The 56,649-nt window shown below is 72.8% G+C and carries 49 protein-coding genes and 2 tRNA genes (1 of these 51 only partly in view); 36 read left to right on the forward strand and 15 right to left on the reverse strand.

Annotated elements, in window-relative coordinates; genetic code table 11:
• Window positions 1–206: 206 nt before the first annotated feature.
• The 7 genes from ACIGA3_RS26925 (at window position 207) to ACIGA3_RS26955 (ending at window position 7,434) form a co-directional block, all read left to right on the forward strand.
• Window positions 207–1,886 (forward strand): DUF3492 domain-containing protein, encoded by a 1,680-nt coding sequence (locus ACIGA3_RS26925; protein ID WP_399720520.1) that lies wholly within the window; start codon window positions 207–209, stop codon window positions 1,884–1,886.
• A 134-nt stretch (window positions 1,887–2,020) separates the two neighbouring features.
• Window positions 2,021–3,091 carry a hypothetical protein gene (locus tag ACIGA3_RS26930; protein ID WP_399720940.1) on the forward strand — a complete coding sequence of 357 codons (1,071 nt, stop codon included), beginning with the start codon at window positions 2,021–2,023 and terminating at the stop codon, window positions 3,089–3,091.
• 207 nt (window positions 3,092–3,298) lie between these two features.
• On the forward strand, window positions 3,299–4,258 hold the full coding sequence (locus ACIGA3_RS26935) for an NAD-dependent epimerase/dehydratase family protein (RefSeq protein ID WP_399720523.1): 960 nt from the start codon (window positions 3,299–3,301) through the stop codon (window positions 4,256–4,258).
• Window positions 4,246–4,995, forward strand: coding sequence for a spherulation-specific family 4 protein (locus tag ACIGA3_RS26940; RefSeq protein ID WP_399720525.1), 750 nt, complete (start codon window positions 4,246–4,248; stop codon window positions 4,993–4,995). Before ACIGA3_RS26935 ends, ACIGA3_RS26940 begins: the two co-directional genes overlap by 13 nt.
• Before the next feature lie 64 nt (window positions 4,996–5,059).
• The gene (gene moeZ / locus ACIGA3_RS26945; RefSeq protein ID WP_399720527.1) at window positions 5,060–6,238 is read left to right on the forward strand and encodes an adenylyltransferase/sulfurtransferase MoeZ; all 1,179 of its coding nucleotides are present in this window, start codon (window positions 5,060–5,062) and stop codon (window positions 6,236–6,238) included.
• 157 nt (window positions 6,239–6,395) lie between these two features.
• Window positions 6,396–6,839 carry an SUKH-3 domain-containing protein gene (locus ACIGA3_RS26950; RefSeq protein ID WP_399720530.1) on the forward strand — a complete coding sequence of 148 codons (444 nt, stop codon included), beginning with the start codon at window positions 6,396–6,398 and terminating at the stop codon, window positions 6,837–6,839.
• A gap of 85 nt (window positions 6,840–6,924) precedes the next feature.
• Complete coding sequence (locus ACIGA3_RS26955; RefSeq protein ID WP_399720532.1) at window positions 6,925–7,434, forward strand: hypothetical protein; 510 nt, start codon at window positions 6,925–6,927, stop codon at window positions 7,432–7,434.
• An 8-nt stretch (window positions 7,435–7,442) separates the two neighbouring features.
• On the opposite strand, the gene ACIGA3_RS26960 is transcribed toward ACIGA3_RS26955, so the two are convergent.
• Together ACIGA3_RS26960 and ACIGA3_RS26965 are read right to left on the reverse strand one after the other, a co-directional pair.
• Window positions 7,443–8,987, reverse strand: a complete 1,545-nt coding sequence (locus tag ACIGA3_RS26960) for an alpha/beta hydrolase (RefSeq protein WP_399720535.1) — start codon at window positions 8,985–8,987, stop codon at window positions 7,443–7,445.
• Window positions 8,988–9,119: 132 nt separating this feature from the next.
• On the reverse strand, window positions 9,120–11,930 hold the full coding sequence (locus ACIGA3_RS26965) for a YbhN family protein (RefSeq protein ID WP_399720537.1): 2,811 nt from the start codon (window positions 11,928–11,930) through the stop codon (window positions 9,120–9,122).
• 184 nt (window positions 11,931–12,114) lie between these two features.
• Here ACIGA3_RS26965 and ACIGA3_RS26970 point away from each other — a divergent pair, with 184 nt between their 5' ends.
• The 5 genes from ACIGA3_RS26970 to nudC all read left to right on the forward strand — a co-directional run bounded on the left by ACIGA3_RS26970 (window position 12,115) and on the right by nudC (window position 22,066).
• Complete coding sequence (locus tag ACIGA3_RS26970; protein WP_399720539.1) at window positions 12,115–12,486, forward strand: MGMT family protein; 372 nt, start codon at window positions 12,115–12,117, stop codon at window positions 12,484–12,486.
• Window positions 12,487–12,646: 160 nt separating this feature from the next.
• The gene (locus ACIGA3_RS26975; RefSeq protein WP_399720542.1) at window positions 12,647–16,009 is read left to right on the forward strand and encodes an ATP-dependent helicase; all 3,363 of its coding nucleotides are present in this window, start codon (window positions 12,647–12,649) and stop codon (window positions 16,007–16,009) included.
• An 85-nt stretch (window positions 16,010–16,094) separates the two neighbouring features.
• Window positions 16,095–19,553 (forward strand): UvrD-helicase domain-containing protein, encoded by a 3,459-nt coding sequence (locus ACIGA3_RS26980; RefSeq protein WP_399720545.1) that lies wholly within the window; start codon window positions 16,095–16,097, stop codon window positions 19,551–19,553.
• A gap of 10 nt (window positions 19,554–19,563) precedes the next feature.
• Entirely contained in the window at window positions 19,564–20,967 is a 1,404-nt protein-coding gene (locus ACIGA3_RS26985) for a dipeptidase (protein ID WP_399720548.1), read from the forward strand.
• A gap of 154 nt (window positions 20,968–21,121) precedes the next feature.
• Window positions 21,122–22,066 carry an NAD(+) diphosphatase gene (nudC, locus tag ACIGA3_RS26990; protein WP_399720550.1) on the forward strand — a complete coding sequence of 315 codons (945 nt, stop codon included), beginning with the start codon at window positions 21,122–21,124 and terminating at the stop codon, window positions 22,064–22,066.
• Between the two features lie 73 nt (window positions 22,067–22,139).
• Here nudC and ACIGA3_RS26995 read toward each other — a convergent pair whose 3' ends face one another.
• Entirely contained in the window at window positions 22,140–22,397 is a 258-nt protein-coding gene (locus tag ACIGA3_RS26995; protein ID WP_399720552.1) for a mycoredoxin, read from the reverse strand.
• Window positions 22,398–22,468: 71 nt separating this feature from the next.
• Here ACIGA3_RS26995 and ACIGA3_RS27000 point away from each other — a divergent pair, with 71 nt between their 5' ends.
• The 4 genes from ACIGA3_RS27000 (at window position 22,469) to ACIGA3_RS27015 (ending at window position 26,177) form a co-directional block, all read left to right on the forward strand.
• Window positions 22,469–24,832 carry an ATP-dependent DNA helicase UvrD2 gene (locus ACIGA3_RS27000; protein WP_399720555.1) on the forward strand — a complete coding sequence of 788 codons (2,364 nt, stop codon included), beginning with the start codon at window positions 22,469–22,471 and terminating at the stop codon, window positions 24,830–24,832.
• Between the two features lie 140 nt (window positions 24,833–24,972).
• Window positions 24,973–25,296 (forward strand): hypothetical protein, encoded by a 324-nt coding sequence (locus tag ACIGA3_RS27005; protein WP_399720558.1) that lies wholly within the window; start codon window positions 24,973–24,975, stop codon window positions 25,294–25,296.
• Between the two features lie 174 nt (window positions 25,297–25,470).
• Window positions 25,471–25,839 carry a WhiB family transcriptional regulator gene (locus ACIGA3_RS27010; protein WP_399720560.1) on the forward strand — a complete coding sequence of 123 codons (369 nt, stop codon included), beginning with the start codon at window positions 25,471–25,473 and terminating at the stop codon, window positions 25,837–25,839.
• Between the two features lie 11 nt (window positions 25,840–25,850).
• On the forward strand, window positions 25,851–26,177 hold the full coding sequence (locus tag ACIGA3_RS27015; RefSeq protein ID WP_399720942.1) for a hypothetical protein: 327 nt from the start codon (window positions 25,851–25,853) through the stop codon (window positions 26,175–26,177).
• Between the two features lie 151 nt (window positions 26,178–26,328).
• Here the strand turns inward: ACIGA3_RS27015 and ACIGA3_RS27020 are convergent, their stop codons facing one another.
• On the reverse strand, window positions 26,329–27,741 hold the full coding sequence (locus ACIGA3_RS27020; RefSeq protein WP_399720563.1) for an ABC1 kinase family protein: 1,413 nt from the start codon (window positions 27,739–27,741) through the stop codon (window positions 26,329–26,331).
• Complete coding sequence (locus ACIGA3_RS27025) at window positions 27,734–28,999, reverse strand: TOMM precursor leader peptide-binding protein (protein ID WP_399720566.1); 1,266 nt, start codon at window positions 28,997–28,999, stop codon at window positions 27,734–27,736. The genes ACIGA3_RS27020 and ACIGA3_RS27025 overlap by 8 nt, the downstream gene beginning before the upstream one ends.
• Window positions 29,000–29,239: 240 nt before the next feature.
• On the opposite strand from ACIGA3_RS27025, the gene ACIGA3_RS27030 reads away from it, so the two are divergent.
• The 4 genes from ACIGA3_RS27030 to ACIGA3_RS27045 all read left to right on the forward strand — a co-directional run bounded on the left by ACIGA3_RS27030 (window position 29,240) and on the right by ACIGA3_RS27045 (window position 33,062).
• Window positions 29,240–29,818, forward strand: a complete 579-nt coding sequence (locus ACIGA3_RS27030) for a M48 family metallopeptidase (protein WP_399720569.1) — start codon at window positions 29,240–29,242, stop codon at window positions 29,816–29,818.
• Window positions 29,819–29,929: 111 nt separating this feature from the next.
• Window positions 29,930–31,600, forward strand: a complete 1,671-nt coding sequence (locus ACIGA3_RS27035; RefSeq protein WP_399720570.1) for a TerD family protein — start codon at window positions 29,930–29,932, stop codon at window positions 31,598–31,600.
• Window positions 31,601–31,611: 11 nt separating this feature from the next.
• Window positions 31,612–32,292 carry an AIM24 family protein gene (locus tag ACIGA3_RS27040; RefSeq protein WP_393596235.1) on the forward strand — a complete coding sequence of 227 codons (681 nt, stop codon included), beginning with the start codon at window positions 31,612–31,614 and terminating at the stop codon, window positions 32,290–32,292.
• A gap of 14 nt (window positions 32,293–32,306) precedes the next feature.
• Window positions 32,307–33,062 carry an AIM24 family protein gene (locus ACIGA3_RS27045; protein ID WP_399720573.1) on the forward strand — a complete coding sequence of 252 codons (756 nt, stop codon included), beginning with the start codon at window positions 32,307–32,309 and terminating at the stop codon, window positions 33,060–33,062.
• A 182-nt stretch (window positions 33,063–33,244) separates the two neighbouring features.
• On the opposite strand, the gene ACIGA3_RS27050 is transcribed toward ACIGA3_RS27045, so the two are convergent.
• Both ACIGA3_RS27050 and ACIGA3_RS27055 read right to left on the reverse strand, forming a co-directional pair.
• Complete coding sequence (locus tag ACIGA3_RS27050; RefSeq protein WP_399720576.1) at window positions 33,245–33,766, reverse strand: NUDIX hydrolase; 522 nt, start codon at window positions 33,764–33,766, stop codon at window positions 33,245–33,247.
• Entirely contained in the window at window positions 33,763–35,229 is a 1,467-nt protein-coding gene (locus ACIGA3_RS27055) for a zinc-dependent metalloprotease (protein WP_399720578.1), read from the reverse strand. The genes ACIGA3_RS27050 and ACIGA3_RS27055 overlap by 4 nt, the downstream gene beginning before the upstream one ends.
• Before the next feature lie 191 nt (window positions 35,230–35,420).
• Here ACIGA3_RS27055 and ACIGA3_RS27060 point away from each other — a divergent pair, with 191 nt between their 5' ends.
• From ACIGA3_RS27060 to ACIGA3_RS27075, 4 genes are all read left to right on the forward strand, one after another.
• Entirely contained in the window at window positions 35,421–36,548 is a 1,128-nt protein-coding gene (locus tag ACIGA3_RS27060; protein WP_399720581.1) for an SDR family oxidoreductase, read from the forward strand.
• 74 nt (window positions 36,549–36,622) lie between these two features.
• On the forward strand, window positions 36,623–37,084 hold the full coding sequence (locus tag ACIGA3_RS27065) for a molybdenum cofactor biosynthesis protein MoaE (RefSeq protein WP_399720583.1): 462 nt from the start codon (window positions 36,623–36,625) through the stop codon (window positions 37,082–37,084).
• A 138-nt stretch (window positions 37,085–37,222) separates the two neighbouring features.
• A complete protein-coding gene (locus tag ACIGA3_RS27070) occupies window positions 37,223–37,396 on the forward strand; it encodes a hypothetical protein (RefSeq protein WP_399720586.1) in 174 nt (57 codons plus the stop codon).
• 50 nt (window positions 37,397–37,446) lie between these two features.
• A complete protein-coding gene (locus tag ACIGA3_RS27075; protein WP_399720589.1) occupies window positions 37,447–38,544 on the forward strand; it encodes a PDZ domain-containing protein in 1,098 nt (365 codons plus the stop codon).
• Window positions 38,545–38,628: 84 nt separating this feature from the next.
• Here ACIGA3_RS27075 and ACIGA3_RS27080 read toward each other — a convergent pair whose 3' ends face one another.
• Window positions 38,629–39,177 (reverse strand): PPA1309 family protein, encoded by a 549-nt coding sequence (locus tag ACIGA3_RS27080; protein WP_399720592.1) that lies wholly within the window; start codon window positions 39,175–39,177, stop codon window positions 38,629–38,631.
• A 157-nt stretch (window positions 39,178–39,334) separates the two neighbouring features.
• Here ACIGA3_RS27080 and ACIGA3_RS27085 point away from each other — a divergent pair, with 157 nt between their 5' ends.
• The 4 genes from ACIGA3_RS27085 (at window position 39,335) to ACIGA3_RS27100 (ending at window position 44,510) form a co-directional block, all read left to right on the forward strand.
• Window positions 39,335–42,211, forward strand: a complete 2,877-nt coding sequence (locus ACIGA3_RS27085; protein ID WP_399720944.1) for a UPF0182 family protein — start codon at window positions 39,335–39,337, stop codon at window positions 42,209–42,211.
• 42 nt (window positions 42,212–42,253) lie between these two features.
• A tRNA-Met gene (locus tag ACIGA3_RS27090) sits at window positions 42,254–42,327 on the forward strand.
• Between the two features lie 205 nt (window positions 42,328–42,532).
• Window positions 42,533–44,365 carry a tetratricopeptide repeat protein gene (locus ACIGA3_RS27095; protein ID WP_399720595.1) on the forward strand — a complete coding sequence of 611 codons (1,833 nt, stop codon included), beginning with the start codon at window positions 42,533–42,535 and terminating at the stop codon, window positions 44,363–44,365.
• A 71-nt stretch (window positions 44,366–44,436) separates the two neighbouring features.
• Window positions 44,437–44,510 (forward strand) — tRNA-Met (locus ACIGA3_RS27100).
• A 112-nt stretch (window positions 44,511–44,622) separates the two neighbouring features.
• Here the strand turns inward: ACIGA3_RS27100 and ACIGA3_RS27105 are convergent.
• The 3 genes from ACIGA3_RS27105 to hisN form a co-directional block, all read right to left on the reverse strand.
• Complete coding sequence (locus ACIGA3_RS27105; RefSeq protein ID WP_399720598.1) at window positions 44,623–45,039, reverse strand: Fur family transcriptional regulator; 417 nt, start codon at window positions 45,037–45,039, stop codon at window positions 44,623–44,625.
• A gap of 108 nt (window positions 45,040–45,147) precedes the next feature.
• Entirely contained in the window at window positions 45,148–45,525 is a 378-nt protein-coding gene (locus ACIGA3_RS27110) for a cyclic nucleotide-binding/CBS domain-containing protein (RefSeq protein WP_399720601.1), read from the reverse strand.
• 209 nt (window positions 45,526–45,734) lie between these two features.
• Window positions 45,735–46,529: a histidinol-phosphatase gene (gene hisN, locus ACIGA3_RS27115; RefSeq protein WP_399720604.1), complete on the reverse strand. Its 795-nt coding sequence runs from the start codon at window positions 46,527–46,529 to the stop codon at window positions 45,735–45,737.
• 163 nt (window positions 46,530–46,692) lie between these two features.
• Between hisN and ACIGA3_RS27120 the strand changes: the two genes are divergently transcribed.
• The gene (locus ACIGA3_RS27120) at window positions 46,693–47,298 is read left to right on the forward strand and encodes a TetR/AcrR family transcriptional regulator (protein WP_399720607.1); all 606 of its coding nucleotides are present in this window, start codon (window positions 46,693–46,695) and stop codon (window positions 47,296–47,298) included.
• Between the two features lie 8 nt (window positions 47,299–47,306).
• Here ACIGA3_RS27120 and ACIGA3_RS27125 read toward each other — a convergent pair whose 3' ends face one another.
• The 4 genes from ACIGA3_RS27125 to ACIGA3_RS27140 all read right to left on the reverse strand — a co-directional run bounded on the left by ACIGA3_RS27125 (window position 47,307) and on the right by ACIGA3_RS27140 (window position 50,852).
• Window positions 47,307–47,630, reverse strand: a complete 324-nt coding sequence (locus ACIGA3_RS27125) for a DMT family transporter (protein ID WP_399720610.1) — start codon at window positions 47,628–47,630, stop codon at window positions 47,307–47,309.
• 84 nt (window positions 47,631–47,714) lie between these two features.
• Entirely contained in the window at window positions 47,715–48,725 is a 1,011-nt protein-coding gene (gene rsgA, locus ACIGA3_RS27130; RefSeq protein ID WP_399720613.1) for a ribosome small subunit-dependent GTPase A, read from the reverse strand.
• A 17-nt stretch (window positions 48,726–48,742) separates the two neighbouring features.
• Window positions 48,743–50,059 (reverse strand): 3-phosphoshikimate 1-carboxyvinyltransferase, encoded by a 1,317-nt coding sequence (aroA, locus tag ACIGA3_RS27135; protein WP_399720616.1) that lies wholly within the window; start codon window positions 50,057–50,059, stop codon window positions 48,743–48,745.
• Between the two features lie 70 nt (window positions 50,060–50,129).
• Window positions 50,130–50,852, reverse strand: coding sequence for a M50 family metallopeptidase (locus ACIGA3_RS27140; RefSeq protein WP_399720619.1), 723 nt, complete (start codon window positions 50,850–50,852; stop codon window positions 50,130–50,132).
• A 50-nt stretch (window positions 50,853–50,902) separates the two neighbouring features.
• Between ACIGA3_RS27140 and ACIGA3_RS27145 the strand changes: the two genes are divergently transcribed.
• The 7 genes from ACIGA3_RS27145 to ACIGA3_RS27175 all read left to right on the forward strand — a co-directional run.
• On the forward strand, window positions 50,903–51,757 hold the full coding sequence (locus tag ACIGA3_RS27145; RefSeq protein ID WP_399720621.1) for an SOS response-associated peptidase: 855 nt from the start codon (window positions 50,903–50,905) through the stop codon (window positions 51,755–51,757).
• Window positions 51,758–51,793: 36 nt separating this feature from the next.
• Entirely contained in the window at window positions 51,794–52,420 is a 627-nt protein-coding gene (locus ACIGA3_RS27150; protein ID WP_399720624.1) for an alpha/beta family hydrolase, read from the forward strand.
• 258 nt (window positions 52,421–52,678) lie between these two features.
• On the forward strand, window positions 52,679–53,374 hold the full coding sequence (locus ACIGA3_RS27155; protein ID WP_399720627.1) for a sigma-70 family RNA polymerase sigma factor: 696 nt from the start codon (window positions 52,679–52,681) through the stop codon (window positions 53,372–53,374).
• A complete protein-coding gene (gene rsrA / locus ACIGA3_RS27160; protein WP_030807430.1) occupies window positions 53,371–53,673 on the forward strand; it encodes a mycothiol system anti-sigma-R factor in 303 nt (100 codons plus the stop codon). The genes ACIGA3_RS27155 and rsrA overlap by 4 nt, the downstream gene beginning before the upstream one ends.
• Window positions 53,674–53,780: 107 nt before the next feature.
• Window positions 53,781–55,091, forward strand: coding sequence for an HD-GYP domain-containing protein (locus ACIGA3_RS27165; protein WP_399720630.1), 1,311 nt, complete (start codon window positions 53,781–53,783; stop codon window positions 55,089–55,091).
• Window positions 55,088–56,329 carry an HD-GYP domain-containing protein gene (locus ACIGA3_RS27170; RefSeq protein WP_399720633.1) on the forward strand — a complete coding sequence of 414 codons (1,242 nt, stop codon included), beginning with the start codon at window positions 55,088–55,090 and terminating at the stop codon, window positions 56,327–56,329. Before ACIGA3_RS27165 ends, ACIGA3_RS27170 begins: the two co-directional genes overlap by 4 nt.
• A gap of 110 nt (window positions 56,330–56,439) precedes the next feature.
• Window positions 56,440–56,649 carry the 5' portion of a tetratricopeptide repeat protein gene (locus ACIGA3_RS27175; RefSeq protein ID WP_399720636.1) on the forward strand. The gene runs 771 nt beyond the window's last position, so only the first 210 of its 981 coding nucleotides appear in the window; it begins with the start codon at window positions 56,440–56,442; its stop codon lies beyond the right edge, outside the window.

Genomic DNA, 56,649 nt, shown 5'->3' on the forward strand with positions numbered 1-56,649 from the left:
TCCGCTTCCGCCCGCTCCCCCCCCCACGCCTACATTCTCCGGGCCCGCCCCGCCCCCCCCCCAATAATATAACACCCGGCCCGCCCCTAGGGACGCCCCCCCCCCCCCCCCCCCCCCCCCCCACCGCCCTCTCCGCGTACGTTCGTCCCGCTGCGAGCCGCCGGGACGACGGCGGCTCCCACACACGGGAGATCGGGGGTGCACGCGTGCGCATCGGACTGCTTACCGAGAGTGGCTATCCGTATGTCGGCGGTGACACCGGGCTCTGGTGCGACCGGCTCGTGCGCGGGCTCGGGCAGCACGAGTTCGACGTCTACGCGCTCAAGAGCGGCAGGCACCAGGAGGACGACGGCTGGGTGCCGCTCCCGCCGCAGGTCAGGCGGGTGCGCACCGCCCCGCTCTGGACGGCCGGGGACGAGGGTGCCACGCCGGGCCGCCGCGCCCGCAAGCGGTTCGCCGAGCACTACGGCGAGCTGCTCGGCGCGGTGTGCGCCCCGCCCGATGCCTCGCCGGAGGGCTCCTCCGCCGAAGTGGCGGACCGTTTCGGCAACGCGCTGTACAGCCTCGCCGAACTCGCCCGCGACACCGGCGCCCTGACCGGAGCGCTCCGCTCCGACCACGCCGTCAGCGCCCTGGAGCGCGCCTGCCGCGCCCCCGGCACGCCGCGCACGGCGCACGAGGCGCGCGTCCCCGACCTGCTGGCCGTCACCGACCACCTCGCCCGCGCCCTGCGCCCTCTCTCCCTCGACTGGTACGGAGACGCCGCCCTCGGCGCCGTCGACCTCTGCCACGCCACCTCCGGCGGCGCCGCCGCCCTGCCCGGCCTGCTCGCCCGGCACTTCTCCGGCGTCCCGCTGCTGGTCACCGAGTACGGCGTCCAACTCCGCGCCCACTACCTCGCGCTCGGCCCCGACACCGCCGCCCCCGCGGTACGCGCGCTCCTCGCCGCCTTCCACGGGCGGCTCGCCACCGAGGTCTACCGGCGTGCCGAGATCCTCACGCCCGGCAGCACCCACGCCCGCCGCTGGCAGGAGCGATGCGGCGCCGACCGCGCCCGCATCCGCACCGTCCATCCCGGCATGGACGCCGACCGCTTCGCCGAGGTCGGCGAGGCACCCGACCGCGCCGACGCCGACACGCTGGTCTGGGTCGGCCGGATCGAGCCCGCCCGCGACCTGGTCTCCCTGCTGCACGCCTTCGCCGAGGTCCGCAAGGAGGAGCCGCACGCGCGGCTGCGCATCGTGGGCGTACCCGTAGGGGCCGAGGGGGAGGCGTACCTCGCGCAGTGCCGGGCGCTGGCCGCCCAGCTCTTCCCGGACGAGGCGGAAGGGCTGCACGCCGTAGGGGACAACCCCGTGTCGTTCACCGAGGTGGGGGCGCCCGACGCGCCGACGCTGCCCGACGCGTACGCCGCCGGTGCCGTCGTCGTGCTGTCCAGCGTGGTCGAGGGGTTCCCGGTCAGCCTGGCCGAGGCCATGTTCTGCGGCCGGGCCACGGTGTCCACGGACGTGGGCGCGGTGGTCGAGGTCATCGGGGGCACCGGGCTCGTCGTACCGCCGCGCAATCCCCGGGCGCTCGGCGAGGCGTGCGTGGCGCTGCTGCGTGACCCCGAGCGCCGTGCGCGCCTGGGGGCGGCGGCGCGGGCCCGCGCGCTGGAGCTGTTCGGCGTCGAACAGAACATCACGGCATTTCACGGCATTTACCTGGAGATCATGTCGCACTGTCCGGTGCGGAGGGTCGTCGTCGACGACGCCGGTGAGCCCCTGCCGTTCGCCGTCCCCGCCGAGGCCCACGTACCCGGCCGCTGGACCGTCCCCACGGCCCGCACCCTCCTGCGCGGCCGGGGCTCACCGGCGCCGGTCCGCGCGACCGAGGGGGCGCGATGAGGGGCGTGGAGAGAACCGGGCCGGGGTCGGGGAACGGCACGGTGACGCCGGGGGCAGCCTCCGGTGCCGGCGGGACCCCGGAAGCCGAGGGCGACGCCCGGAGCAGTGCCCCCCGCAGGGGTGCCGTCGACCCCGTGAAGGCGCTGCTGCACCAGCACCGGGAGCTGTGCGAGCGGGCCGTGGACCCGCTGGAGATCGCGGCCGGACTGGAGTCGCACGGCTTCACCGACCGGTCCGCCGCCCGGTACCGGCACCGGGACGTGTTCTCGCTCGCCGAGGAGCTGTACGCGCGCGTGCCCCGCGACGCGGACCCGTCCCCCGAGCCCACGCCCGGCCCCGGCCCCCGTATCCGTACCGGGTGGGTACTGCTCACCCTGCTGCCCGGGGCGGTTGCCTCGGGCACCGTGGTGGGGCTGCGGCTCAGCCACGGCACCGCCCGCCCCCTGGTGGCGCTCGGCGGACTGCTCGCCGTGACCCTCGCCGTACGCGCCGCCCTCGGCCGGGGCCCCCTCGCGGCCCGCCCCGGCGCGGCCCCGCGGCCCTCCGCCCCCGTGTGGACCGTCTGCCTCCTCGGCTACGCCCTCCTCGGCGACGGCCTCCTGGACGCCGTGGTGAGCGGCGGCCCCGACGCCCTGCCCACCGGGGCCCCGGACGGCCCCTGGCCCGCCGCCGCCGCGCCCGTACTGGCCCTCGCGCTGGCCTGCGCCCCCGCCGCCTGGTGCGCCCACCTCCTCGACCTCGGCGCCCGCCGACGGCTCGCGGGCAGCCGGGGCCTGGAGGACTTCACCTCCGGCGCGCGACCCCTGCTGCTCGGCGTCCTCGCCCTCTACCTGGCAGCCCTGACCTGCCTCCTCGCACTGACCGGCGCCGTACTGGACGAGAACCCCGCCTACCCGCAGGCCCTCACCCTGGGCGCCCTGCTGTTCCTCGCCCGCCTTCTCACCGCCCACCGGCACCGCCACGCCCCGGCCGTGGTCCTGGGCGCGGCGGCGGCCGCCGAACTGGCCGCCCCGGCGCTGATCCTGAGCGGGCGCCTCCCCGGCTGCGGCTTCCTCGCCGTCCCGGTGACGACCCTGGTGGACCCCCTGGGGGCGCCCGCTGTCCCGGCCCTGAGCTGTGGCTGCGCGGCCCTGATTCTCCTGACCCACGCCCTGCGCACCCTCACCCGAGCCTCGGCCCACGCGCCTGTGGGAGGCCCGGAGTGAGGCTTCCCGCAGGCGTTCCCGGTGGTCCGCGCCATGCGCGCCACGCCCCCCACCCTCCCCCCACGGCACCGGCGCCCCACCGCCCCTATGTCCTCTCCCCCTTCATCCCTGAGAAGGAGAACACCAGATGACCACCTCCCGACACGGAGTCACCGCAGTGGCCGGGTCCGTGGGAGCAGCCGCGGCGCACCCCTCGGGAGCCGCTCTATGAGGGTTCTGCTGATCGGAGCCAACGGGTACATCGGCCGCTTCGTCGCCGACCGTCTCCTCGCCGACCCGGCCGTGCAGCTCACCGTGCTCGGCCGGGGCGACGACGCCGACGTCCGCTTCGACCTCGCCACCGGCAGCCCCGGCGCGCTCACGAGGTTCCTGGACGCCGTGCACCCCGGCGTCGTCGTCAACTGCGCCGGTGCGACCCGGGGCGGCGCCCGCGATCTCACCCGGCACAACACCGTCGCTGTGGCCACCGTCTGCGAGGCACTGCGCCGCAGCGGCTGCGGGGCCCGGCTGGTGCAGGTCGGCTGCGGCTCCGAGTACGGGCCCAGCCAGCCCGGCTCCTCCACGGCCGAGGACGCCGTACCCCGTCCGGGCGGCCCCTACGGGGTCAGCAAGCTCGCCGCGACCGAACTGGTCCTCGGCTCCGGCCTGGACGCCGTCGTGCTGCGCGTCTTCTCGCCCGCCGGACCCGGCACCCCGGCAGGGTCCCCCCTGGGGAGACTCGCGGAGGCCATGCGCCGCGCCATGCAGGCGGGCGACGGCGAACTCAAGCTCGCCGGGCTCGGCGTACAGCGCGACTTCGTCGACGTACGCGATGTCGCCCGCGCCGTGCACGCCGCCTCGCTCTCCGCCGCGCAGGGCGTCATCAACATCGGCTCCGGCCGTGCCGTGCGCCTGCGCGACGCCGCCACCGTCCTCGCCCGCGTCGCCGGGTACGGCGGTGCGCTCAACGAACTCGACGCCCCGCCGGGACCGTTGCGCGGCCCGATCGGGCATCCGCGCGGCGACCTGGACCACGCGGTGCCGGTCGCGTACCCCTACCCGGACGGCTGCGGCAGCTGGCAGCAGGCCGACGTGCGCACCGCCCGCGACCGGCTCGGCTGGCGCCCCCGGATCAACCTGGAGGAGTCCCTCGCGGACATCTGGATGGAGGCGGCGTGCCGCATCTGACCAGCGCCCCCGAGCAGCCCGCCGCCATCGCCGTACGCACCGCGATCGGCGTACCCGACTACGCGCACCCGCTGACCGCGCCCGCCCAGTGGTCCGAACTGGCCCGCCCCGGAACGCCGTTGGACTGGGTGGTGCTCAACGTCGCGGCCGGGCCCGGCGCCCGCCCCGACCCGCACTGCCTGGAGGCGGCGGGCCGGCTGCGCAACGGCGGCGTCCGCGTCCTGGGCCATCTGGACCTCGCCCACGGCATCCGCCCCTTCGCCGACCTGGTCTCCGACGCGCACCGCCACCTCGACTGGTACCGCGTCGACGGCTTCCTGCTGGAGCGGTGCCCCGGCGACCGGACGGCGCTCCCCGAGGTCCGCCGCGTGATCGGCATGCTCCGCGCGCTCGCCGGGGACACCCACATCGTCCTGGGCCACGGCGGCCACCCCTGTCCGGGGTACGCGGAGAACGCCGACCAGCTGGTGACCTTCCGGGGCTCCTGGTCCGACTACCGCTGGTCGCAGGTGGCCGAGTGGACCGCCGACTATCCGTCCGACCGTTTCTGCCACTTCGTGCACGGGGTGCCGCGCGGCCATCTGGAGGAGGCGCTGCGCATCGCCCGCTGGCAGGGCGCCGGGACGATCTACTTCACCGACCGCACGGACCGCGGCGGCCGGGCCAACCCGTGGGAGACCATGCCCGGCCACTGGGACGAATTCGTCTCGCTGGTCGGAACGGGTGTCTCGGAATGAAGAAGGCCGTGGCAGTGTTACGGGGAGAACAACCCGTAGTGATCGACCGACCAACGGAGTCCCCGTGTCGCTGCCACCCCTGGTCGAGCCCGCTTCCGAGCTCACCGTAGACGAGGTCCGCCGGTACTCCCGCCACCTGATCATCCCGGACGTGGGGATGGAAGGGCAGAAGCGGCTGAAGAACGCCAAGGTGCTCTGCGTGGGCGCCGGCGGCCTGGGTTCGCCCGCGCTGATGTACCTCGCGGCGGCCGGTGTCGGCACGCTCGGCATCGTGGAGTTCGACGAGGTCGACGAGTCCAACCTCCAGCGGCAGATCATCCACAGCCAGGCGGACATCGGCCGCTCGAAGGCGGAGTCCGCGCGGGACACGGTCAAGGGCATCAACCCGTACGTGGACGTGGTCCTTCACGCGGAACGGCTCGAGGCCGAGAACGTGATGGACATCTTCAGCCAGTACGACCTGATCGTCGACGGCACGGACAACTTCGCCACGCGCTACCTGGTCAACGACGCGTGCGTGCTGCTGAACAAGCCGTATGTCTGGGGCTCGATCTACCGCTTCGACGGCCAGGCGTCCGTCTTCTGGTCCGAGCACGGCCCCTGCTACCGCTGCCTCTACCCGGAGCCCCCGCCGCCCGGCATGGTCCCCTCCTGCGCCGAGGGCGGCGTGCTCGGCGTGCTGTGCGCGTCCATCGGCTCGATCCAGGTCAACGAGGCGATCAAGCTGCTCGTCGGCATCGGCGACCCGCTGGTCGGCCGCCTGATGATCTACGACGCCCTGGAGATGCAGTACCGCCAGGTCAAGGTCCGCAAGGACCCCGACTGCGCGGTGTGCGGCGAGAACCCGACGGTCACGGAACTCATCGACTACGAGGCGTTCTGCGGTGTCGTCTCCGAGGAGGCCCAGGAGGCCGCGGCCGGCTCCACGATCACTCCCAAGCAGCTCAAGGAGTGGATCGACGACGGCGAGAACATCGAGATCATCGACGTCCGCGAGCCGAACGAGTACGAGATCGTCTCCATCCCCGGCGCCAAGCTGATCCCCAAGAACGAGTTCCTCATGGGCACCGCTCTGGAGTCCCTCCCGCACGACAGGCGCATCGTCCTGCACTGCAAGACGGGCGTCCGCAGTGCGGAGGTCCTGGCCGTCCTGAAGTCGGCGGGCTTCGCGGACGCGGTCCACGTGGGCGGCGGCGTGATCGGCTGGGTCAACCAGATCGAGCCGAGCAAGCCGGTGTACTGACACTTTCCTGCGGCGAAGGCCCGCGTCCCCTGATCACACGGGGGCGTGGGCCTTCGCCGTCCCTGCCATCCGCTGCGCGAGGGGCCGGTGTCGACCTTCGAGTTGGTCGAGGCCCGATGATGGCGCGGTGCCGGAACCGCACACGGAGGGCCGCAGGATGAACGACTGGACTCCAGAGGTCGTCAGGGTGCTGGAGGCGTCGGGGTGGGCACCTGGGCGAAGGGTGGACACAGGTTGCTGGCGATCCATGTTCGAACCCGTCGGCCTTGTCATGCATGGCGCCGCGGAAGCCTTCCTGCGAGAGTTCGGCGGGCTGACCATGAACGTCAGCGGGCCGGGAATCACCTGTGCCCGCACACCGTTCGAGCTGGACCCGGAGCTGGCCGGGGGCGAGGAGGACCGGTTCCTTGAGTGGAGCGAGTCCATCGGGCGCCGCCTCTTCCCAGTCGGCGAGCTCGATCACGGACGGTTCTTCCTGGCCATCGACGAGGTCGATGAGATCTACCTCGTCGAGACCTGGATAGCCTCCTTCGGCCCCGCCCCCCAAGCCCTGGAAAACCTCGTCCTCGGCGTGGCCCCGCGCCGGATCGAGGTGCGGTAGGGACTGCCGGGCAGGCGCCTGTTTGCGCCTCGCCGGGGATGGGCAGCCCTGGACCGGGCTGTCGGGGGAGTGGGGGGAGCCGCGGGTGGACGGTGAGGGTGCGTCGGTCGTCATTTCGGTGGCCGCTGTGGTCATCAGTGTGCTGTCGCTCTATGTGGCCCGGCGGAAGGACCGCAGAGACGCCCTGCTCAAGCTGCACGAGTGGCTGATCAGTCCTGAGCTGCAGCAGGGCAGGCGGACTGTGTTCCTGATGCAGGAGCGGGGGGTGCGGGTGGAGGAGTTGAGCGGGGAGGAGTACGCCGTCGTCAATCGGGCGCTCGCCGCCTTCGACGTCGTTGGCCTCTACTGCCACAAGGGGTACGTGGGCGAGAAGGACGTCCTCGAACTGTGGGCGGTGCCGCTGGTCAGGCTGAAGCACGCCGGCGGGACGTTCCTGGAGTACCGGGATTCGCAGGTGGCGGGAATGCCGACCTGGCCGCGCTTCCGGCGGCTGGCCGACCACGCCGAGGCGTATCTGCGGGCGCGGGGTGTCGATGTCGCCCGGCTCACCGGGCCCACGCCGGCCGTGCCGGAGAGTCGTACCGAACCGTCGTAGGCCACCCGTCAGGTGCACACCGTGTTCGGCTCAGGGGTCCTGCCCGTCAACAGGTAGTCGTTGACCGCCTTCTGGACGCACCTGTTCTTGCTGTCGTACGCGCCGTGCCCCTGGCCCTTGTAGGTGAGTTCTACGGCGACTCCCTTGCCGAGGGCGTCGGCCATCGCGCGGGCGCCTTCGTACGGGGTCGCCGGGTCGCCGGTGTTGCCGACGACCAGGATCGGGGCGGAGCCGGGGGCGTGGACGTCGGGATGGTCGGCGGCGCCGGGGACGGCCCAGTCGGTGCAGCCGGCCATGCCCCAGGCGAGGTAGTCCCCGAACACGGGGGAGGCGTCGCGGAAGTCGGGGAGCTTGGACTGGATGTAGGCCGGGTCGTAACGAGGCTTCTCGTCCGAGCAGTTGATGGCGATGTTGGCCGCGGTGATGTTGCTGTACCCGCCGTCCTCCCCGCGCCCGTTCATCGAGTCGGACAGCACCATCAGCACCCTGCCGTCACCGTCGTACGCCTGCTCCAGCCCCTCGGTGAGGTACTCCCAGAAGTCCTTGGAGTACAGCGACTGCGCGATGCCGTTGGTCGCCGCCGTCTGGGTCAGCCGGCGCGGGGAGATGCCGGGGATGGGTTTCTTCTCCAGATCCTTCAGAAGCCCCGCGATACGTTTCTTCACGTCCTCGGGGGTGTCCCCGATGGGGCAGTCCTCGGCCTTGGACGTGCAGTCCTCGGCGAAGTTGTCCAGCGCGAGCTGGAACCCGCGCGCCTGGCTCAGCGCCCCCTGCTCCGGGGTCTGGGTGGGGTCAACGACCGCGTCGAAGACGGCCCTCCCCACATGTCCGGGGAACAAGTGCGCGTAGACACCGCCGAGTTCGGTGCCGTAGGAGATGCCGAAGTAGTGCAGCTTGGCGTCACCGAGCACCTGGCGCATCAGGTCCATGTCGCGGGCCGCGTCCGTGGTGCGCACATGGGGCAGGATCTTCTTGGACCGTTGCTCGCACGCGTCGTTGAACTTCTCGGTGCGGGAGATGAGTTGCTTCTGCTCGGCGGTGTCCTCGGGCGTCGCGTCCTGCTGGAAGTACGTGTCGAGCTGGGAGTCGCTCTCACAGAGCACCGGCGCGCTGCGGCCCACCCCGCGCGGGTCGAAGCTGACCAGGTCGTACCGGGTGCGCAGAGCCGCGTAGTCCTCGCCGAACGCGGGCAGCGTCGTGACACCGCTGCCGCCGGGGCCGCCGAAGTTGAATACCAGCGAGCCGATCCGGTCCTTCGCCGGGCCGTCCGCCTTGGCGCGGATCAGGGCGATGCCGATGGTGTCGCCCTTGGGCTCGCCCCAGTTCAGCGGCGCCTTCATGGTCGCGCACTGCCACTTCGTGCCACCGGGCAGCGGCGACGGGGCCGGGCCGCCGCCCTCCGCCTCGGACGGGGCCGGACAGTCCTCCCACTCCAGCTTCTGCTTCGTCAGATCCCCGTGCCCCGACCCGCCGCCGCAGCCGGCCAGCAGGGCGGCCACGAGCACGGCACCGGTCGTCAGGGCGGCGGCACGCGGCCGGGAAGGGTTCGGCATACAGCCATCCTCACGGCGCATCCGCCACTCCGCGCGGGGCACGGTCCGTAAGGAGTACGGGAGCGCCGACCCGTAGGGGATGCCCTGGCAGCCGGCCGACCCGCACAGCGCCCCCTAGGGGTCACCCCACCCCTACAGGGCTCCCTTACGGGTCAGATGGTTGAACGCCAGCCACCCCGGCAGCACCGGCAGCCACAGCGTCAGCAGCCGGAACAGCAGCACCGCCGGAGCCGCCACCTCCTTGGGCAGCCCGACCGCGATCAGACCCACGGTGAGCGTCGCCTCGACGGCGCCGACCCCGCCCGGGGTCGGCGCGGCGGAGCCGAGCGCGTTGCCCGCGAGGAAGACGACCGCGACGCTGGCGATGCTGATGTGCGCCGACTCGTCGCCGAACGCCCGGATCGAGGCGTCCAGGCACATCACGAAGCACCCGGTGAGCAGCAGCATGCCGCCGATGCCGGTGACCAGCTTCTGCGGCCGCTGGAGCACGTCCAGCATGCGCGGCACCACCCCGGCGAACAGCGACCGCACGCGCGTGACGACGAACTTCCGCAGCAGCGGCACCGACGTCACCACGAGCACCAGCACCGCGACCGTCAGCAGACCGGCGATGACCGTCCGGGACGGCGACAGCGATGGCGTCTTCTCGGTGCCGGTGAGGTAGCCGAAGGACAGCAGCATCAGGATGTGGCAGCCAAGACCGAACAGCTGGGACGCGCCCACACTCGCCACCGCGAGCCCCGGCCGCACCCCCTGTCGCTGGAGGAACCGCGTGTTCAGCGCGACACCGCCGACCGCCGCCGGAGCGACGATCTTCACGAAGGAACCGGCGACCTGAGCCGCCACCGTCCGCACGAACGGCACCCGCTCCGGCACGAACCCGAGGAGCGCCATCGCGGCGGCCACATAGCTGAGCGCGGAGAACGCCACCGCAGCCGCCACCCAGCCCCACTGGGCCTGCGCGAACAGCTTGCCGAACTCGATGTGGGTGAGCTGGGTGAGCAGGAAGTACGCGCCGATCGCGCCCGCGATGAAGCTGATCAGGGTGCGGGGCCGGATGCGCTCCAGCCGGGCCGGCTCCACCGGGGCCTGCGGCCTGATCCGCAGCACCTGGTGCCGGATCTGGGTGAGCAGGTCCTCCTCGCGGGCCTCGTCGATCGCCTCGTCGATGGCCCGCTTCTCGGCTCGCTGCTCGGCGCGGACGGTCTTCTTGTCGGGCTTCTCCGGAAGGGCCGCGCCCTCCTCGGAGGCGGCCTCCAGCCGGGCCTGCTTGGCCAGCCGGGACGACTCCAGCACCGCCTCCCGCTCCCGCTCGGCGCGCTCGCGGCCCAGCTTGCGCAGGGTGGCGCGGGTGGAGCGGGTCAGCGCGATGGGCTGGAGCATCGGCAGGCAGTTGGCCACCGCGTCCGGGCCGAGCACCGCGACCGCCGACGCCACGGCCCGCTCGGCGCCCACCCGCAGGCCGAGCGTGGTGAGCATCTGGGCCACGTCCATGCGTAGCAGCAGATCGCCCGCCGCGATCTCACCGCCGCGCAGCTCGGCGAGGATCACCTTGCCGGAACGATCCACCAGTACGGCGTCACCCGCGAGCCTGCGGTGCGCGATGCGCCGGGACTGCAGGGCCCGCACCTGGTGCCAGACCTTGTGCAGCAGCTCGTCGGTGATCTCGTCGTCGGCCAGCGAGTCCAGGGTGCGGCCGCCGGTGTGCTCGTAGACCAGCATGACCGCGTCCGGGCCCAGCTCGGAGGTGGCGATCAGCTTGGGCGCGTTGGCGCCGGCCGCGATGGCGGCGTACGCGAGCAGCGCCTCCTGCTCCAGGGCCTGCCGCAGCGACTGGAGGCTGGAGCGGGTGGCGAAGCCGCGCAGGGTGAGGTTGCGCCAGGCGCGGTAGAAGAAGCCCTGGGCCTGCTGTTCCCGGTCGACGACGGTCACGTCGAGCGGTGGGCCGTCCTCCAGGGTGACGAAGTAGCGCCGCCCCCGGTCGCCGTTCTCCGCGTCGGGGCCCTCTTCGCGGACCGCGCTGACCGGGTGGAAGCCGACGTGGCGCAGGCCCGCCATCAGGGTGCGGCCGGTGGGGCGGACGTTGGGGGAGCCGACGGCGTACAGGGTGCCGTAGGCGATGGTCCAGCCGATCAGCACCGTCAGGATGATGGCGAACGGGGTGGTGTAGCCGGTGACCAGCATGGAGAACGCGTCGAGCAGCAGCACGATCCACAGCACCGCGCGCCAGCGGGGTCTGCGGGACATGCCGACGGCCGTCATATAGGCGATGACGGGCGCGAGGTAGCCGTGTACCGGGTCGGTCAGGGCATGGACGTCGCCGGGGGCGGGCTGGGTCAGCGCCTCCTGGATGGAGCCGGGGGCGGCGCGGGCGACCCAGAGGTCCGTGGCGAGGGTGACCCCGTGCGCGAGGACCGCCGCGAGCACACCGTCCGCGATCCGCAGCCCGTCGCGTTTGATCAGCCGCTCGATGGCGAACGCGACCGGGACCAGCAGGATGGCGATGCTGGACGCCAGCCCCGCGATCTTGATCAGCAGGTCGGGCGCCTGGCCGGTGCCCTTGTTGATGTCCTGTTCGAGCCCCGAGGTGGTGCCGTGCGCGAACGCGGCGATGGCGAGCAGCAGGGCGATCGCCAGCACGCCCACCAGCAGCCGCATGAGGTCGGAGGGGCGGTGCACGCGCGCGGGGAGGAGCGGTTCGTCGCCCTCGACCTCCTCGGGGTGGAGGACGTCGTCGCCGGGGCGCCCGGAGGCGTGCGCCCGCGCGGGCAGGCCGCTCCCCTTGGTGGCGTCCGGTTCGTTCCGGTCGCCCTCACGCGCGCGCGTGACGTCGTCCCCGGAAGGTCCGCCGGGGCCGTCGGTGGCTTCGCGGGAGGCGCCGGGGCGCGCGGACGCGCCAGGGGTGCCCTCCGCGTCGTCGGGGTGCACACCCTGCTGTTTCATGATCTCTTCTTGGTCTCGTATCACCGGTCACCGCCCGCACGATGGTGGCACGACTGAGGGGCGCGAGGGGGCATCAGGGTGCGGATGGGGGTGCGAAAAGTGCGTTTGGGCGGACTGCCGGCCCGTCCGGACGCCCCTGGCCGGCCTCGTCCCATTGTCGTAGGCGTACGGCAGGATGGGGTGGATGAGCGAGCAGAGCCCTGCCGAGGAGGGGCGCGCGGACGCGCTTCCGGAGTACGCCGAGCGCGTGCTCGACGTGGCCGAGCGGATTCCGCCGGGCCGGGTCATGACCTACGGGGACGTCGCGGAATGGCTGGAGGAGGGCGGGCCGCGCCAGGTGGGCCGGGTGATGGCGCTGTACGGGGGCGCGGTGCCGTGGTGGCGCGTGGTGCGGGCCGACGGTGCGCTGCTGCCCGGCCATGAGCTGCGTGCCCTGGACCACTACCGCGCCGAGGGCACCCCGCTGAAGCAGGCGTCCCGCAGCGCCGAGGGGCATCTGCCGCGCCTCGACATGAGACGGGCCCGCTGGGACGGCGCCACGCAGAACCACAGCTGAGGGCCTCCGGCAAGGTTTGCGGCTCAGGTCCGCTCGTACGGGGGACATCGGGCACGTCCGCGACATGACGTACGTTCGTTGGGACGGGTCGCCCCCGAGGCGCCCGCCTTTGTACGCCCTTACGACCACCCCGCACCACCACCAGGACCGGCGAACCCACGTGAGCACCACCTCCTCCACCGGACGCCTGTCGCACCCCCAGGGTCGGCAGGCGCCTCGTGGTGCCTACCGGCTGCTCCGCACCCCGCCCGCACAGACACCTCAGCCCCGGCCGGACGCCGCCCAGCGCGCGGTGATCGAGCACGAGAGCGGCCCGCTGCTCGTCCTCGCCGGGCCCGGCACCGGCAAGACGACCACCCTGGTGGAGTCCGTCGCCGCGCGCGTCGCCCGAGGCGCCGACCCCGAGCGCATCCTGGTGCTGACCTTCAGCCGCAAGGCCGCCGTCGAGCTGCGCGACCGGATGGCCCGGCGCATGGGCGCCGCCCGCGCGCCCCGCGCCACCACCTTCCACTCCTACTGCTACGCCCTGGTCCGCGCCCACCAGGACAGCGACCGCTTCGCCCAGCCACTGCGCCTGCTCTCCGGCCCCGAGCAGGACGTCACCGTGCGCGAGCTGCTCGCCGGGCAGCCCGAGCTGGAGCGGCTCGGGCTCACGCATGTGCGCTGGCCCGACGACCTGCGCGCCTGCCTGACCACGCGCGGCTTCGCCGACGAGGTCCGCGCGGTCCTCGCGCGCAGCCGCGAGCTGGGGCTCGCGCCCGGCGCGCTGGACGCCTTCGCGCGCCGCATCGGCCGCCCCGACTGGCGCGCGGCGGCCGCGTTCCTCGCCGAGTACCTGGACGTGATCGACCTCCAGGGCGTCATCGACTACGCCGAACTCGTCCACCGCGCGGTGCTCCTCGCCCACCGCCCCGAGGTCGCCGAGCGCCTCGCCGCGTCCTACGACGCCGTGTACGTCGACGAGTACCAGGACACCGACCCCGCGCAGGTACGGCTGCTGCACGCGCTGGCCGGGGGCGGCCGCACCCTGGTCGCCCTCGGCGACCCCGACCAGTCGATCTACACCTTCCGGGGCGCCGACGTGAACGGCATCCTCGACTTCCCGGCCGCCTTCCCGCGCGCGGACGGCACCCCCGCCCCCGTCGAGGTGCTGCGCACCTCCCGCCGCTCCGGGGCCGTCCTGCTGGCCGCGACCCGCCGCATCACACAGCGCATGCCGCTGTCCCAGCTCCCCGCCGAGAAGCTGCGCGTCCACCGGGAGCCCACGGCCGTCCGTGACGGTGGCCAGGTGGAGGTGTACACCTACCCGACCTCCGGCACCGAGCTGGACAACATCGCCGACATCCTGCGTCGTGCCCACCTCGAGGACGGCATCCCGTGGAACGACATGGCGGTCCTCGTCCGCGCGGGCTCCCACAGCATCCCGACCCTGCGCCGCGCCCTGACGGCGGCGGGCGTCCCCCTGGACATCGACGGCGACGACCTCCCGCTGCGCCACGAACCGGCGGTCGCCCCGCTGCTCACGGCGCTGCGGGCGGTGGCACTGGCGGAGACGGGAGCTGCCGACGGTTCTCCGCCGCAGGAACAACCCTCGGAGACCGAGCCCTCGGAGGAGCCCTCTGAGACCGAGCCGTCGGAGGCCCCCGCCCCCTGGCTGGACGCCGAGACCGCCATAACCCTTCTCTCCTCACCCCTCGGCGGCATGGACGCCGCCGATCTGCGCCGGCTCGGCCGGGCCCTGCGGGAGGAGGAGCGGGCCGCGGGCCAGGCCCTGCCCGCGCCGTCCGACGTGCTGCTCGCACGGGCGCTCGCGGAGCCCGAGCGGCTCGTCGCGCACGATCCGGCGTACGCGCGCGGAGCGCAGCGGCTGGGCGCGCTGCTGCGGAAGGCGCGTGTGTGCCTGGCCGAGGGCGGCACCGCCGAGGAGGCGCTGTGGGCGCTGTGGAACGGCACGCCCTGGCCCAGCAGGCTGGAGCGGTCCGCGCGGCGCGGGGGCGCGGCGGGCCGTAACGCCGACCGGGACCTGGACGCCGTCTGCGCGCTGTTCGCCACGGCCGCCCGCGCGGAGGAGCGCACCGGCGGACGCGGCGCGCTGAACTTCCTGGAGGAGATCGACGCCGAGGACATCGCCGCCGACACCCTCACCCGCCGCGCGGTGCGCCCCGACGCCGTACGCCTGATGACCGCGCACCGCTCCAAGGGGCTGGAATGGCGGCTGGTCGTCGTCGCGGGCGTGCAGGAGGGGCTCTGGCCCGACCTGCGCCGCCGGGGCTCCCTGCTGGAGGCCGACCGGATCGGCCGCGACGGCCTTGCCGAGCCGCTGACCCCGGGCGCCCTGCTCGCGGAGGAGCGCAGGCTGTTCTACGTGGCCGCCACGCGCGCGCGGGACCGTCTCGTCGTCACCGCCGTGAAGGCGCCGGCCGACGACGGCGACCAGCCGTCCCGTTTCCTGACCGAGCTGGGCGTCGAACCCCGCGACGTCACCGGCCGTCCGCGCCGCCCGCTCGCGGTCGCCGCGCTCGTCGCCGAACTACGCGCCACCACCGTCGACCCGAACGTCTCGGACGGCCTGCGGGACGCGGCCGCGCGCCGGCTGGCCCGGCTCGCCGCGCTCGCCGACGAGGACGGCCGCCCGCTGGTGCCCGCCGCGCACCCCGACCGCTGGTGGGGGATGTACGAGCCGACCGCGAGCAAGGTGCCGCTGCGCGACCGCGATCAGCCCGTGGTGCTCTCCGGCAGCGCGCTGGACCAGCTCGCCAACACCTGCGCCCTCCAGTGGTTCCTGGGCCGCGAGGTGAAGGCCGACGCGCCCGCCACGGCCGCCCAGGGCTTCGGCAACGTCGTCCACGTCCTGGCCGACGAGGTGGCTTCCGGCCGTACCCCCGCCGACCTCGACGTCCTGATGGAACGCCTGGACTCGGTGTGGAACGCGCTCGCCTTCGACGCGCCCTGGAAGTCCGCCCAGGAGAAGGAGACCGCCCGCGCGGCGCTCGAACGCTTCCTGAACTGGCACGTCCTGGACCGCGCCACCCGCACGCCCATAGCCAGCGAGCGGGACTTCGACGTGACCCTGGAGGCGGGCGAGTACCAGGTCCGCATCCGGGGCCAGATGGACCGCGTCGAGACGGACGGCGACGGCCGGGCCTACGTCGTGGACTTCAAGACCGGCAAGAACACCCCCACCGCCGCCGAGGTGGACCGCCACCCCCAGCTCGCCGTCTACCAGCTCGCCGTGGCCGAGGGCGCGGTGGACGACGCCTTCGACGGCGCCCGCCCGGAGCCCGGCGGCGCCGAACTCGTCCAGCTCAGACAGGGCGCGGCGAAGAAGGACGGCGGCGAGAGCCTGCCCAAGGTGCAGGCCCAGGAGCCGCTCGCCGGGGAGTGGGTCGGGGACCTGCTGGCCACCGCCGCCGGAAAGGTGCTGGACGAACGGTTCACCCCCACCACCGGCCAGCACTGCACCCACTGCTCCTTCCGCGCCTCGTGCAGCGCCCGCCCCGAGGGACGGCAGGTCGTGGAGTGACGTACGGCACCACCGCACCCCGCTGACCTGGGCTTTCCACAGCACCGGCGCCCACTTGTCGGCGGTCGCCGCTAGCCTTCCCCGCATGCCCGCGCACCTCACCGACCCCGAGCAGCTCAAAGAGCTGCTCGGCATCCCGTTCACCCCGGAGCAGACGGCCTGCGTCATCGCGCCGCCGGCTCCGCAGGTGATCGTGGCCGGAGCCGGTTCGGGCAAGACCACCGTGATGGCCGCCCGCGTGGTCTGGCTGGTCGGCACCGGCCAGGTCGCCCCCGAGCAGGTGCTCGGCCTGACCTTCACCAACAAGGCGGCCGGCGAACTCGCCGAACGCGTCCGCAAGGCACTGATCAAGGCCGGGATCACCGACCCGGACGCCATCGACCCGGACAACCCGCCCGGCGAGCCGGTCATCTCGACGTACCACGCCTTCGCCGGACGGCTGCTCACCGACCACGGTCTGCGCCTCGGCCTGGAGCCCAGCTCCCGGCTGCTCGCGGACGCCACCCGCTTCCAGCTCGCCGCCCGGGTGCTGCGCGAGGCGCCGGGCCCCTACCCGGCGCTGACCCGCTCCTTCGCGGACCTCGTCACCGACCTGCTCGCGCTCGACTCCGAGCTGTCCGAGCACCTGGTCGACCCCGAGGAGCTGCGTGCCTGGGACGCCGACCTGCTGACCACCCTCGACGGCGTCAAGCTCAGCAACGCCGACCTGCGCAAGGTCCCGGAGACGCTGGCCGCGCGCGGGGAACTCGCCGGGCTCGTCCAGCGCTACCGGGCCGCCAAACGCGCCCGCGACCTCCTCGACTTCGGCGACCAGATCGCCCTGTCGGCCCGCCTCGCCCGCATCCCCGAGGTGGGCCGCGTGCTGCGCGAGGAGTTCCGGGTCGTCCTGCTGGACGAGTACCAGGACACCTCCGTCGCCCAGCGCGTCCTGCTCGCCGGCCTCTTCGGCCAGGGCACCGGACACCCCGTCACCGCCGTCGGCGACCCCTGCCAGGCCATCTACGGCTGGCGCGGCGCCTCCGTGGCCAACCTGGACGACTTCCCCGAGCACTTCGCCCGCGCCGACGGCAGCCCCGCCGCCCGGCAGGCGCTCAGCGAGAACCGGCGCAGCGGCGGCCGCCTCCTCGACCTCGCCAACGGCCTCGCGGAGCCCCTGCGCGCCATGCACGCGGGCGTGGAGGCGCTGCGCCCCGCCCCCGGCGCCGAACACGACGGGCTGGTCCGCTGCGCCCTGCTGCCCACTCATGCCGAGGAGATCGACTGGCTCGCCGACTCCCTCGCCCACCTGGTGCGCACGGGCACCCCGCCCGGCGAGATCGCCGTACTGTGCCGCACCGCGACCGACTTCGCGGAGATCCAGGGCGCGCTGGTCGCCCGTGACGTGCCCGTGGAGGTCGTCGGCCTGTCCGGGCTGCTGCACCTGCCCGAGGTCGCCGACCTGGTCGCCGTCTGCGAGGTGCTCCAGGACCCCGGCGCCAACGCCGCCCTGGTCCGGCTGCTCACCGGCCCGCGCTGGCGCATCGGCCCGCGCGACCTGGCCCTGCTCGGCCGCCGCGCCCGGCTGCTCGTCGCCCACGCGCGCGTGGACGGCACCGACGACCCCGACCGCAGGCTCGCCGAGGCCGTGGAGGGCGTCGACCCCTCCGAGGTGACCTCGCTCGCGGACGCCCTGGACACCTTCCTGGAGACCTCCTTCGGCACGGACGGGTACGACGACGAGCTGCCGTTCTCCCCGGACGCGCGCGTGCGCTTCGCCCGCCTCGCCGCCGAACTGCGCGACCTGCGGCGCAGCCTGTCCGACCCGCTGATGGACGTGCTGCACCGGGTGCTCGCCGTCACCGGCCTGGAGGTCGAGCTGTCGGCGTCCCCGCACGCGCTCGCCGCCCGCCGCCGGGAGACCCTGTCCAACTTCCTCGACGTGGCCGCCTCCTTCGCGGCCGGCGACGGCGAGGCCACCCTGCTCGCCTTCCTCGCCTTCCTGCGCACCGCCGCCCAGTACGAGAAGGGCCTCGACAACGCCCTGCCCGGCGGTGAGAACACCGTCAAGGTGCTCACCGCGCACAAGTCCAAGGGGCTGGAGTGGGACGTGGTCGCCGTCCCCGGGCTGGTCAAAGGCACTTTCCCCAGCGCCCAGGGGCGCGAGAAGTGGACCGCGCAGGCCAAGGTGCTCCCGCACGCCCTGCGCGGCGACACCGCCACGCTGCCCGACGTGGACTCCTGGGACGCCAAGGGCGTCAAGGGCTTCCACGAGGCCATGAAGGAGCACCAGCACACCGAGGAACTCCGCCTCGGCTACGTCACCTTCACCCGCCCCCGCTCCCTCCTCCTCGGCTCCGGCCACTGGTGGGGCCCCAGCCAGAAGAAGCCGCGCGGCCCCTCCGACTTCCTCCAGGCCCTGCACGACCACTGCGCCGCCGGGTACGGCGAGACCGAGGTGTGGGCGGACGCCCCCGACGAGGGCGACGAGAACCCCGCCCTGCACACCGCCGGCGCCGACCAGGCATGGCCGCTGCCCCTGGACGCCACCGCCTTCGAACGCCGTCGGCGGGCCGCCCACACCGTCCGCACCCACCTCCGCACCCCGCCCACCACCGCCCCGGCCCCGTACGACGACCCCGAGTGGCCCACCCCGCCACCGGAGGACGACGACCCGTACGACGCCTTCGAGGAGCCCGAGGAGCCCGAGGACCCCGAGTTCCCGGACGACCCCGACGACTGGGACTCCTGGAGCGGCGACCGCCCCTCCCTCCCCGTCCCGCACCAGGCGTCCGCCCCCGAGCCGCAGCCCCGGCTCACCCCGGAGGAAGCCCGCGCGGTCGCCTCCTGGGACCGGGACCTCGACGCCCTCGCCGGGGAACTGATGCGCGCCCGGCGCAGCGTCACCGAGGTGCCGCTGCCCGCCGTCCTCACCGCCACCCAGATGCTCCGGCTCGCCGAGGACCCGGACGGGCTCGCGCAGGAACTCGCGCGCCCCATGCCGCGCCCCCCGCAGCCGGCCGCGCGCCGCGGCACCCGCTTCCACGCCTGGGTCGAGGCCCGCTACGAGGAGCTGATGCTGCCCCTGCTGGAACCGGACGACCTGCCCGGCACCGACGCCGAGATCGCCGACGAGGCCGACCTCGAAGCCCTCAAGGAAGCCTTCGAGCGCACCGAGTACGCCCGGCGCACGCCCTACCGCGTCGAGGTCCCCGTACAGCTCACCCTCGCCGGCCGGGTCGTACGCGGCCGGATCGACGCCGTCTACAAGGACGGCGACGGCGAGGACGCCACGTACGAGATCCTCGACTGGAAGACCGGCCGCAGCCACAGCGCCGACCCGCTCCAGCTCGCCGTCTACCGGCTGGCCTGGGCCGAGCAGCAGGGCATCCCGCCCGAATCGGTCACGGCCGCGTTCCTGTACGTGCGCACCGGCGAGGTCGACCGTCCGGACCGGCTGCCCGGCCGGGAGGAGCTGGCGCGACTGCTCGAAGGGGAGCGAACCGGGGCGACGGGGACGCCCGGGTGTGACGAACCGCCCGCCGAGGATGTCCGTGCGGGCCGATAGGCTCGTGAGCATGAGCCAGACCCCGGACAGCGCCGTCCACGCGTACATCGACCGGCACCGCGCCGCCTTCCTCGACGACCTCGCCGCGTGGCTGCGCATCCCGTCCGTGTCCGCCCAGCCGGAACACGCCCCCGATGTCCGGCGCAGCGCCGACTGGCTCGCCGCGAAACTCACCGGGACGGGCTTCCCGGTGGCCGAGGTCTGGCCCACCGCCGGCGCCCCGGCCGTCTACGCCGAATGGCCCTCGGACGACCCCGGGGCCCCCACCGTGCTGGTCTACGGCCACCACGACGTCCAGCCCGCCGCCCGCGAGGACGGCTGGGACACCGACCCCTTCGAGCCCGTCGTACGCGGGAACCAGCTCTTCGCGCGGGGTGCCGCCGACGACAAGGGCCAGGTGTTCTTCCACACACTCGGCGTCCGCGCGCACCTCGCCGCGACCGGCCGTACGGCGCCCGCCGTCAACCTCAAGCTGCTGATCGAGGGTGAGGAGGAGTCCGGCTCCCCGAACTTCCGCGCCCTCGTCGAGGAGCACGCCGACCGGCTCGCCGCCGATGCCGTGATCGTCTCCGACACCGGCATGTGGTCCGCCGACACCCCCACCGTGTGCACCGGCATGCGGGGCCTCGCCGAGTGCGAGATCCGGTTCTACGGACCTGACCAGGACATCCACGCCGGCTCCTTCGGCGGCGCCGTGCCCAACCCGGCCACCGCCGCCGCCCGCCTGGTCGCCGCCCTGCACGACGACCACGGGCGCGTGGCCGTCCCCGGCTTCTACGACGGCGTCGTGGAGCTGACCGGCCGCGAGCGCGAACTCTTCGCCGAGCTGCCCTTCGACGAGGCCGAGTGGCTGCGCACCGCCAAGTCGCACGCGGCGCACGGCGAGGCCGGGTACAGCACCCTGGAACGCATCTGGGCCCGCCCGACCGCCGAGGTCAACGGCATCGGCGGCGGCTACCAGGGCGCCGGCAGCAAGACGATCATCCCCTCCTCGGCCGTGGTGAAGCTGTCCTTCCGGCTGGTCGCCGGCCAGGACCTCGGCACCGTCGAGAAGGCCGTGCGCGACTGGGCCGAGCGGCAGGCGCCCGCCGGAATCCGGCTGGAGACCGAGTTCAGCCCCGGTACGCGCCCCTGCCTCACCCCGCTCGACCACCCCGCCCTCGAGTCCGTGGCCCGCGCGATGGGCCGCGCCTTCCAGGCGCCGGTGCGCTTCACCCGGGAAGGAGGCTCCGGCCCCGCCGCCGACCTCCAGGAGGTGCTCGGCGCCCCGGTCCTCTTCCTCGGCATCTCCGTCCCCTCCGACGGCTGGCACGCCCCGAACGAGAAGGTCGAGCTGGACCTGCTGTTCAAGGGCGTCGAGACCAGCGCCCACCTGTGGAGCGACCTCGCCGAGAACTGGCGTCCCGCGCCCTGACGAACAGCCGCCGTTCGGGTCGGCGCCGCGCGCCGGGCACACTGGAAGGACCGCCCGGCCCGACCGCCCCCGCCCGGCAGCGGTGCCCCTGACCCGTGTCCCGCCGAACCGCCCGCCGAACCGAACCGTTCCATTGGGGGAGTTGGAAGCACCCGTGACCACCCGGACCGACCACACCGCTGACCGACCCATCTCGCTCACCGCCCCGAGCGGCATCGACCGAGCCGCCCACCACCGGCTCGACGAAGCCTGGCTCGCGGCGGCGTGGAGCCACCCCACGACCCGCTGCTTCGTGGTCTCCGGCGGCCAGGTACTCATCGACGAGACGTCCGACGGGCGTACCGAACTCGTCATGACCCCCTCCTTCGAGGCCCCTCTCACCGAGGCCCACCGCTACTTCCTGGGCGAGGACGAGGACGGCGTCAGCTACTTCGCGCTCCAGAAGGACTCCCTGCCCGGCCGCATCGACCAGTCCGCGCGCCCCGCCGGACTGCGCGAGGCGGGCCTGCTGCTCTCCCCGCGCGACGCCGGGCTGATGGTGCACGCGGTCGGCCTGGAGAACTGGCAGCGCACCCACCGTTTCTGCTCCCGCTGCGGCGAGCGCACCGTCATCGCCGCCGCCGGGCACATCCGCCGGTGCCAGGCGTGCGGTGCCGAGCACTACCCGCGCACCGACCCGGCGGTGATCATGGCGGTCACCGACGAACAGGACCGCATCCTGCTCGGCCGCCAGGTGCACTGGCCCGAGGGCCGCTTCTCCACGCTCGCCGGATTCGTCGAGCCCGGCGAGTCCATCGAGCAGTCGGTGCGCCGCGAGGTCTTCGAGGAGGCGGGCATCACCGTCGACCGGGTGGAGTACGTGGCCAGCCAGCCCTGGCCCTTCCCGTCCAGCCTGATGCTCGGCTTCTTCGCCCACGCCACCTCCACCGAGATCGACGCCGACGGCGAGGAGATCGAGGAGGCCCGCTGGTTCTCCCGCGACGAGCTGGGCGCGGCCTTCGAGTCCGGCGAGGTGCTGCCGCCCTACGGCATCTCCATCGCCGCCCGGCTGATCGAGATGTGGTACGGCAAGCCGCTGCCGACCCGGAGCGCCATCTAGGGCCCCGGACACGCGAGAACCCCGGCCGCCCTCTTCGTGTTCCTGGGCGGCCGGGGTTCTCGCGGTACAGGGGTCAGGCGCCGAGCGCCTGCTTCACCTGGGCGAGGCTCGGGTTGGTCATGACGGCCTCGGGGCCACCGCCGGCGGGCACGACGCGCACGGTCGGAACCGTCTGGTTGCCGTCGTTCGCCTTCTCCACGAACGCGGCGGACTCCGGGTCGTGCTCGATGTTGATCTCGGTGAAGGGGATGCCCTCCCGGTCCAGCTGGCCCTTCAGCCGGCGGCAGTAACCACACCAAGTGGTGCTGTACATCGTCACAGTGCCCTGCATGTCTCGCGCTCCTCAGGCGGCCGGGGGGTACGTCGTTACGTCGTGCACAGGGCAAACGCGGGGGACCGGGGATGAATTCCCACGGCTGTGACTCCGATGTGACCCCCGCCGCACCCGGCGCTGTGACACCCGCCGCATTAAAACGACTATCGGGGCCCGCCTGTGGACAACGGACGCGGTGGTCCCGGACAACCTGGCAGCATGGCCATGTGACAGCAGCAACGCCCTCCTCCCTCTTCCCGCGGACCCCGGACTCGGCCGACGCGGTGCTCGAAGGGCTCGACCCCGAGCAGCGCGAGGTCGCCACCGCCCTGCACGGGCCGGTGTGCGTCCTGGCCGGAGCGGGCACGGGCAAGACCCGCGCGATCACCCACCGCATCGCGTACGGAGTGCGCTCCGGTCTCCTCCAGCCCTCCAGCGTGCTCGCCGTCACCTTCACCAACCGCGCCGCGGGCGAGATGCGCGGCCGGCTCCGCCAGCTCGGCGCCCAGGGCGTGCAGGCCCGCACCTTCCACTCCGCCGCGCTCCGTCAGCTCCAGTACTTCTGGCCGAAAGCGATCGGCGGCGGCATGCCCCGGCTGGTCGACCGCAAGATCCAGCTGGTCGCCGACGCGGCCGCCGCCTGCGGGCTCCGCCTGGACCGGGGCGAGCTGCGCGACGCCACCGCCGAGATCGAGTGGTGCAAGGTCACCCAGACCGTCCCGGCCGACTATCCGTACGCGGCAGTGAAGGCGGGCCGCGAGACCCCGCGCGACCCGGCCGAGATCGCCCACCTCTACGCGGCCTACGAGAACCTCAAGCGCGACCGCGCCGTCATCGACTTCGAGGACGTGCTGCTGCTCACCGTCGCCGTCCTCCAGGACCGGCACGACATCGCCGACCAGGTACGCGCCCAGTACCAGCACTTCGTCGTCGACGAGTACCAGGACGTCAGCCCCCTCCAGCAGCGCCTGCTCGACCTCTGGCTCGGCGACCGCGACAGCCTGTGCGTCGTCGGTGACGCCAGCCAGACCATCTACTCGTTCACGGGAGCAACTCCCGACCACCTCCTCGACTTCCGTCACCGCCATCCCGGCGCCACCATCGTCAAGCTGGTCCGCGACTACCGCTCCACCCCACAGGTGGTCCGCCTCGCCAACGGCCTGCTCGCCCAGGCCCACGGCCGCGCCGCCGACCACCGGCTGGAACTGATCTCCCAGCGCGCCCCCGGCCCCGAACCCGTCTACACCGAGTACACCGACGAGCCCGCCGAGGCCGAGGGCGCCGCCCGCCGCATCCGCGAGCTGATCGCCGCCGGGACCCCGGCCGCCGAGATCGCCGTCCTGTTCCGCACCAACTCCCAGTCCGAGACCTACGAACAGGCCCTCGCCGACGCCGGCGTCCCCTACCAGCTGCGCGGCGCCGAACGCTTCTTCGACCGGCCCGAGGTGCGCAAGGCGGGCGTCGCCCTGCGCGCCGCCGCCCGCTTCGGCGGCAACGACTCCCTGCTGGACGAGGCGGTCGACCTGCCCTCCCAGGTGCGCGCCGTGCTCTCCGGCGAGGGCTGGAGCAGCGAACCCCCGGCCGGCTCCGGCGCCGCCCGCGAACGCTGGGAGTCACTGGCCGCCCTGGTCGCCCTCGCCCACGACTTCACCGCCGCCCAGCCCAAGGCCACCCTGAGCGACCTGGTCGCGGAACTGGACGAGCGGGCCAGTGCCCAGCACGCCCCGACCGTGCAGGGCGTCACCCTCGCCTCCCTGCACGCCGCCAAGGGCCTGGAGTGGGACGCCGTCTTCCTGGTCGGCGTCGCCGAGGGCATGCTGCCGATCACCTATGCCAAGACCGACGAACAGATCGAGGAGGAACGCCGCCTCCTCTATGTCGGCGTCACCCGCGCCCGCGCGCGGCTCCACCTGTCCTGGTCGCTCGCCCGTTCGCCCGGCGGCAGGGCGGGCCGCAGGCCGAGCCGCTTCCTCGACGGACTGCGCCCCGGCTCCACCGCCACCGTGGGCCGCGCCGCGACCGGCACCGGCGGCGTCGAGCGCGGCACCCCCGGCGGCCTGCCGGCGGCGCCCCGGCGCGCCCAGCGCACCCCGGCCCGCTGCCGGGTCTGCGGCCGCACCCTCACCGACGCGGGCGAGATGAAGCTGATGCGCTGCGAGGACTGCCCCTCCGACATGGACGAGGGCCTGTACGAGCGGCTGCGGCAGTGGCGGTCCGTGGAAGCGGGACAGAGCGGACAGCCGGACTTCTGCGTCTTCACCGACCGCACCCTGATGGCCATCGCCGAGAACCGCCCGGACTGCGCCGCCGAACTCTCCCGCATCCCCGGCGTCCTGGACCGCAAGCTGCGTCGCTACGGCACCGACGTACTGGCCATCTGCGCAGGCCAGGAGGTTGAGACGGACCTTCGGAACGCGGGTTCGACGACTGATACGAACTCGTCGAAAAAATAGTTTGCGCCCGCGCCGCGAATCCCCATAGGTTCTAGGCACGGAAACGGCGGCCTTCTCGAAGGCTGTGATTCCGTGCTGTACTTCTATATCCGAGGACCGAATCGAACCGGTCCCCAAGACGCCGAGAGGAGGCGAGCCCAGTGATCAGCATCGAGACCAGCATCAGCAGCCCGGTCAAACTGACCGATCGTCCGGCCGTCTCCCTGTGCATGCTCGGCGCGCCCTCCCAGGGCACCGGTCTGTCCGGCATTCATGCCGCCCGTCCGGCGTCCTCCCTGCTCTCCGCGGACCTCCCGGTCCGCGAGCGCAATGAGCGACCGACCAAGGCACTGGCAGCGGTAGAGGCACAGGCGCAGGCCGCCTATGGCTTCGCGGCGGCCGGTGCCGGATTCCGGAAGCAGACGACGCAGCACCCCCAGATGTGGGCCTTCCGTGGGCCAGAACCCTGGAGTGATCCAGCCTGATCGTTGATCAGGCAGGCGCCTTCAGGGCCGCGGAACCCCACCCGGGAACCGCGGCCCTTCTGTTTTCCCCGAACGGGGACGACAAACCGAAGGCGCCTCGGGACAACAAAAGAACCCGGTACCCAGCCGACACCCGGTCCACCGGCCGGAACGACCAGACGAGGAAAACACCCCGTGCAACTCGAAGCGCACGCCCCGTCAGTACCGCCTTCGCAAACGATCCCGCAGCTCGGCTCCACGGAGGACCCCGCCTTGCTCCCCCTCACCGCGCTCACCGCGCTCGACGACGCCATCGAGAACCTCGGCGTGCCCGTCCCCTGCCGTTCCTACGACCCGGAGGTGTTCTTCGCCGAGTCGCCGGCCGATGTCGAGTACGCCAAGTCGCTCTGCCGCACCTGCCCGCTGGTCGAGGCATGCCTCGCCGGGGCCAAGGAGCGCCGCGAGCCCTGGGGCGTCTGGGGCGGGGAGCTGTTCGTCCAGGGTGTCGTCGTCGCCCGGAAGCGGCCCCGCGGCCGCCCGCGCAAGAACCCGGTCACGGCATGAACACCGCAGGCATGAACACCGCAGGAACGATCGACCGTCCCCTCACGCACGACCCCAAGAAGCAGGCCCCGATGAAGCCGTCCACCAGCGAGCCCACCGGCTCGGCGACCCCAGACCTCAACACTCGTGGCGTGACAGGCTCGCGCCAGACGAACAGGACCCGCGAAATGCAACTCATCCCAGAAGCCCTGGCTCGTGCGCATATGCACGAGCGCCTGCATGACGCCCAGCGGGAGCGCCGGGCCATGAGCCTGGCCACCGCCCGGCGGATGCAGCGCCGGGCGGAGCGCGCCTCCCTGCGTGCCCGCCGTGCGCTCGCCGTCGCCGTCATGCAGTAGGCGCCGCCCTCGCAGCGCGCTGAGCGCACCCACCCGAAGCGGTGGCCTCCCGGCGCAGGGAGGCGAAGTCTTCCCCTCGGGGGCCGGTCCGGCCGAACGGACCGGCCCCCGAGGCATGTCCGCCGGCGCCGGGCCTACGCCTGCGGGCCGCCTACGCCTGTGCCGCCGGCGCCTCCGGTGCTTCCTCCTCCTCGGACTCCGCTGCCTCCGCGTCCGCCTCCGGCAGATCCGCGTCCGGACCGAACCCCGGCAGCCACTCCTCCAGCTCCTCCCGGAGCCGCACCGTCGCGCCCAGCTGGCACAGCACACCGATGGTGCTCAGCGTCACCCGGTGGATCAGCAGATAGGACGGCGGCAGGTTCAGCTGCTTGCCGAGCTGGTACGCGGGGGAGCGGGGGTCGGCGACACGGGCCGCCTGACCGCGCATCCACGAGCGGGTGAAGGTGAAGGTGTCCACCTGCGCGGGCTCGATGATCGGCAGCAGATAGTCGAGGACCGCGTCGGGGTCCAGGTCCATGGACTCCTTGATGAACCCTTCCTCGCACAGCATCTCGTAGACCGGCTCGGCGTCGCCCTCCAGCGTCATCCGAAGCGCCACCCCGATGGTCGACGGCAGACCGCCGGGGAGCCGGTCGACCGTCCCGAAGTCCAGCACGCCGAGACGCCAGCCGTCCTCGCCGTCCGGCCCCACCGGCAGCAGCCGGAAGTTGCCCGGATGCGGATCGGCGTGCAACAGGCCGGTGCGGGCGGGGCCGGAGAAGAGGAAACGCGCCAGCAGCTGCCCGGCCCGGTCGCGCTGCTCCTCGGTGCCGCCGGAGATGACCTCCGACAGCGGAACGCCGTCGATCCACTCGGTCACCAGCACCTGGTCGTACTGCTGCACCACCGCCGGGACCAGCACGTCCGGGTCGTCCGCGAACTCCGCCGCGTGCGCGGCCTGCGCGTGCGCCTCCAGCTCGTAGTCCAGCTCCTCGGAGACCCGGTCCTTCAGCTCCGCGATCAGTGGCTTGATGTCCATGCCGGGGATGAGCGGCCCCAACAGCCTTACGAACCGGCTCAGTTGGTTCAGGTCCGACAGCAGTGCCTCACCCGCGCCCGGATACTGGACCTTGACCGCCACTTCCCGGCCGTCGTGCCACACCGCCCGGTGCACCTGCCCGATCGAGGCCGCCGCCGAGGGCTTGTCCTCGAACTCCAGGAACAGCTCCCGCCAGTCCTCGCCCATCCGCTCCTCCAGCACGGCGTGCACCGTGCGGGTCGGCATCGGGGGCGCCGCTTCCTGGAGCTTGGTCAGCGCGGCCCGGTAGGGCCCGGCGATCTCCTCGGGCAGCGCGGACTCGAAGACGGACAGTGCCTGCCCGAACTTCATCGCGCCCCCCTTCAGCTCACCGAGGACCTTGAAGAGCTGTTCGGCCGTCCGCTGCTGGAGCTCCCGGCCGACGAGCTCCGCCGACTCGCCCACGATCCGCTTGCCCAGCCCCCAGGTGGCCCGGCCGGCGAAGCCGAGCGGGAGCGCGGCGAGCTTCGCGGTCCGGGTGACCGCCTTCCGGGGAAGATCAGACATGCGCCCTCCAAGTCCCTGTCGGCCGCGCGACGCCGGTCTCGCGTCGCCGCTCGGCCGACGGCCGTTGCACCGCCATTGTCGCGCGCGGCAGCCCTCGCGTTGAGGAGTGCTCCCCCTCGGCTTTCTCCCCGGCCCGCGCCGGGGTGCTCCCTCTCCTCCTCTCCTTCGCCCCGCAGCCGCATGCCGGATGCGGAGCGATGGGGCGAGCGTCCCAGGTCAGAGCGGGTAAGGCGGCCTCCCAGCGGGTGCCGGTGGCGGCCGGTTCGGCCCCGTCGAGGAAGCTCAGGGCGTGGGCGGAGGCGAGTCCCGCCACCGCCGTGGCCAGTGTCAGATCGCAGGCGCCCACCCGGCGCGCCCTGCCCGAACGCCACTGGGTGATCAGCCGGGGCCACACCGGGTCCTCGTCGGTGCGGTGCTGCTGGAGACAGCCCGCGCACCCCGTCCTGCCGGGCAGCACCAGCGGCCCGACGACACCGGTGCCCTCCACCACACCCGCGTAGAGATGCGGAGTCCCGGAGATCATGAGCGGCTCGGCGAGGAACGGGTCCGGGGCATGCACCGCGACCTCGTCGCGCGGGGCGAGGACCACCAGGGACAGACCTGGCTCGACGTCCGGGACGGGATCGGAGAGCCTGCCGTGCCGGGTCCGGCGTGGCGGGCGGTCCGGGGCCGCACGGCGCACGGCCGCCCGCGCCGCGTCTTCCCGCCGCTCGCCCACCGCCTCCGACGGCAGTCCGCCCGGCGCCACGTCCCACGGCTGCACCCGGCCCACATCGCGCACATCGACCTCTCCGACCCCCGCCCCGGACAGCAGCGCCGCCAGCACGGACCCCACCCGGCCCGCACCCAGGACCCGCACCCGCAAGGCGCGCCGGGCGGCGAGGCGGCTGAGCGCGCCGCCCGGCTCCGCCGTGGTCAGCGACAGCGAGGCGAGATCCGGGCGCAGCCGCTCCAGCGCCTCCCCTCCTCTCTCCCGCAGCGCGGTCGCGGCGGGCGAGCAGTCCCGTGTGTCGTCGAGCAGCCCCGCCCGGCCCAACCGCCGGACCAGCCGGTCGGCATGACCGTCCGGGAGATTCATCCGCCGGGCCTCCTCCCGGAGCAGGGGCACATCACGGGTGCCGTCGAGCAGTTCCAGGAAGCTGCCCGTGGCCAGGTCCACCGGACCCAGGGTGATCGCGTGCGCCGGAGTCATGCCGAACTGCACGGTGCCGAGATCGCGCCAGCCGCGCCGCAGCGCCGGTTTCACCATCGGATGCATGACGGGCCCCCGTGTCCCCAGATCTCGCGCACACCCGGGCCGGGCGTGCGTCGTTCCGCCTTTCGTACGTCGGCCGAGCCGGTCCTGCTCGCTCCGACGACTGCCAGCATGGCCGGGTTCCGGAGAACGTGCCGAGAGTTGTCCACAGGCACAGGGTGATCGTCGTACAAGCTGCCTGCGGGTGGGCTCCGCTGTCCACAGGCCCCGTCCGCTGTCGGCACGGACGGGTACCGTCGAGACGTGCCCATCGATCCCACCGAACAGCAGCCGCTCGCCGCGCACGGCCCCGTCGAGGTCCGGCGGAGCGACCGGCGCCGCCGGACCGTCTCCGCGTACCGCGAGGGCGACCGCACCATCGTGCTGATCCCCGCCCGCATGTCGAAGGCGGAGGAGCGGCGCTGGGTCACCGCCATGCTCGACCGGCTCGCCGCCAAGGAGGCCAGACGGACCACGCCTGGCGGTGACGCCGAACTGACCGAGCGCGCCGGGCGGCTGTCGGAGCGGTACTTCGAGGGCCGGGCACGGCCCGGTTCGGTGCGCTGGGTGACCAACCAGAACACCCGCTGGGGCTCGTGCACCCCGGCGGAGGGCACCATCCGGCTCTCGCACCGCCTGCGGGGGATGCCCGAGTACGTCGTCGACTACGTGCTCTGCCACGAGCTGGCGCATCTGCTGGTGCCCGGTCACGGCCCGGACTTCTGGCGGCTGTTGGAGTCGTACCCGCGCACCGAGCGGGCCCGCGGCTACCTGGAGGGCGTGGCCGCCACCGCACGGCTGCCGGACGTACCGCCGGAAGTATCGGACGACGAGGAGGTGTGAGGTCCGGGACGCGGTTCTGTACCGGGTGTGTACCGGCTGAGGCCGATGTCGGTATTTGCGGTTAGCCTGACGCGACGTACTAGCTTTCCGGACGGGGGACGGACGTAACGCATGTCCAGGGAATTCCAACGTGGCCACAAGGCCAGGATCAGTGACCTCACCGCGGGTACGGATCTGTACGTGGGTGTGCAGATCTCCGCCCCCGGACTGGCCTTCGACATCAGCTGCTTCGGTCTCGACGCCGACGAACGCCTCTCCGACGACCGGTACTTCGTCTTCTTCAACCAGCCGAAGTCCCCCGAGGAGTCCATCCAGCTGCTGGGTGCTCAGGCGGGTGACACCGAGTCGTTCCGGATCACGCTGGACCGGATTCCGGCCGGCATCCACAAACTGTCGTTCACCGCGACCATCGACGGCGACGGGCAGATGTCCCGGATCGCGCCCGGCTATCTGCGCATCGTGGCGGGCGGTGAGGAGGTCGCGCGGTACTCCTTCACCGGCGCCGAGTTCTCCACCGAGCGCGCCGTGATGCTCGGCGACCTCTACCTCAAGGACGTATGGCGGTTCGCCGCGGTCGGACAGGGCTTCGACGGCGGTCTGGAGGCGCTGCTGAAGAACTTCGGCGGCGAGGTCGCCGAGGAGGAGGCGCCCGCGCCGGCCCAGCCGGAGCCCGCCGCCCCCGCCGCCCCCGGCTTCGCCCCGCCCGCCTTCGCCGTCCCCGCAGGACCGGCCACGCCCTCCGCGCCCCAGGCGTTCACGCCGCCCCCGGCGCCCCGGCCCGACGTGCACGCGGCTCCCACCCTGGTCGAACCCCTGACCCCGCCCGCCGGCACGGTCCCGCCGCCCGCCCCGGCACCCGCCGCCTTCGGCCACCCCGCTGCGCCGAGCGCACCCCTGCCACCGGGCTACGGCCAGCCCGCAGCCCCGCCGACACCAGCCGGCTACGGCCAGACCCCCGGCCAGACCCCCGGCCACCCCCCGGCCGCCCCCGCACCCCCCGGCTACAACACCCCGCCCTCCCACGGCGGACAGCCGACCGCCCCCATGCCCCCCGGCTACGCCCAGGTCCCCGGCCAGGGCACCCCCTCCTACGGCGTCCCGCAGGGCACGCCCCAGGGAGCGGCCGGAGTGGGCGCCGCGCTCCAGAAGTTCAAGGAGGCGCCCACCGGTCAGCGCTGGACCCAGCAGAACCAGAGGCTGGTCCGCGTCGACCTCGGCGCCGGCGGCCAGCCGGTGCTGGCCCGGCAGGGCAGCATGGTGCTCTACCAGGGCAAGGTCGACTTCAACTACAAGGGCGCCGGATTCGCCGGACGGCTGGCCGGCAACGCCACCGGCCAGGAGATGCAGTTGATGCGCTGCACCGGCCAGGGCCAGGTGTTCCTCGCCGACAACTCCACCCACCTCCACCCGATCGAGCTCCAGGGCGACGCGCTCTGCGTCTCCGCCGAGAACGTCCTCGCCTTCGACGAGAGCCTGCAGTACGAGGTCCGCCGGATCGAGGGCCACGGCATTCCAGGCGGCGCGCTGTTCACCATGCAGTTCCAGGGCACCGGCACGCTCGTCGTCAAGACGCACGGCACGCCCGTGGTGCTGCCCGTGACGCCCACGACCTTCGCCGACTGTCACGCGGTCGTCGCCTGGTCGGCCGCCGCACAGGTGATCGTCTCCAGCCAGGTGCGCACCCGCCGGCACTCCTACCAGGGCGACACCGGGGAGAGCGTCAACCTCCAGTTCCGGGGCGCGCCCGGCAACTTCATCGTCGTCCAGCCGTACGAGGTCTGAGGGAGCCCGTCATGAACCAGCCGCTCGCGGGCTTCGCCCCCGCACCTGTCACCGCCCGCATGGAGAACCACGGCAGCCACATGCTGAAGGTCGCCATGCAGACCGGCAACGATCTCCTCGCGCGCGTGGGCTCGATGATCGCCTATGAGGGCTTCATCCAGTACGAGCCCAACCCGCCCGCCGTCCGTCAGATCGCCCGCGACTGGATGACCGGCGAGGGCGCCCCGCTGATGAAGTGCTCCGGCGACGGCCTGCTCTACCTCGCCGACTACGGCGCCGACGTGGTCGTGATCAACCTCGGCGGCGACGGCATCTCCGTCAACGCCACCAACCTGCTCGCCTTCGACGCCCAGCTGACCTGGAGCGTGGAGCGGGTCAAGGGACTCGCCAAGTTCGCCGGGCAGGGCCTGTGGAACACCCGGATCTCCGGGCAGGGCTGGGTCGCGCTGACCTCGCGCGGCACCCCGATCGTCGTGGACTGCGGCGGCGGCGAGGACGAGACCTATGTCGACCCCGACGCGCTGGTGGCGTGGTCCCCGAACCTCAAGGTGAAGGGCAAGCGCAGCTTCAAGGCGCAGTCGCTGATCGGCCGGGGCAGCGGCGAGGCGTACCAGATGGCCTTCTCCGGGCAGGGCATCGTCGTCGTCCAGCCCAGCGAGGACAGCACCGACCGTCTCCGGTTCCGGGGCTGAGGGGAGCACACACCATGCAGAGTCCGCTTTTCGCGCACAACGACCTCCAGACCCAGGAGCGCTGGAGCCTGCAGAACGCGCAGATGCTCCGCGTCACCCTGCAGGGCCACGACGACCTGCTGGCCCGCAAGGGCACCATGGTCGCCTACCAGGGCATGGTCGAGTTCGACGCCGAGTACCGGGGCCAGGGCCAGCGCCGGGCGCGGGCCCACACCGGTGAGGGCCTGGACCTGATGCGCTGTCACGGCCAGGGCACCGTCTATCTCGCCAACCTCGCCCAGCACGTCCACCTCCTGGACGTCGAGCAGGACGGCCTGACCGTCGACAGCTCCTACGTCCTCGCCATGGACTCCTCGCTGCACCACGAGGTCATCGCCGTGGACAGCCTCTACGGGATCTCCGGCTCCGGGAAGTACCAGCTCAACATCACCGGACGCGGCAAGGTCGCCCTGATGACCTCCGGCGCGCCCCTGCTGATGCGGGTCACGCCGGACCGGTACGTCAACTGCGACGCGGACGCCATCGTCGCCTGGTCCACCTCGCTGCGGGTCCAGATGCAGGCCCAGACCCACTCCTCCGGGGTGTGGCGGCGGCGCGGCAGCACCGGTGAGGGCTGGGAGCTGAGCTTCATGGGCTCCGGCTTCGCCCTGGTGCAGCCCAGCGAGCTGCTGCCGCCGCAGCACGCGCAGATCGGCGGCGGTGTCGCGGCCCAGTTCGGCATGGGCCAGCAGGGTGTGCGGGGGCAGAACCAGGGCAACGTCTGGAGCTGACCGCGAAGAGCGGTCGCGCCGGAGCGGACGTAACAGAGCAAACGTAAGGGGCGCCCACACTGGCGGGCGCCCCTTACACGTTCAAAGCCGGACCACGTTCAGAGCCGGACCACGTTCAAAGCCGGACCATGTTCAAAGCCGGACCACGTCCACAGCCGGCCCCAGCCGCGCCGCAGCCCTGATCACAGCCGGGCGCGCGTGGCCTCCAGCAGCCGTACGACCGAGTCGTCCGCCACGTCCGCGACCTCGTCGTAGCCGAACCAGCGCAGATCCAGCGACTCGTCGCTGATCGCGTGCTCGGCGCCGCGCGGGGCCAGCACCGCGTACTGCACGTCGTAGTGCCAGTGGCACGGTGCCGGGATCGGGTGCCGGTCCAGGCGGACCGGGCCGCCGGGCAGCAGGGTCAGACCGGCGATGCCGGACTCCTCCGTCGCCTCGCGCAGAGCCGCGCCCGCCACGGAGATGTCGCCCGGCTCGCAGTGGCCGCCCATCTGGAGCCACATCCGCAGCTTCCTGTGCAGGGTGAGCAGGACGCGGCCGTGCTCAGGGTCGATCACCAGGGCGCTGGCCGTGAGATGCCCCGCGTGGCAGGACTTCCACATGCCGTCCGGCTGGGCGGCCAGGTGGGTCAGATAGGCGTCGCGCAGCTCCGCCTGGTCCTCGTAGCCCTTGAGCACGAGGACCGCGTCGTCGTACAGGCTCACTCGGTCTCGTCGCCCTTGCTCTCGCCCTTGCCGTCGCCCTCGTCCTTCTTCAGGTCGGGCTTCTTCAGGTCGGGCTTGTTCGTGCCGCCCGCAGCCTCGCCGAGCATCTTGTCCAGCTCGGAGAAGTCCAGCTGCTCGCGGTGGACGAAGCCGTCCGGGTCGTCCAGGTCGGTGGCCGTCGGCAGCATGTCCGGGTGGTGCCACAGCGCGTCCCGGCCGTCGACCCCGCGCGCGTCCGTGAGCGAGGCCCACAGGCGGGAGGCGTCGCGCAGCCGGCGCGGGCGCAGCTCCAGACCGATCAGCGTGGCGAACGTCTGCTCCGCCGGACCGCCGCTCGCGCGACGGCGGCGCAGCGTCTCGCGCAGCGCGTCGGCGGAGGACAGGCGCGGCTTGGCGGCCGCGTGGACCACCGCGTCCACCCAGCCCTCGACCAGCGCGAGCGCCGTCTCCAGCCGGGCCAGCGCCGCCTTCTGCTCGGGCGTGTCCTCGGGCTGGAACATGCCCTGCTGGAGCGCGTCCTGCAGCTGCTCGGGGTTCTGCGGGTCGAACTGGCCGACCACGTCCTCCAGCTTGGCGGTGTCGACCTTGATGCCGCGCGCGTACCCGTCGACCGCGCCGAACAGGTGCGAGCGCAGCCACGGCACATGCGCGAACAGGCGCTGGTGGGCCGCCTCACGCAGGGCGAGGTAGAGCCGCACCTCCTCCTTGGGGACGCCCAGGTCCTTGCCGAACGCGTCCATGTTGACCGGGAGCAGCGCCGCCTTGCCCGCCGGGCCGAGCGGCAGCCCGATGTCGGTGGAGCCGACGACCTCGCCCGCGAGCACGCCGACGGCCTGCCCGATCTGGGTGCCGAACATGGCGCCGCCCATCGAGCGCATCATGCCGATCAGCGGGCCCGCCATGGCCTGCATCTCCTCCGGCAGGACATCGCCCATGGCCGCGCCGACCCGCTCGGCGACCGGGTCGACCAGTTCCTTCCAGGCCGGGAGCGTCGCCTCGACCCACTCCGCGCGCGACCAGGCCACGGCCGTGTTCGCACCGGAGGGCAGCGAGGTCGCGTCGTCCAGCCACAGGTCCGCCAGGCGCACGGCCTCCTGGACCGCGGAGTGCTCGGCGGGGCCGACGCTCGCGTCCTTGACGCCGTCCTGGGTGCCCTGTGCGACCGTCTGGCGGGCGATCTGCTTGGCCATGTCCCAGTTCACCGGGCCGCCCTCGTAGGAGAGCATCTGGCCCAGCTGCTGGAACGCCGCGCCCAGGTCGTTGGGGTTCAGGGAACCGAACATTGCGGCGAGCGGATTGTCGGCGCCGGGGCCGCCGAAGCCACCGGCTCCCGGCAGACCGCCGAACCCGAACGGGTCGGCCGGTCCCTGCCCACCACCGCTCTGCTGGTCCTTCTTCTTGCCCTCGTCGCCGTCGTCCGGCTCCTCCGGCGGAAGGCCGAATCCGAATGGGGTGTCACTCACGGGGTTCCTCGGCTGGTAAGGCCACCGGTTCTCTCCGGCGGCGCGGCTGCCCGACTTCACCACCCAGCGTAGACACCCGGACCGGATAGGGCCTCGGTGCTTCGCCCACAGATGGGCTGCGGCAGGATGGATGCACCTGGTACGGGCGCGTCGTCCGCGCTCGTACTGAAGACAACCACTGGAGACGCCCGGTGAGTTCCCCAGATCCACAGGTTCGCGCAGCGCGAAACCTCTCATCTCCGCCCGCATCGCCCTCGCCCGCCGTACGCGGGCCCGTCGTCGCGGTCACCGGCGCCGCCACCGGGATCGGCGCGCTGCTCACCGAGCGGCTCGCCGCGTCCGAGGAGATCCGGCAGGTCGTCGCCATCGACGAGCGGCGCGGAGAGTGCGAGGAGGCGCGCTGGCACATCCTCGACGTGCGGGACCCGGCGATCGCGGAGAAGCTGCGCGGCGCCGACGTGGTCGTCCACCTGGCGCTCGACCTGGACCTGGGCAGCGACCCGGCCGCCCGCACCGCCTACAACGTGCGCGGCACCCAGACCGTGCTGACCGCCGCGGCCGCCGCCGGGGTGCACCGGGTCGTGCTGTGCACGTCCGCCATGGTCTACGGGGCGCTGCCGGACAACGAGCTGCCGCTGTCGGAGGACGCCGAGCTGCGCGCGACCGCCGACGCCACCGGGGTCGCCGACCTGCTGGAGATCGAACGCCTGGCCCGCCGGGCGCCCCGCGCGCACCCCGGTCTGAACGTCACCGTGGTACGCCCCGCGCTGCTGGTCGGCGGCACGGACACCGCGCTGACCCGGTACTTCGAGTCGCCCCGGCTGCTCGTGGTCGCCGACTCGCGGCCCGCCTGGCAGTTCTGCCACGTCGACGACCTGTGCTCGGCGCTGGAGTACGCCGTGCTGGAGAAGGTCGACGGGGAACTCGCCGTCGGCTGCGACGGCTGGCTGGAGCAGGAGGAGGTCGAGGAGCTGAGCGGCATCCGGCGGATGGAGCTGCCCTCCGCGGTCGCCCTCGGCGCCGCCGCCCGGCTGCACCGGATCGGCCTCACCCCGTCCCCGGCGGGCGACCTGGCGTACACGATGTACCCCTGGGTGATCAGCGGGAGCAGGCTGCACTCGGCCGGGTGGCGGCCGCGCTGGACCAACGAGGAAGTGCTCGCGGAGCTGCTGGCGGAGGTCTCCGGCCGGCACACGGTCGCCGGACGCAGGCTCGGCCGCAAGGACGCCACGGCGGCCGGCGCGGCGGGCGCGACCGTGGCCCTGCTGGGCGCGGCGGCGGTGGTCCGCCGGGCCCGCAAGGCGCGGCGCCGGATCTAGCGCCCCGCACCCGTGGGCCCACCCGGCCGAGCGTCGCATTCCGCCTCCCGCGCGACGTGCGGCACCATGGAGACATGGCACTCACGAACGAACACCCCGGTGAGCAGGCGGCTCCCAGCCCCATCAAGCTGATCGGCATCCGGGACACACCCCTCTCGGTGGACGAGGTGTTCGCCGCCCTCGGGGACGAGGCGGCGGGCGGCATCTCGCTGTTCGTGGGCACCGTGCGCAACCACGACGGGGGCGCGGACGTCGACGCCCTCGGCTACTCCTGCCACCCCTCCGCCGTGGACGAGATGCGGCGCGTCGCGGAGAAGGTCGTCGCGGAGTACCCGGTGCGGGCCCTGGCGGCCGTCCACCGGGTGGGTGATCTGGCCGTCGGTGACCTCGCCGTCGTCGTCGGCGTGTCGTGCCCGCACCGGGGCGAGGCGTTCGACGCCTGCCGCAAGCTGATCGACGACATCAAGCACGAGGTGCCGGTCTGGAAGCATCAGCGGTTCTCCGACGGCACCGAGGAATGGGTCGGCGCCTGCTGACCCGCGCGGGCCGGTGACGTTCGGCCCATCGGGTGCTCCGGTTGCGTAACCGCACCCCGCGCGTGAGCGTTGTCCGTGCGAATGGTTAATCTGCTGATCACTCAGTTCGCGGGACATTCATGGGGTTGGGAGGTCGGCATGGCGGTGCTCGCCTGGTTGCTGATTCCGCTTGTCGCCGCGGTCGCGGCCGGTCTGTGGGGAAGCTGGGCCAACCGGACCCGCAGAACCCGCGGCGACGGCCCCGAGCTCGACGGCTACGCGCGGTTCCGCGAGGCCATGGAGAAGTCCCACACGGGTGCCCCCGGCGCCTGACGGGGGTGCCCTGACGGGGCGCTGACACACGTGTCCCGTACTGTCGTGCCATGCCACGCCGTACCGCGACGATGCTCGCGTCCACCCTGATGCTGATCGCGCTGCTCTGCGCGGGAGTGCTCATCCCCGTGCCGTACGCGGAGATGTCGCCGGGGCCGACCGTGAACACGCTCGGGGACCACGACGGCGAACCGGTGCTCCAGGTCTCGGGCCACCGCACCTATCCGGCCGACGGTCACCTGAACATGACCACCGTCCGGGTGACCAGCGCGGACTTCCGGATGAACCTGGTGGAGGCCGTCTACGGCTGGCTGGCCCACGACACCAAGGTCGTCCCGCACGACACGCTCTACCCGGACGGCAAGACCGAGGAGCAGTCCACCCAGGAGAACGCCGAGGAGTTCAGCCAGTCCCAGGAGAGCGCCAAGGTTGCCGCCCTGAATGAGCTGCGCGTCCCGGTGACGTCCTGGGTGATCGTCTCCACGGTGATCAAGGACTCCCCGGCCGAGGGCAGGCTGCACGCCGGCGACGTGATCAAGGCCGTGGACGGCACGCGGGTCAAGCAGCCCGCCGACGTGGCCAAGCTGGTGACCAAGCACAAGCCGGGCCAGAAGGTCGTCTTCACCGTCGTCCCCGCCAAGGAGCAGGCGGCCGCCGAGAAGGCGCACAGGACGGCGACGAAGACCCAGGACGTGACGATCACGACCGCCGACTCCGCCGACAAGGGCGCCCCGCGCGCCATCGTCGGGATCTCCGCCGGGACCGACCACACCTTCCCGTTCACCATCGACATCAAGCTCGCCGACGTGGGCGGCCCCAGCGCCGGACTGATGTTCGCGCTCGGCATCTACGACAAGCTCACCCCCGGCAGCCTCACCGGCGGCAAGTTCATCGCCGGCACCGGCACCATCGACGACGACGGCACGGTCGGCCCCATCGGCGGCATCGAGATGAAGACGGTCGGCGCGCGCGACAAGGGCGCCCAGTACTTCCTGACCCCGGCCGACAACTGCGCCTCCGCCGCCAAGGACACCCCGGGCGGCCTCACCCTGGTCAAGGTGAAGAAGATCGGCGACGCCCTGGACGCCCTCAAGGACATCCGCGAGGGACACACCGCCGACCTGCCGAAGTGCACCACCAAGGGCTGAGACCCACAGACACATCCCGTACGCGCGCGGGGGCGCCCCCGGAACTCCGGTGGGCGCCCCCGCGCGCGTATGCGGTACGAAGAGTCAGTCGGCGAACGTCGCGGCCAGCGCCTCGGCCAGACCCGGCACCAGGTCCGGGCCGGTCAGGACCTCGGTGGCGGAGTCCTTCTCCCGCAGGCGCAGCGCCGACTCGCGGTTGCCGTCACGCAGCACCGCGACCGTCATCCGCACCTCCTGCCGCTCCGGGCGCGCGGACACCCACTTGGCCAGTTCCGCGTCGCTCAGGCCCTGCGGGACCTGTGTGTCGACGGACGAGGGCAGCATCAGGCGCTCCACGGTGAGCGCGCAGCCGACCACCGCGTCCGGCCAGGCGATGGTGGCGAGGAATTCGTCGAGCGGCTTGCCGGCCGGGACCTCGTCCTGCTCGATCGGGGTGAGACCGGTGGCACCGGTCTCCTCGTCCAGGCCCAGCTGGGCCGCGAGAGAGGGTTCCTGGGTGCGCAGCCGCGCGGTGTCGACGAGGGCGAAGAGGCGGGCCGGCTGGTCCCAGCCGAGGCCGGACGCGTACTCGTCGATCTCGAGTACGGCCCGGGTGAGCGGGCTCGCCGCCATGGGAGTGTTGGACATGGTCACAATCCTGCCTCGTTCCCGGCCGAAAACGGGAACCGAGTAAACCGTGAGTAAGTTGCATAGGTGGGGGCCCGCGATCACAGGGGGCCACCAAGGGCCCGCGAACACGAGGGCCTGACGGATCGACAGCGACTTCGAGGTGCGCACCTTGGCTTTCCAGATGCCGGACCGCGGCGGAGGCCCGACGGGGCCACGGATCAGGGCGGGCCGTCCGTCCCGGCGGGTGAGGACCCTGCTCGTGACCTTGGGCGTGCTGGCCGCCCTCGGTATGACCTTCACCATGTTCGCCGGTTTCTGGACGGACTGGCTCTGGTACCGGTCGGTGCACTACTCGTCGGTGTTCACCACCACCCTGTGGACGAAGATCGGGCTGTTCTTCGTCTTCGGCGTGCTGATGGCCCTCGCGGTGGGCTTCAACATCTGGCTCGCGCACCGCCTGCGGCCCCCGCTGAGCGCCATGTCGATGGAACAGCAGAGCCTCGACCGGTACCGGATGGGGATCGCGCCGTACAAGACCTGGCTGCTGCTCGCCGTCACCGCGCTGGTCGGCCTCATCGCCGGCGCCTCGGCGGCCGGCCAGTGGCGGACCTGGCTGATGTGGGTCAACGGCGTGTCCTTCAACGAGAAGGACCCCCAGTTCCACCGGGACGTCTCCTTCTACGCCTTCGACCTGCCCTGGTACCGCTTCCTGCTGGCCTTCGGCTTCGCCACGGCCATCCTGTCGCTGATCGCCGCCGCGCTCACCCACTACCTGTACGGCGGACTGCGCGTCACCAGCCCCGGTTCGCGCGCCTCGGCCGCCGCGACCGGCCATCTGTCGGTGCTGCTCGGCATCTTCGTGTCCCTGAAGGCCATCGCCTACTGGCTCGACCGGTACGGCCTCGCGGTGAAGTCCAGCGACTTCAAGACGACGGGCAACTGGACGGGTCTGCGCTATGTGGACGCCAACGCCTATCTGCCCGCCAAGACGATCCTGTTCTTCATCGCCGTCATCTGCGCGCTGCTGTTCTTCGCCACCCTGTGGCGGCGCACCTGGCAGCTCCCCGTCATCGGCTTCGGCCTGATGGTGCTCTCCGCGGTCCTGATCGGCGGCCTCTACCCGGCCATCGTGCAGAAGTTCCAGGTCCAGCCCAACGAGCAGGCCAAGGAAGCCCCGTACGTCCAGAAGAACCTCAAGGCGACCCGCGAGGCGTACGGCATCGACCACACCAAGGTCAGCGAGTACTCGGGCAAGGCGGCGACCGACGACAAGACGACGCTGCGCGACCAGGTCGGCAAGACCGCCAGCATCCGCATCATGGACCCGAACGTGGTCTCGCCCACGTTCCAGCAGCTCCAGCAGATCCGGAACTACTACGGCTTCCCGACCAACCTGGACGTCGACCGGTACACCACCAAGGACGGCAAGGAGCAGGACACCGTCCTGGGCCTGCGTGAGCTGAACCTGGGCGGCATCCCGAAGAACAACTGGATCAACGACCACTTCCGCTACACCCACGGCTACGGCGTGGTCGCCGCCAAGGGCACCGAGTCCGACGACAAGGGCCGCCCGGTCTTCACCGAGAAGAACCTGCCCTCCAAGGGCGACCTGGGCACCTACCAGCAGCAGGTCTACTACGGCGAGAAGACCACCACGTACTCCATCGTCGGCGGTCCCCAGAAGGAGATCGACTACTCCGACGACGAGGGCGAGAAGACCACCAGCTACACGGGCAAGAGCGGCGTCAACCTCGACAACCCGCTCAACCGGGCCGCGTACGCGGTGGCGTTCAACGAGCCGCAGATCCTCTACTCCGGGGCGATCGGCGACGGTTCGCGCATCCTGTACAACCGCACCCCCAAGGACCGCGTCGAGTCCGTCGCGCCCTGGCTGACCATCGACGGCGACGCCTACCCGGCCGTGGTGGACGGGCGTATCCAGTGGATCGTCGACGCCTACACGACCAGCAACGGCTACCCGTACGCCTCGCGCACCACGCTCGGGGACACCACGGCCGACTCGCTGACCGCGACCAACAACTCCCGCGCGGTGGTGGCCCAGCAGAACCAGGTCAACTACATCCGCAACTCGGTCAAGGCGACCGTCGACGCGTACACCGGTGACGTCAAGCTCTACCAGTGGGACGCGGCCGACCCGGTGCTCAAGACGTGGATGAAGGCGTTCCCGCACACGGTGAAGCCCCGCGCGGAGATCAGCCCGGAACTGATGGCCCATCTGCGCTACCCGCAGGACCTGTTCAAGGTCCAGCGCGAACTGCTCACCCGCTACCACGTGACCAACGCGCAGACCTTCCTCAGCGGCAGCGAGGTGTGGCAGGTCCCGGACGACCCGAGCAACGACTCGCACGACTCGGTCCCGCCGTACTACCTGAGCATGAAGATGCCGGACCAGAAGCAGCAGGTCTTCTCGCTGACGACGACCTTCACCCCGAACGGCCGGGACAACCTGAGCGCGTTCATGGCCGTCGACTCCGATCCGCGCGCCAGCGACTACGGCAAGATCAGAATCCTGAAGCTGCCGACGAGCACCACGGTCGACGGCCCCAAGCAGGTCCAGAGCCAGTTCAACTCCGAACCGTCCATCGCGGAGACGATCAGCCTGCTGAGCCGGGGCCACTCCCAGGTCGAGTACGGCAACCTGCTCACCGTCCCGCTGGACGGCGGCCTGCTGTACGCGGAGCCGGTCTATGTGCGCGGCGGCACGCTGAAGTACCCGCTGCTGCGCAAGGTGCTGGTGACCTACGAGGGCCGGACCGCCTTCGAGAACACCCTGGACGAGGCACTGGACAAGGTCTTCGGGGTCAAGGGCTCCGAGCCGCCGGAGTCCGGCACCACCGAACCGCCGGCGTCCACCAGCCCGACGGTCCGCCAGGCCCTTCAGGACGCCCAGAAGGCGTACGACGCGGGCCAGGAGGCCCTCAAGTCCGGTCCGGACTGGGACGCCTACGCCAAGGCGCAGAAGGACCTCCAGGACGCGCTGCGGCGGGCCGAGGACGCCCAGTCCAAGGTGGACAAGCCCCGGACCAGCGGCGACTGACCGAGCACGCCCCGCGCCGTGATAGAGTTTGGAACACAACGGCGCGGGGTGGAGCAGCTCGGTAGCTCGCTGGGCTCATAACCCAGAGGTCGCAGGTTCAAATCCTGTCCCCGCTACTGAAAACGAAGGCCCGGATCTCATCGAGATCCGGGCCTTCGTGATGTGCGAACTCATGTGCTGGGCGTTTCATCGGCCGCGCCGCCGCCCGGAGTTGGGCCAACTGTGTTTGACTTGTCTCTCTGTGGGCATGTCGACAAAACGCTGAAGTGACCTCACGGGCTGCGGTACACCGGGTGTACCCAGGTTGCAGGTGGTGCGACGATGGACGTTATGGGGGACAAGGCAACTCTGTTCGAGACAGGGCGATTTGTGCAGCCTTCGGGTGAGGAACCGTCCCGCGACGAGGACGAGATGGGGGAGGACGCCGAGGAGGTGCGCCTCGGGATGGCGGCGCGCACCGGAGACGCCGAGGCCGCCAGCGTTCTCGGGGCCATGCTGCTGCGCCGCGGCGACCTCGACGCGGCCGAACCCCAGCTCCGCGCCGCCGCGTCCGCCGGTGACCGGCCCGCCGCCAACAACCTGGGTGTCCTGCTGCACCAGCGCGGCTACGCCGAGGAGGCCGCCGGCTGGTGGCGGATCGCCGCCGTCGCCGGATCGGCCGCCGCCGCGCACGCGCTCGGCCGCCATCACCGCGAGCGCGGTGACGAACCCGCCGCCGAGTACTGGCTGCGCCAGTCCGCCGAGCAGGGCCATGTGCTCGGCGCCTACGCCCTCGCCGACCTCCTGGAGCACCGGGGCGACTCGCGCTCCGCGTACTGGATGCGCGCCGCCGCCGAACGCGGCCACCGAGAGGCCGCCTACCGCCTCGCCCGCTCCCTGGACGGCGGCGACGCCGAGCCCGGCGCCGGGCGCGAGGAGGAGCCCGGCACGGAGGAGGCGTCCGCCGAGGCCGAGCAGTGGTACCGCCAGGCCGCCGCGCGCGGCCACCGCCGGGCCGCGCTGCACCTCGGCGCCATCCTGGAGAAGCGCGGCGAGCTGAAGGAGGCCGGGCGCTGGTATCTGACCTCGGCCAAGGACGGCGAGGCCCGCGCCGCCTGCGCCCTCGGCTTCCTGCTGCGTGACGCCGGTGACACCGAGAGCGCGGCCGTGTGGTGGCTGCGCGCCGCCCAGGACGGCGACGGCAACGCGGCCAACGCCCTCGGCGCGCTGCACGCCGAGCGCGGCGAGACCCAGACCGCCGAGCGCTGGTACCGGGCCGCGCTGGACGCCGGGGACGACAACGGCGCCTACAACCTCGGGCTGCTCTGCGCCGAGCAGGGCCGCACCGCCCAGGCCGAGCAGTGGTACCGGCGCGCCGCCTACGCGGGGCACCGGGAGGCGGCGAACGCGCTGGCCATTCTGCTGCTCCGGGGCGGCGACACCAGCGGCGCCGAGCCCTGGTTCTCCAAGGCCGCCGAGGCCGGCAGCGTGGACGCCGCGTTCAACCTCGGCATCCTGCACGCCGGACGCCACACCGAGCGGGACACCGAGGCCGCGGTGCGCTGGTACGAGCGGGCGGCCGCAGCCGGGCACACCGAGGCCGCCCTCCAGGTCGGCATCGCCCGGCTGCGCGAGGGTGACGAGCAGACCGCCGAGCGCCATCTGCGGTGCGCGGCCGGCGGTGGCAGCGCGGAGGCCGCGTACCGGCTGGCCACCGTGCTGGACGCGCGCCGTCCGCCGGAGCCCGCGCACGAGCTGGGCGAGAGCGTGCACGACAAGACGGAGTGCGAGGAGTGGTACGAGCGGGCGGCCGGCCAGGGTCACCGGCGCGCCCAGGTGCGGGTCGGCATGCTCGCGGCGGCGCGCGGCGACGTGGTCGAGGCGGCCCGCTGGTACCGGGCGGCCGCCGAGGCCGGCTCCCGCAACGGCGCCTTCAACCTGGGGCTGCTGCTGGCCCGCGAGGGCAGCGAGCCCGAGGCGGCCGTGTGGTGGACCCGCGCCGCCGACGCCGGGCACGGCCGGGCCGCGCTGCGCCTGGCCCTGGTGTACGCGCGCCGGGGCGAGCTGGCCGAGGGGCAGCGCTGGGCGGCCCGCGCGGTGGAGCTGGGCCCGGTGGAGGTGGCCGAGCGGGCGGCGCGGCTGCGGGACGCGCTGCGCGAGGAGCTGTCCGCGTGACCTGGGCGGAGGGGCGCGGGGGAATGGATTTGCCTCGGCGGCCATGGGTCCCGTAGTGTCATATTCATCGACGCGGGGTGGAGCAGCTCGGTAGCTCGCTGGGCTCATAACCCAGAGGTCGCAGGTTCAAATCCTGTCCCCGCTACTGAAGGCCGAGGGCCGGAATCCGAAATGGATTCCGGCCCTCAGTCGTATGCGCATCAAAAGTCGTACGCGCATCAAAAATGCCGCCCCAGTGTGGGGCGGCAGGGTGTTCGTCAGGCGGCCGCGCACTCCGGGCACAGGCCGCGGTAGGTCACCTCGACGTCCGAGACCGCGAAGCCGAAGCGCTCGGTGTCGGGGAGGTCGGAGAGCGGGTCGCCGACGGGGTGCACGTCACGGATCGCGCCGCAGCGCGAGCAGACCAGGTGATGGTGCGGGCGGTGCGCGTTCGGGTCGTACCGCTTGGCGCGCCGGTCCGTGCTGACTTCCAGCACCTCGCCGAGGGAGACCAGCTCACCCAGGGTGTTGTAGACGGTCGCGCGGGAGATCTCCGGCAGCTTCACGGCGGCACGCGCGTGGACCTCGTCGGCCGTGAGGTGGACGTGCTCGCCGTCCAGTACCTCGGCCACCACGCGGCGCTGCGAGGTCATCCGCCATCCGCGTCCACGCAGCCGGTCCAGAAGGTCACTCATGGCAGCCAGCGTAACAGGGGGCCGAACAGATCCCGAACAGGTGTGATTTTGGAATCAGGGCAGGATTGGACCGAGTCCAATTATCGGGCCAACCCTGCCGGAGCGGGGTCAGAGAGCCGGTTCCGGGGCGCGGGCCGGGGCCCAGCAGCGGATGATGTCGCGGACCGAGACGATGCCCGCGGGCTCGCCCCTGTCGAGCACGACCAGGTGCCGGAAGCCGCCGTGCGTCATGGCGCGGGCGGCCTCGTGCAGGGTCCAGGCCGGGGCGGCGAAGACCACGGACGTGGTGGTGTGGGCGTGCGCGGTCTCCGCGTCCGGGTTCTGGCCCAGACCGACGGAGTTGAGGATGTCCCGTTCGGTGAGGATGCCGATGCCGCCCGCGTCCGGGTCGAGCACCACGGCGGCGCCGATCCGGCGGGCGGACATCAGGGCGGCGGCCTGGCGGAGGGTGTGGGCGGGGCCGATGGTGAGGACCACCGTGCTCATGGCGTCTCGGACGAGTGTGGGGACGGGTGCGGGCGCGGATGTGAGCATGGGATGGAGCCACCTCCTGTGGAACCCGCGCGGCACACGCGCGGATTCACGAATTCACAAGTGAGGGAGGCTTCAGAGTGACAGGTAAAAGGGAGGTCAACAAGAGGGCGCGCGCGGCCAGTTGAGGGCGCACGGGCCGCGCGGGCGCGACCGGGCCGCGCTCAGTCGCCGAGCCGCCCCAGCAGCTCGTCGTGCAGCAGGCCGTTGGAGGCCGCCGCGTCACCGCTGTGCGGGCCGGGACGGCCGTCGAGACCGGTGAAGGTGCCGCCCGCCTCGGTGACGATGACCGCGTTGGCCGCCATGTCCCACAGCGACAGCTCGGGCTCCGCGCACATGTCCACCGAGCCCTCCGCCACCATCATGTACGGCCAGAAGTCGCCGTACGCGCGCGTGCGCCACACCTCGCGGGACAGGTCCAGGAGGCCGCCGAGCCGGCCCCGCTCCTCCCAGCCGGTGAGGGAGGAGTAGGCGAAGGAGGCGTCGGCCAGGTCGCTCACCCGGGAGACATGCATACGGCTCGCCGAGGTCAGGCTGCGCCCGGTGAAGGCGCCGTGGCCCTTCGCGGCCCACCAGCGGCGGCCGAGCGCGGGCGCGGAGACCAGGCCCACGACCGGGTGGAACCCGCCCTGGCCCGCCTCCATCAGCGAGATCAGGGTCGCCCACACCGGGACCCCGCGGACGTAGTTCTTGGTGCCGTCGATCGGGTCGATCACCCAGCGGCGGGGGCCCGAGCCCTCGGCGCCGTACTCCTCGCCGAGCACCGAGTCGCGGGGGCGGGCGCGCTGGAGGTGGTTCCGGATCAGCTCCTCGGCGGCCTTGTCCGCCTCGCTGACCGGCGTCATGTCCGGTTTCGTCTCGACCTTCAGGTCGAGGGCCTTGAAGCGCTCCATGGTCGTGGCGTCGGCGGCGTCCGCGAGGACATGGGCGAGGCGCAGATCGTCGAGATAGTCCGGCATGTGACGACCGTATCGGCCGGGGGTGTCCGGAAGCCACCAGGGGCAGACCGGGCGCGGCGTACGGCGCCCTGGCCGAACCGCGCCCCGGTACGCCCCCGAACCCTTGACAGGGCTGGTGGGCGAGTCAAATCTAAGCGCCACAGCTCGCCCCAGGGAGGCGAAGATGCCCGCAGCCCGCGAATCGCTGCTGGACGCCGCAGGCAGAGCGCTCGCCAACCGGCCGTGGTCGACGGTGCGGATGGTCGACGTGGCCGCGGCCGCCGGAGTGTCCCGGCAGACGCTCTACAACGAGTTCGGCAGCAAGGACGGCCTGGCCAGGGCCCTGATGCGGCGCGAGGCCGACGGCTACCTCGCCGGGGTGGAGCGCGCCCTCGCCGGCCACGCCGACCCCCGCGACCGGCTCGCCGCCACCGCCGAGTGGACCGCCACCGCCGCCCGGGCCAACGCGCTGGTACGGGCCATGCTCACCGGCGCCTGGAACGAACGGCTGCCCGCGCCCGCCCGGCCCGGCCTGCCCTCCACCTCCACCGTGCCCGCGCAGCGGCGGGCCGACGGGCCACTGCCCGCACCCGGAGACTTCCTGCGGATCGTGCGCGACCGGGCCGTGGCCGTCCTCACCGCACCCGGCACCCCCGCGGCCGACACCGCCAAGCTGGCCTTCACCTGTGAACTCGCCCTCCGGCTCGGCCTGTCCTGTGTGGCGGCACCGGCGGGCGAGGGCGGCACCGCGGCCCTGGTCCACCACGCCCTGCACCGGGAGCAGTTCTGAGGGCTCGCTCAGTGCGCCGACCCCGACAGCTGGAGGCCGATCACCCCGATGATCACCAGGGAGATGGAGATGATCTTCAGGGTGGACACCAGGTCACCGAGGAAGATCATGCCGTAGATCGCCGTCCCGGCCGCGCCGATGCCGGTCCACACCGCGTAGGCGGGACCGACGTCGAGCTTCTTCAGGGCCAGGGTCAGCAGGCCGAAGCTGCCGAGGGCGAAGGACGCGAAGGCGATGGTCGGCCACAGCCGGGTGAACCCGTGGGAGAGCTTCAGGCACACGGCGAAACCGGTCTCCAGAAGCCCGGCGACGATGACCAGCAGCCACGCCATGTGCTGTCCTCCCGTAGGTCCGGATCTCCGGCTCGGTGCGATTATGCACTTACCGAACCCGCACCCCGGCAAACCACGCGATGCTCAGTCGCCTTCCCGGCGCTCCCGCGTGGCCAGCAGCCGGCGCAGCGAGTACAGCCGGGCCTGGCCCGCGTGCCCCTCGGCCACCCAGGCGTCCAGCGCGCACTCCGGCTCGTCGTGGCTGCACGCGCGCGGGCAGTTCGCCGTGCCCGGCACCAGGTCCGGGAAGGCGTTGATGACCCGCGAGGGCTCGATGTGCGCCAGCCCGAAGGACCGTACGCCCGGAGTGTCGACCACCCAGCCCGTGCCGTCGCCGAGCGGCAGCGCGAGCGCGGAGGTCGTGGTGTGCCGGCCCCGGCCGGTCACCGCGTTGACGTGTCCCGTCGTACGCCGCAGGTCCTTCGGCACCAGCGCGTTGACCAGGGTCGTCTTGCCGACGCCGGAGTGGCCGACGAACGCCGTGATCTTGCCGTCCAGCTGCTCGCGGACCCGGTCGGCGGCGTCGCCGTTCTCCAGCTCCTCGCGGCTGGTGACCACGTAGGGGATGTCCAGGTCGCCGTACAGCTCCAGCAGCTTGTCCGGGGAGGCGAGGTCCGACTTGGTCAGGACCAGCAGGGGTTCCAGGCCACCGTCGAAGGCCGCGACCAGGCAGCGGTCGATCAGCCGGGGGCGCGGCTCGGGGTCCGCGAGCGCGGTGACGACGGCGAGCTGGTCGGCGTTGGCCACGACGACCCGCTCGTAGGGGTCGTCGTCGTCGGCGGTGCGGCGCAGCAGGGAGGAGCGCTCCCCGATGCGCACGATCCGCGCGAGTGTGTCCTTCTGGCCCGACAGGTCCCCGACGAGCGACACCCGGTCGCCCACCACGGCCGCCTTGCGGCCCAGCTCACGGGCCTTCATCGCGGTGATGGCGCGCCCGTCGACCAGGCAGGTCAGCCGGCCCCGGTCGACGGTGAGGACCATGCCCTCCGCCGCGTCCTCGTGCTTGGGCCGGATGTTCGTCCGCGGCCGATTGCCCTTGCGGTTGGGACGCGTGCGGATGTCGTCCTCGTCGGTGTGCTTGCCGTAGCGGCGCATGATCGTCAGTCCGCCCGTCAGTTACCGAGCATCCCGGCCCACAGCTCCGGGAAGTCCGGGAGGGTCTTCGCCGTCGTCGCCACGTTCTCGATCCGCACACCGGGCACGGCCAGGCCGATGATCGCGCCGGCCGTCGCCATCCGGTGGTCGTCGTAGGTGTGGAACACCCCGCCGTGCAGCGGGCGCGGGCGGATGTGCAGGCCGTCGGCGGTCTCGGTGACATCACCGCCGAGTTCGTTGATCTCCTTGGTGAGCGCGGCCAGCCGGTCCGTCTCGTGCAGCCGCAGATGGGCCACGCCCCGCAGGGTCGAGGGGGAGTCGGCGAGGGCCGCGACCGCGGCGATGCCGGGGGTCAGCTCGCCCACGTCGCCCAGGTCCACGTCGATGCCGTGCACGGTGCCGGAACCGGTGAAGGCAAGCCCGTACTCGGTCAGCTCGCAGGAGCCACCCATCTCGGTGAAGATCTCCCGCAGCCGGTCACCCGGCTGGGTGGTGCGCTCCGGCCAGTCCGGGATCGTCACCTTGCCGCCGGTGACCAGGGCCGCCGCCAGGAACGGCTGGGCGTTGGACAGGTCCGGCTCGATCGTCAGGTCCCGGCCCAGCAGGGCGCCCGGCGTCACCCGCCACACGTTCGGCTCGCCGCCCGACTCCGGGGTGTCCACCTGGGCGCCGACCGCGCGCAGCATGTCCACCGTCATCCGGATGTGGGGGAGGGACGGCAGCGTCGCGCCGGTGTGGCGGACCTCCACGCCCTGGTTGAAGCGCGGCGCGGACAGCAGCAGCGCCGAGACGAACTGGGACGACGACGAGGCGTCCACCGACACCGGGCCGCCCTCCAGCGCCCCGCCGCCGTGCACGGTCAGCGGCAGCGCGCCCCGGCCGTCGTCGTCGATCCGGGCGCCCAGCACGCGCAGCGCGTCGATCACGCCGTGCAGCGGACGCTCGTACGAACGGGGGTCGCCGTCGAAGCGGACCGGGCCGTCGGCCAGCGCGGCGACCGGCGGCAGGAAGCGCATGACCGTGCCCGCGTTGCCGACGTCCACCGTGGCCGGACCGCGCAGCCCCGTCGGCAGCACCCGCCATGCCTCGCCGGAGCCGTCCGGGCCGACGCCCTCCTCGATCTCCACACCCATCGCGCGCAGCGCCCCGGCCATCAGCAGCGTGTCCCGCGAGCGCAGCGGACGGCGCAGCCAGCCCGGCTCGGAGGCGAGGGCGGCCAGCACGAGCGCCCGGTTGGTGACCGATTTGGAACCGGGCACGTGGACCGTCGCGTCGACGGCTCCGGTCGCGTGGGGGGCGGGCCAGAGGGCGGTATGGGCGGGGTTCACGGTCATGCGCCCCACTTTAGTGGCTGGGACCGCACCCGGATCTTGATCGAACCCGGCCGGAAGCCCGCGCGGCCCCTCACAGCCGCAGCAGCCACTGCCCGCCCCCGATCAGCGAGCACAGCGACACCGCGTGGAACAGGAACAGCCACAGCCCCGCCGGCACATGGGTGAGCCGGGACAGCTGGTCCGCGTCCGAGTCCCCGGCGCCGCCCCGCCTGCGCTTGGCCTGCAGCTCGAAGGGCGGACGCACCCCGCCCAGCAGCAGGAACCACACCACCGCGTACGCGAACGCCGCCTGCACCTGCGGTCCCGCCAGCCACGACACCAGCAGGAACGTCCCGCCGGTCAGGACCACGGTCAGCACCCCGTAGGCGTTGCGGATCATCACCAGCATCGCCAGCAGCAGGGCGGTCGCCACCCACAGCAGCAGGGTGATGCGCCCGGCGGCCAGCAGCGCGGCCCCGCCGAGCCCGAGCAGCGAGGGCGCGGTGTAGCCCGCGGCGGCCGTGAGGATCATGCCGAGCCCGTACGGCTTGCCCCGGCTGACGGTGAGGCCGCTGGTGTCGGAGTGCAGCCGTATCGCGGTCAGCTTCCGGCCGGTGACGAGGGCGATCAGCCCGTGGCCGCCCTCGTGCGCGATGGTGATCGCGTTCCGGGCCACCCGCCACACCGGGTGCGGGGCGACCACGGCGAGCGCGGCGGCCAGAGTGGCGAGGACCACCCACAGGTCGGGACCGGGCTGGGTGCCGCTGAGCCGGTCCCAGAGATCGGGCAGCGCGGTGGTCGTGTTGCTGTCCATGTCTGCGGGTGGCTCCCTGTCGTCGGACGGACTCTGGCACTGTGGCTCGTATGTGCGGACGGTATGCGGCCAGTCGTAGCCCAGAGGATCTCGCGGGAGTCTTCGGGATCGAGGTGGGGGTCCCCCCTGCCCCGGCGGAAGGGGGCGGCCGGGCCCCGGAACCCCAGGAGACCCTTGCTCCGGACTACAACGTGGCCCCCACCAAGGAGGTCCATGCCGTCCTGGACCGTCCGCTGAAAGACGCCGCCGACCGCCGTCCGGTTCGCCAGCTGCGCCGGCTGAAGTGGGGACTGGTGCCGTCCTGGGCCAAGACCCCCGAGGGCGCCGCCCGGATGATCAACGCCCGCGCGGAGACCGTGCACGAGAAGCCCGCCTACCGCCGCGCCTTCGCCGCCCGCCGCTGCATCCTGCCCGCCGACGGCTACTACGAGTGGGTCACCGGTGAGCAGGAGCGCGATCTGGAGGTGGAGGGCAGGAAGAAGCGGGCCCGCAAGCAGCCCTACTTCGTGCTCCCCGCCGACGGCTCGGTGTTCGCCATGGCCGGGCTGTACGAGTTCTGGCGCGATGCGACCCTGCCCGACGACCACCCCGGCGCCTGGTGGGCGACCTGCTCGGTGATCACCACCGAGGCCGAGCGGAGCCCGCTCGCCGTCGCCCCCGCCGAGGGCCCCGGCTCGCTCGCCGACATCCACCCCCGGATGCCCCTGATGCTCACCCCGGACCGCTGGGACGCCTGGCTGGACCCCGCTCGCACCGACCCCGAGGAGCTGCGGGAGCTGCTGGCCCCGCCGCCCGAGGGCCTGATGCGGGCCTACCCGGTGCCCACGGCCGTCAGCAACGTCCGCAACAACGGCCCGGAGCTGCTGAAGGAGCTGGAGGGGCCGGAGGAGGGCACACTCTTCTGACCTGACCCCCTCTTCTGATTCTGGCGTGAGGCCCGCATGACCGAGACCGTCGAGACCGAGGCCGGGACCGCGCGCGTCACCTGGCACCCCGCGGACCAGCCCCGCCTGGTCCTGGCCGTGAGCCACGGTGCCGGCGGCGGTATCGAGGCCCGCGACCTCCAGGCGCTCGCCGCCGCCCTGCCCGCGCACGGGGTGAGCGTCGCCCTGGTCGAGCAGCCCTGGCGGGTGGCCGGGCGCAAGGTCGCCCCCGCGCCGAAGACGCTGGACACCGGCTGGCGGGGCCTGTGGCCCGCGCTGACCCGGCCCGGCCTCCCCGTGATCTCCGGCGGCCGCAGCGCGGGCGCCCGCGTCGCCTGCCGCACCGCCACCGAGCTGGGCGCCCGCGCGGTGCTCGCGCTGAGCTTCCCGCTGCATCAGCCGGGCAAGCCGGAGAAGTCCCGCGCCGACGAGCTGCTCGGCGCCGGGGTGCCCACCCTCGTCGTCCAGGGCGGGAACGACCCCTTCGGCAGACCCGGCGAGTTCCCCGAGGGCGGTTTCGAACTCGTCGAGGTGCCCTTCGGTGACCACTCCTTCGCGGTGCCCAAGCGGGCCCCCGTGACCCAGGAGGCCGCGCTGGAGACCGTGACGGACGCCGTCGTCAGGTGGGCCGTGTCACTCGGGTGACCCTCGGGAATGCCGGACGGGGCACCGCTGTTGTGGCGGACAGAAGTGCTGGAGCGCTGGTGAAGCGTCGTCGCAGGAGAGGAAGTCAGCCGCATGGGTTCGACCGCATGTCCGAGTCGCAGCAGCCGTACTGACCTGGACTGGACGGTGCTGCACGCGGCCAAGACCGCTCCGATTCGAGCGGCGGCGGGTACGGGTCGTGTTCTATCCTCCGAAACGAGTGGGGTCGGTCTCGGCCTCGCGCGGGAACTTGAGGAGGTGGGTCCGGTCACTGGGACCGACGCAGGGGCCGGCAGCGGCCAGGCGGAGCTGCCCGAGGGCCAGGGCGTGAACGCGGGGACGGGCGCCGAGACCAGCACGGAGCGCAGCGCGCGCTTCGAGCGGGACGCGCTCGAATACCTCGACCAGATGTACTCGGCCGCGCTGCGCATGACGCGCAACCCGGCCGACGCGGAGGACCTGGTGCAGGAGACCTACGCCAAGGCGTACGCGTCGTTCCACCAGTTCCGCGAAGGCACCAACCTCAAGGCGTGGCTGTACCGGATTCTCACCAACACCTTCATCAACTCGTACCGCAAGAAGCAGCGTGAACCCCAGCGCAGCGCGGCCGAGGAGATCGAGGACTGGCAGCTCGCCCGCGCCGAGTCGCACATGTCCACGGGGCTGCGCTCCGCCGAGTCCCAGGCGCTGGACCACCTGCCGGACTCGGACGTGAAGTCCGCGCTCCAGGCGATCCCCGAGGAGTTCCGCATCGCCGTCTACCTCGCGGACGTGGAGGGCTTTGCGTACAAGGAGATCGCGGACATCATGGGGACCCCCATCGGTACGGTGATGTCCCGGCTGCACCGGGGCCGCCGTCAACTGCGCGGCATGCTGGAGGACTACGCGCGCGAGCGCGGACTGGTCCCGGCCGGCGCCGGAGAGTCGCACGAAGCGAAAGGCTCGGGCTCATGAGCTGCGGAGAGCCGCACGAGACGGACTGCAGTGAGGTCCTCGACCATCTGTACGAGTTCCTCGACAGCGAGATGCCGGACGTCGACCGCGACAAGTTCCAGCACCACTTCGAGGAATGCCACCCGTGCCTGGAGAAGTACGGCCTGGAGCAGGCCGTCAAGAAGCTGGTCAAGCGGTGCTGCGGACATGACGACGTCCCCGCCGACCTGCGCGCCAAGGTCATGGGCCGGATCGAGCTGATCCGCTCCGGCGGCACCGTGCCCGAGCATGACGTGACCGCGGCAGCACGCGAGAGCTGACCGCCGCTTCCATCACCCGAACGTGCTAATCCCACGGGACTAGCCCCCGCCCACCCCCTGCCCCGTCCTACGCTCCACCCGGACGGGGCACGGGCGGGGAGGGCGTCATGGAGGCGGTTCCGGCAAGGGCACGGGCCTGTGTGGCCGGCGCCGCCCTGCTCGCCGCGCTCTGCGCACTGCCCGCACCGGCCACCCCCACCCCCTGGGGGACGCTCGCCCTGCTCGCCGCGCTCTACGCGCTCTGCGACCAGGTCGTCCGCCGCCGCTTCGGCGGCACCTTCTACCCCGTACTGCTCGCCGGGGCCTTCCTGCTGCCCCCGGCCACCGCCGCGCTCGTCCCGCTGCTCGCCGCCCTGCTCTCCCCGGTCGAGCACCCACCCACGCTCCCGCGCCGCGTCTGGCGCGCCGCCCGGCCCGCGCTCGCCGTCTGGGCCGCCGCCCGGACGCACCACGCGCTCGACGGCGGTGCCGCCGTCGACGGCTCCGTCTTCCCCTACGCGCTGCTGCCCGCCGGGGCCGCGGTGCTCGCCTTCTGCCTGGTGCTCACCCTGCTCGACGGCGTCATGCACGCCGCCGCCGACCGGGTCCCGCTCCGCCGGGCCTGGCGCGGGCTGTTCACCCGCTCCCTCGCCCCCGTCGCCGTGCACGGCCTGGCCGGCCTGATGACCGCCGTGCTGTGGCGCAGCCCCTACGGGCCCGTGGCAGCCCTGCTCGTCCTGCTGCCGATGGGCGTCTCCTGCTGGGTGTTCGCCCAGTACCACCGCGAGCGCGCCGCCCACCAGGCCACCATCCGCGCCCTCGTCCAGGCCGTCGACATCAAGGACGGCTACACCCGGGGCCACAGCGAGCGCGTCGGCCAGGCGTCCGTGATGATCGCCCGCCAGCTCGGCATGGACGACGCACGCGTGGAAGTGCTCCGCTTCGCGGGCATCCTGCACGACGTCGGCAAGCTCGGCGTCCCCACCCGGCTGCTGCGCAAGGACGGCCCGCTCACCCCCGAGGAACGCCGGATCATCGAACTCCACCCCGAGTACGGCCACGAGATGACCCGCGGCATCTCCTTCCTCGGGGAGGCCCGCGCGGCGATCCTGCACCACCACGAACGCCTCGACGGCAGCGGCTACCCCTACGGGCTCGCGGGCACCCAGATCCCCGAGTGCGCCCGCGTGGTCGCCGTCGCCGACGCCTTCGACGCCATGACCTCCACCCGCTCCTACAGCCGGGCCCGCCCCGTCGAGGTCGCCGTCGCCGAGCTTGAGCGGTGCGCGGGCGCCCAGTTCGACCCCCGGATGGTCGGCGCGCTCACCGCCGCGCTGCGCCGCCACGGCTGGCGCCCCGAGGTCACCGCCGACGAACCCGCGCCCGGTGTCCCGCCCCGCCAGCGCACCCACGGCCGGACGACGGGAGCCCATCGGTGACCGCCCGGCCGAGCCTCCGGCGCCTCATCCACGGCGCCGCCGCCCTCGTCGCGGCCCTCGCGCTCGGCGCCACCCTGTGGACCGGCGTCGACGACCGGGGCACCGCGCTCGCCTTCGGCGTCCTCATAGCCGTCGGCGAACTCACCCGCTGGAAGGGCGGCGGCACCCGCCGCGCCGCACCCCTCGGCACCGCCGGCTCCCTCTCGTACGCCCTGCTCGGCGCCGACGCCGGACACCCCGCCCAGCACGGCGCCGCCCAGATCGTCACCGTGGTGCTCGTCGCCTCCCTGCTCGGCGGCGTCCCGCACATCTGGCGCGGCCGCACCCCCACCCTGGACCACCTCGCGCGCCGGGTCCTCACCGTCGGCTTCGCCGCCGTCTGCTTCCAACCCCTGTACAGCCGGGGCGTGTTCACCCACTGGGACGGCTCCGCCTACGCGCTGCTGCTCCTCGCCCTCCTCGCCCTGACCGCGCTGTGCGACGCGGTGCTGGCCGCCGCGCTCGCCCACTCCCGCACCCGCTGGCCCTTCGGTCCGCTGCTGCGCGAGGAACTGCGCGGGCTGCTCGGCATCGGCTCCGCCGTCTGCGCCACCGGCGCCGTGATGGCGCTCGCCGTGGCCGTCGCCGGCCTGTGGGCGCTGCCGGTGTTCTGCCTCCCGCTGCTGCTGACCCAGCTGTCGCTGCGCCGGTACGCGGCCGTGCGCGCCACCTACCGGCAGACCATCACCTCCCTGGCCCGCGCCACCGAGATCGCCGGGTACACCCCGGCCGGGCATGCCCGCCGGGTCGCCGCCCTCAGCCTCGCGGTGGGCCGGGACCTCGGGCTCACCGGGACCGAACTGACCGTGCTGGAGTACGCGGCCCTCATGCACGACATCGGCCAGCTCAGCCTGGTCGACCCGGTCCACGCGGGCGCCACCGCCGGGCTGCCCGGCGAGGAGCAGCGCCGCATCGCCCTGCTCGGCGGGGCCGTGGTCCGGCAGACCGGGGTGGCCGCGGCCGTCGCCGTGGTCGTGGAGCGGCAGGCCGACCCCTACCGGGACCAGCCGGTCGCCGCCCGCATCGTGCGCGCGGTCAACGCCTACGAGGAGAAGGCGCGCGACGCCGGGGCCGAGGGCCCGCTGCGCGCCCTGGAGGAACTGCGGCTCGCCACCGCCGGGGACTACGCCCCCGAGGTGGTGGAATCACTGGCGCGGGTCCTGTCCCGCGACTGTCTGACCCTGCCGGTTGCTGGGTAACCGATGGGTAATGAGCGCCTCTCCCACGCGACGTGGTTGGATGCGAGTGAGAGGCAGACCGGGGGCAAGAGCCAGCCCACTGAGCGGAACGGAACTGGCAGGCGGGAATCGTGAGGATCTTCGGCAAGGCACGGAACCGGCCCTCCGCCTCCTGGCGGCAGGCCACCGACCGGGCGTTCACGCTCATCGGCGACGGCCGGTACGAGGACGCGGGCGAACTGCTGACCCGCGCCGCCGATCTGGAGCCCTGGCTCGCCGAGTCCTGGTTCAACCTGGCCCTGCTGCACAAGTTCCGGCACGACTGGGAACAGGCCCGCGCC

Source organism: Streptomyces sp. NPDC085596 (genome assembly GCF_044541565.1).
Lineage (GTDB): Bacteria > Actinomycetota > Actinomycetes > Streptomycetales > Streptomycetaceae > Streptomyces.

Excerpts from the sequence above, each read along its gene's own strand:
- hisN (WP_399720604.1), bottom strand. The coding sequence starts at position 46,529 with ATGCCGGACTATCTCGACGATCTGCGCCTCGCCCATGTCCTCGCGGAC.
- ACIGA3_RS26950 (WP_399720530.1), top strand. The coding sequence starts at position 6,396 with ATGAACGACTGGACTCCAGAGGTCGTCAGGGTGCTGGAGGCGTCGGGG.
- ACIGA3_RS27120 (WP_399720607.1), top strand. The coding sequence starts at position 46,693 with ATGCCCGCAGCCCGCGAATCGCTGCTGGACGCCGCAGGCAGAGCGCTC.
- ACIGA3_RS26970 (WP_399720539.1), top strand. The coding sequence starts at position 12,115 with ATGAGCGAGCAGAGCCCTGCCGAGGAGGGGCGCGCGGACGCGCTTCCG.
- ACIGA3_RS26965 (WP_399720537.1), bottom strand. The coding sequence starts at position 11,930 with ATGAAACAGCAGGGTGTGCACCCCGACGACGCGGAGGGCACCCCTGGC.
- ACIGA3_RS27040 (WP_393596235.1), top strand. The coding sequence starts at position 31,612 with ATGAACCAGCCGCTCGCGGGCTTCGCCCCCGCACCTGTCACCGCCCGC.
- ACIGA3_RS27140 (WP_399720619.1), bottom strand. The coding sequence starts at position 50,852 with ATGGACAGCAACACGACCACCGCGCTGCCCGATCTCTGGGACCGGCTC.
- ACIGA3_RS26985 (WP_399720548.1), top strand. The coding sequence starts at position 19,564 with ATGAGCCAGACCCCGGACAGCGCCGTCCACGCGTACATCGACCGGCAC.
- ACIGA3_RS26960 (WP_399720535.1), bottom strand. The coding sequence starts at position 8,987 with ATGCCGAACCCTTCCCGGCCGCGTGCCGCCGCCCTGACGACCGGTGCC.
- ACIGA3_RS27085 (WP_399720944.1), top strand. The coding sequence starts at position 39,335 with ATGCCGGACCGCGGCGGAGGCCCGACGGGGCCACGGATCAGGGCGGGC.
- ACIGA3_RS27015 (WP_399720942.1), top strand. The coding sequence starts at position 25,851 with ATGAACACCGCAGGAACGATCGACCGTCCCCTCACGCACGACCCCAAG.
- ACIGA3_RS27125 (WP_399720610.1), bottom strand. The coding sequence starts at position 47,630 with ATGGCGTGGCTGCTGGTCATCGTCGCCGGGCTTCTGGAGACCGGTTTC.
- ACIGA3_RS26980 (WP_399720545.1), top strand. The coding sequence starts at position 16,095 with ATGCCCGCGCACCTCACCGACCCCGAGCAGCTCAAAGAGCTGCTCGGC.
- ACIGA3_RS27165 (WP_399720630.1), top strand. The coding sequence starts at position 53,781 with ATGGAGGCGGTTCCGGCAAGGGCACGGGCCTGTGTGGCCGGCGCCGCC.
- ACIGA3_RS27105 (WP_399720598.1), bottom strand. The coding sequence starts at position 45,039 with ATGAGTGACCTTCTGGACCGGCTGCGTGGACGCGGATGGCGGATGACC.
- ACIGA3_RS27025 (WP_399720566.1), bottom strand. The coding sequence starts at position 28,999 with ATGCATCCGATGGTGAAACCGGCGCTGCGGCGCGGCTGGCGCGATCTC.
- ACIGA3_RS27110 (WP_399720601.1), bottom strand. The coding sequence starts at position 45,525 with ATGAGCACGGTGGTCCTCACCATCGGCCCCGCCCACACCCTCCGCCAG.
- ACIGA3_RS26935 (WP_399720523.1), top strand. The coding sequence starts at position 3,299 with ATGAGGGTTCTGCTGATCGGAGCCAACGGGTACATCGGCCGCTTCGTC.
- aroA (WP_399720616.1), bottom strand. The coding sequence starts at position 50,059 with ATGACCGTGAACCCCGCCCATACCGCCCTCTGGCCCGCCCCCCACGCG.
- ACIGA3_RS27070 (WP_399720586.1), top strand. The coding sequence starts at position 37,223 with ATGGCGGTGCTCGCCTGGTTGCTGATTCCGCTTGTCGCCGCGGTCGCG.
- ACIGA3_RS27035 (WP_399720570.1), top strand. The coding sequence starts at position 29,930 with ATGTCCAGGGAATTCCAACGTGGCCACAAGGCCAGGATCAGTGACCTC.
- ACIGA3_RS27000 (WP_399720555.1), top strand. The coding sequence starts at position 22,469 with ATGAATTCCCACGGCTGTGACTCCGATGTGACCCCCGCCGCACCCGGC.
- ACIGA3_RS27020 (WP_399720563.1), bottom strand. The coding sequence starts at position 27,741 with ATGTCTGATCTTCCCCGGAAGGCGGTCACCCGGACCGCGAAGCTCGCC.
- rsrA (WP_030807430.1), top strand. The coding sequence starts at position 53,371 with ATGAGCTGCGGAGAGCCGCACGAGACGGACTGCAGTGAGGTCCTCGAC.
- ACIGA3_RS27075 (WP_399720589.1), top strand. The coding sequence starts at position 37,447 with ATGCCACGCCGTACCGCGACGATGCTCGCGTCCACCCTGATGCTGATC.
- ACIGA3_RS26995 (WP_399720552.1), bottom strand. The coding sequence starts at position 22,397 with ATGCAGGGCACTGTGACGATGTACAGCACCACTTGGTGTGGTTACTGC.
- rsgA (WP_399720613.1), bottom strand. The coding sequence starts at position 48,725 with ATGCGCCGCTACGGCAAGCACACCGACGAGGACGACATCCGCACGCGT.
- ACIGA3_RS27095 (WP_399720595.1), top strand. The coding sequence starts at position 42,533 with ATGGACGTTATGGGGGACAAGGCAACTCTGTTCGAGACAGGGCGATTT.
- ACIGA3_RS27045 (WP_399720573.1), top strand. The coding sequence starts at position 32,307 with ATGCAGAGTCCGCTTTTCGCGCACAACGACCTCCAGACCCAGGAGCGC.
- ACIGA3_RS27065 (WP_399720583.1), top strand. The coding sequence starts at position 36,623 with ATGGCACTCACGAACGAACACCCCGGTGAGCAGGCGGCTCCCAGCCCC.
- ACIGA3_RS27145 (WP_399720621.1), top strand. The coding sequence starts at position 50,903 with ATGTGCGGACGGTATGCGGCCAGTCGTAGCCCAGAGGATCTCGCGGGA.
- ACIGA3_RS27150 (WP_399720624.1), top strand. The coding sequence starts at position 51,794 with ATGACCGAGACCGTCGAGACCGAGGCCGGGACCGCGCGCGTCACCTGG.